Source organism: Pectobacterium artocarpous (assembly GCF_046159765.1).
Taxonomy (GTDB): domain Bacteria; phylum Pseudomonadota; class Gammaproteobacteria; order Enterobacterales; family Enterobacteriaceae; genus Pectobacterium.
This window is the reverse complement of record NZ_JBJXVK010000015.1, coordinates 57,672-114,258: the sequence shown is the minus strand read 5'-3', so window position 1 is coordinate 114,258 and position 56,587 is coordinate 57,672. Positions and strand designations below refer to the sequence as shown.

The 56,587-nt window shown below is 52.6% G+C and carries 57 protein-coding genes; 23 read left to right on the top strand and 34 right to left on the bottom strand.

Annotated features, from left to right (window positions below; genetic code table 11):
* Positions 1-220: 220 nt before the first annotated feature.
* The 6 genes from ACKQAD_RS11595 to ACKQAD_RS11570 all read right to left on the bottom strand — a co-directional run bounded on the left by ACKQAD_RS11595 (position 221) and on the right by ACKQAD_RS11570 (position 6,254).
* The gene (locus ACKQAD_RS11595) at positions 221-982 is read right to left on the bottom strand and encodes an amino acid ABC transporter ATP-binding protein (RefSeq protein WP_409160297.1); all 762 of its coding nucleotides are present in this window, start codon (positions 980-982) and stop codon (positions 221-223) included.
* A gap of 8 nt (positions 983-990) precedes the next feature.
* Positions 991-2,085 carry an amino acid ABC transporter permease gene (locus ACKQAD_RS11590; protein WP_409160296.1) on the bottom strand — a complete coding sequence of 365 codons (1,095 nt, stop codon included), beginning with the start codon at positions 2,083-2,085 and terminating at the stop codon, positions 991-993.
* A gap of 9 nt (positions 2,086-2,094) precedes the next feature.
* Entirely contained in the window at positions 2,095-3,273 is a 1,179-nt protein-coding gene (locus ACKQAD_RS11585) for an amino acid ABC transporter permease (RefSeq protein WP_409160295.1), read from the bottom strand.
* Between the two features lie 65 nt (positions 3,274-3,338).
* Positions 3,339-4,364, bottom strand: a complete 1,026-nt coding sequence (locus ACKQAD_RS11580; protein WP_409160294.1) for an amino acid ABC transporter substrate-binding protein — start codon at positions 4,362-4,364, stop codon at positions 3,339-3,341.
* 367 nt (positions 4,365-4,731) lie between these two features.
* Entirely contained in the window at positions 4,732-5,397 is a 666-nt protein-coding gene (locus ACKQAD_RS11575) for an amino acid ABC transporter permease (RefSeq protein ID WP_409160293.1), read from the bottom strand.
* Positions 5,398-5,486: 89 nt separating this feature from the next.
* Positions 5,487-6,254 carry an amino acid ABC transporter substrate-binding protein gene (locus ACKQAD_RS11570; RefSeq protein WP_409160292.1) on the bottom strand — a complete coding sequence of 256 codons (768 nt, stop codon included), beginning with the start codon at positions 6,252-6,254 and terminating at the stop codon, positions 5,487-5,489.
* 302 nt (positions 6,255-6,556) lie between these two features.
* Here ACKQAD_RS11570 and ACKQAD_RS11565 point away from each other — a divergent pair, with 302 nt between their 5' ends.
* Both ACKQAD_RS11565 and ACKQAD_RS11560 read left to right on the top strand, forming a co-directional pair.
* Complete coding sequence (locus ACKQAD_RS11565) at positions 6,557-7,702, top strand: endonuclease/exonuclease/phosphatase family protein (RefSeq protein ID WP_409160291.1); 1,146 nt, start codon at positions 6,557-6,559, stop codon at positions 7,700-7,702.
* A gap of 68 nt (positions 7,703-7,770) precedes the next feature.
* Positions 7,771-8,172, top strand: coding sequence for an ASCH domain-containing protein (locus tag ACKQAD_RS11560; protein WP_409160290.1), 402 nt, complete (start codon positions 7,771-7,773; stop codon positions 8,170-8,172).
* Between the two features lie 142 nt (positions 8,173-8,314).
* Here the strand turns inward: ACKQAD_RS11560 and ACKQAD_RS11555 are convergent, their stop codons facing one another.
* The 14 genes from ACKQAD_RS11555 to acuI all read right to left on the bottom strand — a co-directional run bounded on the left by ACKQAD_RS11555 (position 8,315) and on the right by acuI (position 21,335).
* On the bottom strand, positions 8,315-9,394 hold the full coding sequence (locus ACKQAD_RS11555; RefSeq protein WP_409160289.1) for a bifunctional transcriptional activator/DNA repair enzyme AdaA: 1,080 nt from the start codon (positions 9,392-9,394) through the stop codon (positions 8,315-8,317).
* A complete protein-coding gene (locus ACKQAD_RS11550) occupies positions 9,378-10,154 on the bottom strand; it encodes an isocitrate lyase/PEP mutase family protein (RefSeq protein ID WP_409160288.1) in 777 nt (258 codons plus the stop codon). Before ACKQAD_RS11550 ends, ACKQAD_RS11555 begins: the two co-directional genes overlap by 17 nt.
* A 311-nt stretch (positions 10,155-10,465) precedes the next feature.
* Positions 10,466-10,762, bottom strand: coding sequence for a DNA-binding transcriptional regulator Fis (fis, locus tag ACKQAD_RS11545; RefSeq protein ID WP_005975342.1), 297 nt, complete (start codon positions 10,760-10,762; stop codon positions 10,466-10,468).
* A gap of 23 nt (positions 10,763-10,785) precedes the next feature.
* Positions 10,786-11,751: a tRNA dihydrouridine synthase DusB gene (gene dusB, locus ACKQAD_RS11540; RefSeq protein WP_409160287.1), complete on the bottom strand. Its 966-nt coding sequence runs from the start codon at positions 11,749-11,751 to the stop codon at positions 10,786-10,788.
* A 356-nt stretch (positions 11,752-12,107) separates the two neighbouring features.
* Complete coding sequence (locus ACKQAD_RS11535; protein ID WP_409160286.1) at positions 12,108-12,842, bottom strand: carbonic anhydrase; 735 nt, start codon at positions 12,840-12,842, stop codon at positions 12,108-12,110.
* Positions 12,843-13,008: 166 nt separating this feature from the next.
* Positions 13,009-13,896, bottom strand: a complete 888-nt coding sequence (gene prmA / locus ACKQAD_RS11530) for a 50S ribosomal protein L11 methyltransferase (RefSeq protein ID WP_409160285.1) — start codon at positions 13,894-13,896, stop codon at positions 13,009-13,011.
* Between the two features lie 17 nt (positions 13,897-13,913).
* Positions 13,914-15,365, bottom strand: a complete 1,452-nt coding sequence (panF, locus tag ACKQAD_RS11525; protein ID WP_409160284.1) for a sodium/pantothenate symporter — start codon at positions 15,363-15,365, stop codon at positions 13,914-13,916.
* Positions 15,355-15,597, bottom strand: coding sequence for a YhdT family protein (locus ACKQAD_RS11520; RefSeq protein WP_409160283.1), 243 nt, complete (start codon positions 15,595-15,597; stop codon positions 15,355-15,357). Before ACKQAD_RS11520 ends, panF begins: the two co-directional genes overlap by 11 nt.
* A 169-nt stretch (positions 15,598-15,766) precedes the next feature.
* The gene (gene accC / locus ACKQAD_RS11515; protein ID WP_409160282.1) at positions 15,767-17,110 is read right to left on the bottom strand and encodes an acetyl-CoA carboxylase biotin carboxylase subunit; all 1,344 of its coding nucleotides are present in this window, start codon (positions 17,108-17,110) and stop codon (positions 15,767-15,769) included.
* A gap of 11 nt (positions 17,111-17,121) precedes the next feature.
* Entirely contained in the window at positions 17,122-17,589 is a 468-nt protein-coding gene (gene accB, locus ACKQAD_RS11510; protein WP_409160281.1) for an acetyl-CoA carboxylase biotin carboxyl carrier protein, read from the bottom strand.
* 24 nt (positions 17,590-17,613) lie between these two features.
* The gene (gene aroQ / locus ACKQAD_RS11505; protein WP_409160280.1) at positions 17,614-18,066 is read right to left on the bottom strand and encodes a type II 3-dehydroquinate dehydratase; all 453 of its coding nucleotides are present in this window, start codon (positions 18,064-18,066) and stop codon (positions 17,614-17,616) included.
* A gap of 254 nt (positions 18,067-18,320) precedes the next feature.
* Entirely contained in the window at positions 18,321-18,920 is a 600-nt protein-coding gene (msrQ, locus tag ACKQAD_RS11500) for a protein-methionine-sulfoxide reductase heme-binding subunit MsrQ (RefSeq protein WP_409160279.1), read from the bottom strand.
* 56 nt (positions 18,921-18,976) lie between these two features.
* Complete coding sequence (gene msrP, locus ACKQAD_RS11495) at positions 18,977-19,978, bottom strand: protein-methionine-sulfoxide reductase catalytic subunit MsrP (protein ID WP_409160278.1); 1,002 nt, start codon at positions 19,976-19,978, stop codon at positions 18,977-18,979.
* 379 nt (positions 19,979-20,357) lie between these two features.
* Positions 20,358-21,335 (bottom strand): acrylyl-CoA reductase (NADPH), encoded by a 978-nt coding sequence (gene acuI, locus ACKQAD_RS11490; protein WP_409160277.1) that lies wholly within the window; start codon positions 21,333-21,335, stop codon positions 20,358-20,360.
* A 412-nt stretch (positions 21,336-21,747) separates the two neighbouring features.
* On the opposite strand from acuI, the gene csrD reads away from it, so the two are divergent.
* From csrD to tldD, 9 genes are all read left to right on the top strand, one after another.
* Positions 21,748-23,685, top strand: coding sequence for an RNase E specificity factor CsrD (csrD, locus tag ACKQAD_RS11485; RefSeq protein WP_409160276.1), 1,938 nt, complete (start codon positions 21,748-21,750; stop codon positions 23,683-23,685).
* A 165-nt stretch (positions 23,686-23,850) separates the two neighbouring features.
* A complete protein-coding gene (locus ACKQAD_RS11480) occupies positions 23,851-24,009 on the top strand; it encodes a hypothetical protein (protein ID WP_156890158.1) in 159 nt (52 codons plus the stop codon).
* Entirely contained in the window at positions 24,002-25,045 is a 1,044-nt protein-coding gene (mreB, locus tag ACKQAD_RS11475; protein ID WP_010300322.1) for a rod shape-determining protein MreB, read from the top strand. The genes ACKQAD_RS11480 and mreB overlap by 8 nt, the downstream gene beginning before the upstream one ends.
* A gap of 175 nt (positions 25,046-25,220) precedes the next feature.
* The gene (mreC, locus tag ACKQAD_RS11470) at positions 25,221-26,204 is read left to right on the top strand and encodes a rod shape-determining protein MreC (RefSeq protein WP_409160275.1); all 984 of its coding nucleotides are present in this window, start codon (positions 25,221-25,223) and stop codon (positions 26,202-26,204) included.
* Entirely contained in the window at positions 26,201-26,689 is a 489-nt protein-coding gene (gene mreD / locus ACKQAD_RS11465; protein WP_225086559.1) for a rod shape-determining protein MreD, read from the top strand. The genes mreC and mreD overlap by 4 nt, the downstream gene beginning before the upstream one ends.
* 8 nt (positions 26,690-26,697) lie before the next feature.
* Positions 26,698-27,291: a Maf family protein gene (locus tag ACKQAD_RS11460; RefSeq protein ID WP_409160274.1), complete on the top strand. Its 594-nt coding sequence runs from the start codon at positions 26,698-26,700 to the stop codon at positions 27,289-27,291.
* Positions 27,281-28,750 (top strand): ribonuclease G, encoded by a 1,470-nt coding sequence (gene rng / locus ACKQAD_RS11455; protein ID WP_409160272.1) that lies wholly within the window; start codon positions 27,281-27,283, stop codon positions 28,748-28,750. The genes ACKQAD_RS11460 and rng overlap by 11 nt, the downstream gene beginning before the upstream one ends.
* A gap of 27 nt (positions 28,751-28,777) precedes the next feature.
* Positions 28,778-32,623 carry an AsmA2 domain-containing protein YhdP gene (gene yhdP / locus ACKQAD_RS11450; RefSeq protein WP_498044230.1) on the top strand — a complete coding sequence of 1,282 codons (3,846 nt, stop codon included), beginning with the start codon at positions 28,778-28,780 and terminating at the stop codon, positions 32,621-32,623.
* 56 nt (positions 32,624-32,679) lie between these two features.
* Entirely contained in the window at positions 32,680-34,125 is a 1,446-nt protein-coding gene (tldD, locus tag ACKQAD_RS11445; RefSeq protein ID WP_409160270.1) for a metalloprotease TldD, read from the top strand.
* A 30-nt stretch (positions 34,126-34,155) separates the two neighbouring features.
* On the opposite strand, the gene aaeR is transcribed toward tldD, so the two are convergent.
* Positions 34,156-35,100 (bottom strand): HTH-type transcriptional activator AaeR, encoded by a 945-nt coding sequence (gene aaeR, locus ACKQAD_RS11440; RefSeq protein WP_409160269.1) that lies wholly within the window; start codon positions 35,098-35,100, stop codon positions 34,156-34,158.
* A gap of 402 nt (positions 35,101-35,502) precedes the next feature.
* Between aaeR and aaeX the strand changes: the two genes are divergently transcribed.
* The 4 genes from aaeX (at position 35,503) to ACKQAD_RS11420 (ending at position 40,273) form a co-directional block, all read left to right on the top strand.
* The gene (aaeX, locus tag ACKQAD_RS11435; RefSeq protein WP_005975424.1) at positions 35,503-35,706 is read left to right on the top strand and encodes a p-hydroxybenzoic acid efflux pump operon protein AaeX; all 204 of its coding nucleotides are present in this window, start codon (positions 35,503-35,505) and stop codon (positions 35,704-35,706) included.
* A 7-nt stretch (positions 35,707-35,713) separates the two neighbouring features.
* Entirely contained in the window at positions 35,714-36,679 is a 966-nt protein-coding gene (aaeA, locus tag ACKQAD_RS11430) for a p-hydroxybenzoic acid efflux pump subunit AaeA (protein WP_409160268.1), read from the top strand.
* 11 nt (positions 36,680-36,690) lie between these two features.
* Entirely contained in the window at positions 36,691-38,679 is a 1,989-nt protein-coding gene (gene aaeB / locus ACKQAD_RS11425; RefSeq protein WP_409160301.1) for a p-hydroxybenzoic acid efflux pump subunit AaeB, read from the top strand.
* A gap of 139 nt (positions 38,680-38,818) precedes the next feature.
* The gene (locus ACKQAD_RS11420; protein WP_409160267.1) at positions 38,819-40,273 is read left to right on the top strand and encodes an NAD-dependent succinate-semialdehyde dehydrogenase; all 1,455 of its coding nucleotides are present in this window, start codon (positions 38,819-38,821) and stop codon (positions 40,271-40,273) included.
* Between the two features lie 91 nt (positions 40,274-40,364).
* Here ACKQAD_RS11420 and yjgA read toward each other — a convergent pair whose 3' ends face one another.
* Positions 40,365-40,916, bottom strand: coding sequence for a ribosome biogenesis factor YjgA (yjgA, locus tag ACKQAD_RS11415; protein WP_271875767.1), 552 nt, complete (start codon positions 40,914-40,916; stop codon positions 40,365-40,367).
* Positions 40,917-41,166: 250 nt separating this feature from the next.
* Between yjgA and pmbA the strand changes: the two genes are divergently transcribed.
* Positions 41,167-42,507, top strand: coding sequence for a metalloprotease PmbA (pmbA, locus tag ACKQAD_RS11410; protein WP_409160266.1), 1,341 nt, complete (start codon positions 41,167-41,169; stop codon positions 42,505-42,507).
* Between the two features lie 85 nt (positions 42,508-42,592).
* On the opposite strand, the gene rnk is transcribed toward pmbA, so the two are convergent.
* The 12 genes from rnk to ACKQAD_RS11350 all read right to left on the bottom strand — a co-directional run bounded on the left by rnk (position 42,593) and on the right by ACKQAD_RS11350 (position 51,392).
* The gene (rnk, locus tag ACKQAD_RS11405; RefSeq protein ID WP_409160265.1) at positions 42,593-43,003 is read right to left on the bottom strand and encodes a nucleoside diphosphate kinase regulator; all 411 of its coding nucleotides are present in this window, start codon (positions 43,001-43,003) and stop codon (positions 42,593-42,595) included.
* Between the two features lie 171 nt (positions 43,004-43,174).
* Positions 43,175-43,447: a PTS phosphocarrier protein NPr gene (npr, locus tag ACKQAD_RS11400; RefSeq protein ID WP_409160264.1), complete on the bottom strand. Its 273-nt coding sequence runs from the start codon at positions 43,445-43,447 to the stop codon at positions 43,175-43,177.
* 31 nt (positions 43,448-43,478) lie between these two features.
* On the bottom strand, positions 43,479-44,336 hold the full coding sequence (gene rapZ / locus ACKQAD_RS11395; protein WP_010296630.1) for an RNase adapter RapZ: 858 nt from the start codon (positions 44,334-44,336) through the stop codon (positions 43,479-43,481).
* 163 nt (positions 44,337-44,499) lie between these two features.
* A complete protein-coding gene (gene ptsN / locus ACKQAD_RS11390; protein WP_039279069.1) occupies positions 44,500-44,973 on the bottom strand; it encodes a PTS IIA-like nitrogen regulatory protein PtsN in 474 nt (157 codons plus the stop codon).
* Positions 44,974-45,069: 96 nt separating this feature from the next.
* Positions 45,070-45,357: a ribosome hibernation promoting factor gene (gene hpf / locus ACKQAD_RS11385; protein ID WP_012772995.1), complete on the bottom strand. Its 288-nt coding sequence runs from the start codon at positions 45,355-45,357 to the stop codon at positions 45,070-45,072.
* A gap of 23 nt (positions 45,358-45,380) precedes the next feature.
* Entirely contained in the window at positions 45,381-46,814 is a 1,434-nt protein-coding gene (gene rpoN / locus ACKQAD_RS11380; protein WP_409160263.1) for an RNA polymerase factor sigma-54, read from the bottom strand.
* Between the two features lie 49 nt (positions 46,815-46,863).
* Positions 46,864-47,589: an LPS export ABC transporter ATP-binding protein gene (gene lptB / locus ACKQAD_RS11375; protein ID WP_409160262.1), complete on the bottom strand. Its 726-nt coding sequence runs from the start codon at positions 47,587-47,589 to the stop codon at positions 46,864-46,866.
* A 3-nt stretch (positions 47,590-47,592) separates the two neighbouring features.
* Positions 47,593-48,165 (bottom strand): lipopolysaccharide ABC transporter substrate-binding protein LptA, encoded by a 573-nt coding sequence (lptA, locus tag ACKQAD_RS11370; RefSeq protein ID WP_409160261.1) that lies wholly within the window; start codon positions 48,163-48,165, stop codon positions 47,593-47,595.
* Positions 48,146-48,712, bottom strand: a complete 567-nt coding sequence (gene lptC, locus ACKQAD_RS11365) for an LPS export ABC transporter periplasmic protein LptC (RefSeq protein WP_409160260.1) — start codon at positions 48,710-48,712, stop codon at positions 48,146-48,148. The genes lptA and lptC overlap by 20 nt, the downstream gene beginning before the upstream one ends.
* A complete protein-coding gene (gene kdsC, locus ACKQAD_RS11360) occupies positions 48,709-49,275 on the bottom strand; it encodes a 3-deoxy-manno-octulosonate-8-phosphatase KdsC (protein ID WP_409160259.1) in 567 nt (188 codons plus the stop codon). Before kdsC ends, lptC begins: the two co-directional genes overlap by 4 nt.
* A 19-nt stretch (positions 49,276-49,294) precedes the next feature.
* Positions 49,295-50,368, bottom strand: a complete 1,074-nt coding sequence (gene kdsD / locus ACKQAD_RS11355; protein WP_409160258.1) for an arabinose-5-phosphate isomerase KdsD — start codon at positions 50,366-50,368, stop codon at positions 49,295-49,297.
* Between the two features lie 58 nt (positions 50,369-50,426).
* Positions 50,427-51,392 carry a calcium/sodium antiporter gene (locus ACKQAD_RS11350; protein WP_409160257.1) on the bottom strand — a complete coding sequence of 322 codons (966 nt, stop codon included), beginning with the start codon at positions 51,390-51,392 and terminating at the stop codon, positions 50,427-50,429.
* A 285-nt stretch (positions 51,393-51,677) separates the two neighbouring features.
* Between ACKQAD_RS11350 and mlaF the strand changes: the two genes are divergently transcribed.
* The 7 genes from mlaF to murA all read left to right on the top strand — a co-directional run bounded on the left by mlaF (position 51,678) and on the right by murA (position 56,519).
* Positions 51,678-52,490, top strand: coding sequence for a phospholipid ABC transporter ATP-binding protein MlaF (gene mlaF, locus ACKQAD_RS11345; RefSeq protein ID WP_409160256.1), 813 nt, complete (start codon positions 51,678-51,680; stop codon positions 52,488-52,490).
* Positions 52,491-52,497: 7 nt separating this feature from the next.
* Positions 52,498-53,280 (top strand): lipid asymmetry maintenance ABC transporter permease subunit MlaE, encoded by a 783-nt coding sequence (gene mlaE / locus ACKQAD_RS11340; protein ID WP_409160255.1) that lies wholly within the window; start codon positions 52,498-52,500, stop codon positions 53,278-53,280.
* Positions 53,281-53,284: 4 nt separating this feature from the next.
* Complete coding sequence (mlaD, locus tag ACKQAD_RS11335) at positions 53,285-53,851, top strand: outer membrane lipid asymmetry maintenance protein MlaD (protein ID WP_409160254.1); 567 nt, start codon at positions 53,285-53,287, stop codon at positions 53,849-53,851.
* Positions 53,852-53,863: 12 nt separating this feature from the next.
* Positions 53,864-54,493: a phospholipid-binding protein MlaC gene (gene mlaC, locus ACKQAD_RS11330; protein WP_409160253.1), complete on the top strand. Its 630-nt coding sequence runs from the start codon at positions 53,864-53,866 to the stop codon at positions 54,491-54,493.
* Between the two features lie 13 nt (positions 54,494-54,506).
* Positions 54,507-54,797: a lipid asymmetry maintenance protein MlaB gene (mlaB, locus tag ACKQAD_RS11325; protein ID WP_409160252.1), complete on the top strand. Its 291-nt coding sequence runs from the start codon at positions 54,507-54,509 to the stop codon at positions 54,795-54,797.
* Between the two features lie 122 nt (positions 54,798-54,919).
* On the top strand, positions 54,920-55,174 hold the full coding sequence (gene ibaG / locus ACKQAD_RS11320; RefSeq protein ID WP_039304057.1) for a BolA family iron metabolism protein IbaG: 255 nt from the start codon (positions 54,920-54,922) through the stop codon (positions 55,172-55,174).
* Between the two features lie 82 nt (positions 55,175-55,256).
* The gene (murA, locus tag ACKQAD_RS11315) at positions 55,257-56,519 is read left to right on the top strand and encodes a UDP-N-acetylglucosamine 1-carboxyvinyltransferase (RefSeq protein ID WP_409160251.1); all 1,263 of its coding nucleotides are present in this window, start codon (positions 55,257-55,259) and stop codon (positions 56,517-56,519) included.
* Positions 56,520-56,587: the final 68 nt, after the last annotated feature.

The following is a 56,587-nucleotide window of genomic DNA, read 5'->3' as shown; positions in this document are numbered from 1 at the left end:
GAGTGGGTTCAGCAACAACAGGATTTTGGTCGCTGATTTTATGGCTGCTACAGCGTTCATCCCCGGGCTACAGACGGTTACTTTTGAGCCATTGCTGAAGTCCAATCCGCCTACCTTATGTTGATCGCGTTAGTGGCTCGATCACGTGAGTTGTGAGAGCTATCATATGGCGATGCTGGGAAGGCCTGCGCAGACGCGCAGGCAGGGCAGTGTACTTAGATTAGTGCAGAATTTGCGAGAGAAATGACTGTGTGCGTTCTGAGCGAGGGCTGGAGAAGAAGATATCCGGTGGCGCTTGTTCTACGATCTCTCCCTGATCCATAAAGATCACCCGGTCAGCGACCGTTCTCGCGAACCCCATCTCATGCGTTACGCACAGCATTGTCATTCCGTCCTGAGCCAACCCAAGCATAGTGTCTAGTACTTCTTTCACCATTTCAGGATCCAGCGCGGATGTCGGTTCGTCAAATAGCATAATCTTGGGCTTCATACATAGTGAGCGGGCGATGGCCACACGCTGTTGCTGGCCTCCAGACAACTGTCCTGGAAACTTATGGGCATGTGCGGCGATACGCACACGTTCCAGATAGTGCATTGCCAACTCTTCCGCTTCTTTTTTTGGCATGTGGCGCACCCAGCATGGTGCCAGTGTGCAGTTCTGTAATACGGTTAAATGCGGGAAGAGATTGAAATGTTGGAAAACCATGCCGACTTCAGTACGAATTTTTTCTATGTTGCGCAAATCATTATTCAACTCGATCCCATCAACGACAATTCGTCCTTGCTGATGCTCTTCGAGATGGTTAATGCAGCGTATGGTGGTTGATTTCCCCGATCCGGAAGGCCCGCACAGTACGATGCGTTCTCCCTGCCTGACCTGAAGATTGATGTCTTTAAGCACATGAAATTGCCCGTACCACTTATTCACATTCTCTAAGGTAATCATGTGCTCGGTTGATTGAGTTAATGCAGTCTGATTCATGGATGGCCTCAGTGTGACTTGTGTCCGGTGTTAAAACGATTTTCCAGATGTTGGCTATAACGCGACATGCTGAAACAGAAAATCCAATAGACCATAGCGGCAAAAACATAACCTTCTGTCGACATTCCCAGCCAGGTAGGATCGACAGTTGCCTGTTGGATGCTGCTGAAAAGATCGAAAAGGCCAATGATGATAACGAGACTTGTGTCTTTAAAAAGAGAAATAATGGTGTTCACCAGACCTGGAATCACCATTTTCAGCGCTTGAGGAAGGATGACCAGACCTTGCATACGCCAATAGCCTAACCCTAGTGATTCAGCAGCTTCATACTGTCCTTTGGGCAGTGCCTGTAAGCCACCGCGCACGACTTCGGCGACATAAGCTGATTGGAATAAAATCACGCCGACGAGCGCCCTGAGCAGTTTGTCGATAGTGGTGCCTTCCGTTAAAAATAGCGGCAGCATCACGGAGGACATAAAAAGCACGGTGATAAGCGGTACGCCACGCCAGAATTCGATGAAAACGACGGAAAGCATACGGACAATAGGCAGCGAGGAACGGCGTCCTAGTGCAAGTAGGATCCCCAGTGGTAACGCACCGGCGATACCCACGGCGGCGATAATTAACGTTAACGTTAGTCCTCCCCATTGAGATGTTTCTACTCTGCTGAGCCCACCGACACCGCCGTAGAGCAACCACCAGGCGATAAGCGGATAAGCCACAGCCCAAACGGCAATGTAGCGCCCGCGGTGAGGGATACTTTTCAGGAGCATCGGTAGAATGCTGAGTATCCCGATAGTGAGTGCAAAGTTGATACGCCAGATTTCTTCTGCCGGGTACAATCCATACATGAAATGACCAAATCTTTCATGAATGAAGACCCAACAAGCGCCATCACGCGTACAGTCATTACGGGTTGTACCGATCCAATTCGCCTGAAAGATTGCCCAGTTGAGCAACGGTGGGATAGCAACCCACAGTAACCAAAGGCAAAACAGCGTTAACAGGCTATTACTGATACTTGAGAAGAGGTTGCGTCGAGCCCACTGTATCGCTCTGAAAAGAGGGGAATGGCTGCCTTGTGCACAATCGTTCATCGTCATGATATCCCCTTAGCGTTCGACTAACGCGATCTTGCGGTTATACAGGTTCATCAGCAGTGAGATCAGCAGGCTGATAATGAGGTAAACCGACATCGTAATCGCGATGGTTTCGATGGCCTGACCCGTCTGATTCAACACCGTTCCTGCAAATAGAGACACCATATCGGGATAGCCAATTGCCGCTGCCAATGATGAATTTTTCACGATGTTGAGGTACTGGCTAGTCAGTGGCGGAATAATCACGCGCAGTGCCTGTGGAAGGATCACTTTGCGCAGCGTAACGGGATTGGGCAAACCGAGAGAACGTGCAGCTTCGTGTTGACCGTGGGAAACCGATTGGATACCTGAACGAATGATCTCGGCGATGAATGATGAGGTGTAGACCGAAAGCGCGACGGTTAATGCCGCCAGCTCAGGGATGAGCACCATACCGCCACGGAAGTTGAAGCCTTTTAATTCCGGCATGTTCCAGTGAAAAGCGGAGCCGAAAATCAAATGGCTGAGTACGCAGAGCACGAGCAACAAGCCTAACGCCAGCGGCCAGGTTCTGCGCGGCTGGCCGGTTAAGGCGTGATAGCGCTGATTACGCCGAAAGACGATTCCTGTCACAATCGCTACGATCAGCAGAGAAAGAAAAAATGCAGCCGCGCCTGGCCCCAATTCAGGAGAGGGCAGATAAAAGCCCCGATTGCTGAGGAACGCGACATCAAACGCGCTGATTGACTGGCGTGGCCCCGGCAGATTTCGCAGTACCGCAAAGTACCAGAAGAAGATCTGTAATAGTGGCGGAATATTACGAAATATCTCGATGTAAACGTTGGATATTTTTCGCAGTAACCAGTTATCAGACAGTCGGGCAAGGCCAATGGTAAAGCCGAGAATCGATGCAAACACGATACACAGTGCCGAAACCAGCAGTGTATTAAATAGCCCGACAAGAAAAACACGGGCGTAAGTGTCACCTTGTTGATAGTCAATCAGGTGTTGAACGATGCCAAAGCCAGCGCTTTTATTCAGGAAATCGAAGCCAGAGGTAATGCCCCTCTGTGCCAGATTGGTCACGGTGTTGTGTAACAGGTAGGCAGCGACAGCCAATACCGCGATAACAACGACAATTTGATACAGCCAGGCGCGCACCGCTGGATTAGTCAGTGATAAATCACCTTTTACGGTTGGGCGTTGTAGCATGCTGGAACCTCGATACGGGGGTACTGAGGGGCGCAGCCATACACTGCGCCCAGGTTTTCTGATAATTAACGTACCGCTGGCGCGTACTGGATCCCGCCTTTGTTCCACAGTTCGTTCAGGCCGCGTTTAATTTTCAGCTCGCTGCCCATCCCAACATTACGTTCGAAAATTTCGCCGTAGTTACCCACCTGTTTAATGATTTTGAACGCCCAATCGTTAGGTAATTTGAGATCTTTACCGTAGCTGCCTTCATGGCCCAGCAGGTGCGACATATCTGGTGTAGTCGGTTTCGCTGCCAATTGATCGACGTTTTTCGAGGTCACGCCCATCTCTTCGGCATTCAGCATAGCGAACAGCGTCCAGCGCACGATCGAGAACCACTCTTCATCACCTCGGCGTACCACCGGGCCCAGCGGCTCTTTAGAAATCACTTCAGGTAGAACGATAAACTCAGTAGGTTTGCTCAGCTTGATGCGCAGCGCGTACAGCTGCGACTGATCGGATGCCAGCGTATCGCAGCGACCAGATTCCAGCGCTTTGGCGCTTTCATCAGAGCGGTCGAAAGTGACGGGGGTGTACTGCATTTTATGGGTCTTAAAGTAGTCAGCGACGTTCAGCTCAGTGTCGGTCCCAGCCTGAATACAGACGGTTGCGCCATCCAACTCTTTTGCGCTGGTTAAGCCAGCTTTGTCATGCGTTAGGAAGCCAATGCCGTCGTAGTAGGTCACACCGGTAAAGAGCATACCCATGCCGCCGTCACGGGAAGACGTCCAGGTAGTGTTACGTGACAGAACGTCAACTTCGCCGGATTGCAGCGCGGTAAAGCGTTCTTTCGCCGTCAGCGGCGTGTATTTGACTTTATTGGCATCGCCGAATACGGCTGCGGCAAGGCCGCGACACACGTCAACATCAATACCGGAGTATTTGCCGCTTGCATCTGCATAGGAAAAACCAGGCAAGCCATCGCTGATACCGCATTGCACAAATCCTTTCTTCTGAATGGCGTCCAGTGTTGCACCAGCATGGGCTTGATTGATTGCGGCAAAGAGTGACGCGCCAGCAACCAGAGTAGAAATCACTATTCTTTTCATAATCATCCTAGCGTCTAGAGTTATTTGCTGTTTTTGAAGTACACAATAAGGTGCACCCTACCTGTCTGTCGGGATGCCGACGTGAGCAGACCGAAGCAAATAAAATGCCAATTTTATATTGGCTTGATAATTAAGACGAAAGTAAAGGTCTATTGATCTAAGTGGGTAATTCCAAATAGGTATGTGCGCACCGTGGCAAATGCAAATAGGGTAGAGCGCCTTCTTTTGGTGCGTCAAAATAGAGAGTGTGGGCATCTTCAGACTGTACGAATATTTTCAGGTGTGGGGTTAGCTGTTGAGCAAGGAAAAATGAGAAATGTGGTAGCATCATCAGCCCAGCAGATTGCGTGGGCTGATGTAGAAGGCGTTAGTGTGTGATGTGGCGCTGATAATATTTTTCGAGTTTAACCTGTAGCTGGCTCAGAACGGTGCTGAACATCAGGTAGATCAGCGCGGCTTCGACATACAGAATCAGAGGCTCATAAGTAACCGAAACAATGCGCTGAGCGGATAAAAACATTTCCGGCACGGTGATGACGGCGGCCAGCGAGGTATCCTTGATTAAGGAAATAAACGTATTGGAGAGCGGCGGCAGCGACACGAAAACAGATTGCGGGAAGATGACCCAGCGAATCGCTTGCCTGCTGTTCATACCGAGAGAATAGGCGGCATTCCATTGGCCTTTTGGGACTGACAGGATAGCCCCGCGGACGATCTCCGAGCTATAGGCGCCCACGCTGATGGTGAAACCAATGAGCGCAGCAGGGAAGGCATCCAGAGTAACCCCCACGCTGGGCAACCCATAAAAAATCAGGAAAAGTTGCACCAGTAGCGGGGTTCCGCGGATGACCCAAACGTAGAAATCCCCCACCCATTTCAGCGGCTTTGGGCCATAGAGGCGAACCAGCGCGATGATAATGCCGAGAGCTAAGCCAAAGATGAAAGACAGAATAGCCAGAGGGACGGTAAATTTCAGTCCCGCAGACAGTAGGCTCCAGAAGGAGTCTGCCATGAGTTGTAGCCAAGGCGGCATGAAAACGAGCTCCGATAACGATATGCTCTAATTACAGAGCGCGCTGATAACCATCATTTTCATAACAACGCGCTCTGATAATAGGGCAATTATTGAGAAACATCTTCCCCGAAGTATCGCACAGATATGGTTTTATAGGTGCCGTCCGCTTTGATTTCATCCAGAGCTTTATTCAATGCTTCCACCAGTGGGGCCTGATTCTTACGCACCAGAATGGCGGAAGGCTCGCCATCCTTTGAGGTTGCCGCGATCTTCACGTTGGCATTCGGCTTCTGCTTTTTGAAATCCAGGAATGACAGATTATCGTTTAACGTCGCGTCGGCACGGCCGCTAAGAACCAGATCCAGAGACTGGTTAAAACCGTCCGTCGGCACAATGTCCGCACCGTAGCTGGTGGCCTGCTTAGAGTAATTACTGGTCAGGCTTTGTGCTGATTTTTTGCCTTTCAAATCGCTGAAATCTTTAATGGTGGTGTTATCGCCACGGACAATCAGCACCACCTTAGCGTCGATATAAGGCTGGGAGAAATCGTATTTGGCCTGACGCTCTTTGGTTACACCAACCTGATTGATGACCGCATCGTAGCGCTTGGCATCAATACCGGCGATTAAGCCATCCCAACGCCCCTCAATGAACTGGGCTTTTACGCCGAGTTTTTCTGCTATCGCACGGCCAATATCCACGTCGAAGCCAACCAATTGGCCTGATTTATCATGATAAGTGTAAGGCGCGTAGGTGCCTTCTGTGCCGATCTTGATAACCCCTGTTGACTTGATGGCGCTAAGGTCATCGGCATGAGCGAATACGCTGGTAGCAAGCAGGGCGCTGGTCAGTAAAGCAAAACGTATTTTTTTCATTATGAATTCCTGTGAGTGGGGTTCAGTGCGCTTATAACTTTTATTTATAATTAATCTACGCGACAGCACATCTTTTTATAAATCACGTTGTGTGATGATTTATATCAGAAGTGAATATAGTGCGTGTGTTGAGAATATAGTGTGTGTTGAGAATATAGTGCGCCTGACAGGTTTTAACCACGTTGAGTAAAGGAACGATAGAAAAAGCCGATTACTGCTGGGAATATTGCCCAACTGTCACAATGTGCCTCTATCCTCAAAAGGACATCATTGCTTTTGCCACTACCCAGCAGGAGACAACAATGAAGATCCGTATCGCCAGCTATAACGTAGAGAACCTGTTCCATCGCACCGCGATTCTCAACCTTCCCGACTCCCGGCAGATTGATGCCTTATTGGAACAGGTCAGACAGCTTCAGCAACTTCTCGAACAGCTTCAATACGATGATGCCCTGAAAGATAAGGTGTTCCGTCTTTCCATTTCGTTGCGTCCTTATATTGATATCCGCACCGATGCGGGATCGCTGGGGAGATGGAAAAAGGAAGAAGTCGGAACCGGATTCAGGATTAATAAAAGCTGCCGGGGGCGCAGGGATTGGATCGGCGAAATCGTGTTTAAGGCGCAGGAGTTTAGCAGTCAGCAGCGGAAGAATACGGGCAAGATTATTACCCTGCTTAACGCCGATATTCTGTGCGCCGTTGAAGTCGAAAACATGGATGTCCTGCGTGATTTCAACAGTCAGGTGCTGGGGAAAAAGAAATTTAACCAGTTCGTGATGATTGACAGTCCGAACGATCCACGCGGTATTGATGTCGCCTGCCTGACGCGTTATCGAATTGCCCAACTACGCACGCATATTTTTGATGCCGGCAAGCGTTTCGATCCCGTCTTTAGCCGTGATTGTCTGGAAGTTACGCTGGATGCCGGTCTCAAACAGCCGATTTATATTCTGTGTAACCATTTCAAAAGCCAGAATGGTCAAACGGAAGCCGAGCGGCAGCGTGGGGCGGAGAAGCGCCGTGACCAATCCGAACGCGTCGCGGAGATTGTCCAACAGACTTACGATCTCAAGAAAGACTATGTGGTCATTCTCGGTGATTTGAACGAGGATTCGTCAAACCCCTGGCAGAGTTTGGCTCCGCTGTTTTCTCTGCCAGATCTGCATCCGGTTATCGACCCTGAACGCCCGGAAAAAGAGCGCTACACCTACTATTTTGCAGGCGGAAAGAAAGGCGCGCGGTTAAATCAGTTGGACTACATTTTCTTGTCCGCGGCGCTGCATCAGGCGGTGGTGGAGTGGGGAGTCGAGCGCCGGGGGATTTATAATATCGACAAGATTGCTGCCAAAGAAGGCGCGGAACCCGTTACGCCGCTACCGGAAGTCACCTCATGGGACACCGCGGCGTCCGACCATGCCGCGCTCTGGGTGGAAGTGGATATTACCTGATGGCCTATTTACGGCTATGATGGCGTAATAAAAGAGAGCAATCATAGCCGTATAAACAGAGGAAGCTGATGAGCAAACAAGGATTAGATCACTACCCAGACGCGCTGCGCTGGTCATTTGGCGACAGCCCCGAGCTGGCGGATGAGCTGCTGCAATTGGTTTTGGAAGGGCATAAAACGGCAACCTGTTGCTCGTATCACGCGTTCAAAAATGAAGAAACGCCGCAGATCGGCGATTACAACATTGTTCTGGACGGTGCCGGCCAGCCTTCCTGTGTGATTCGGACGCGCTCGTTAACACTGGTGCGCTACTGCGATGTGACGGCGGAGATGGCAGCGAAAGAGGGCGAAGGCGACAAAAGCCTGGCTTTCTGGCGTGAAGGCCATCAGACATTTTTCGAACGAGAAGGCACGTTCGCTCCAGATATGCTGCTGGTGTTTGAAGAGTTTGAGCTGATAGACGTGTTTTGATTGGAATCAGCCGTTGATAAACCCGACGGTGTTTTGTCGTCGGGGACGACTGAATTTGACGGTTAGGGGAGAGTCGTGAGCAGATGTTCACAAACGATGAAAAATTTCTAAATTATCTGTGACCACTATGCTGGAAGCATTCTCATTCTATTTGTTTTATCTTTCCAGCGGCACTATTGCGCATTGTTTTTTCATGCTCGATGAGCCACTTTTTGCGGGCGATACCGCCGCCGTAGCCTGTCATCGCCCCATTTTTGCCAATAATTCTGTGGCATGGAATGACGATCGCTACTCGGTTTGCGCCATTTGCTGCGGCCACAGCTCGTACTGCATTGGGTTTTCCTATCAGTCCAGAAAGTGCTTGATAGTGTGAAGTCTGGCCATAAGGAACACCACGTAGTTCCTGCCAGACAGCACGCTGAAAATCACTGCCTGGGGTATCGAGCAAAAGATCAAACTGTTGGCGCGTGCCTGAAAAATACTCGCAAATCTCTTTTTCTGTTTGCCGGGTATGATTATTTTCACCTGACATTATTCGAGCCTTGAGCAGGTGCTGAAGATCGCGAAATTCGGTCTCCAGCATTCGACGGTCAGTAAATTCCAGCAGGCAAACTCCACGTTCAGTCGCACAAACAAACATGGGGCCGAGCGGTGTGGTAAAACGGTGAATCATGATCACTTGGCTTTGCTCGGTTGGACTAACGCCTGTCAGGCGTTTATAGGTGTAACCAAAACCACTTAATGATTCGTAGCCGCTATCAAATGCAACCTCGGTAGCATTACGCCCACTTTTTAGTTCCTGAAGTGCGATATTTACCCGCTGCATGCGTTGAAAAGCCTGAAAGGTAATGCCGTGATTTTGCACAAACCATCGCCGGACTCGCTCTGGACTGATGTCGTGTTTACGCAGCGCTGCATCGCTTATACGTGTTTTAGGATTGGCGCGTACGAGTTCAAGCGCTTGTTCAATGAAAAGTGGTGCGCTATGCGCATTTTCTGTTGGACGGCAGACTTTGCAGGGGCGAAATCCTGCATCCAAAGCAGATTTAACATCTGTATAGAACTCAACATTTTCACGTTTCGGTTTCCGTGCCCGACAGACAGAAATACAAAATACACCAGTCGTTATTACCCCAACAAAAAACACCCCCGTATACTCTGAATCGCGCTCAAGTAGCGCCTGATACCAGACATCGCACTGATCATTATCGAGAACTTTCATCAACAAAAACTCCTGCAAATGACTGTTGCGATTGGATAATTAGCATTAAATCCTCAAACTTTGATTGGATTGCCGAATGAACAACATTACCCATAGAGATGCGATTCACGCCTAGTTTCGTTAGCCTGTCGAAAGTGGGGAGATCTGGTATGCACATGACGTTTAGTGGCAAATCAATCCCCTGGGAAATGGTCTTAATATCATGTTCAGACGCTAGGCATGGAACAAAAAGACCGTCTGCACCAGCCTCTTTATATAATCGACCGCGTAATAGGGTTTCCTGTAATGCCTGCTCATGACTAAGAAGAAAAGTATCGGTACGAATATTAAAAAACAATTGATAGTTCTCTATGGTCAACGCATGACGAATCTCTTTTAACGTTCTGGTAAATACGATGGCGTCATCAAGTTGCCTGACACCATTAATCACTCGACTATCCTCAAGGTTTACGCCAACAACGCCGATCAGGGCGAGGCGTTTAAGGTTGGTGGTTATTTCGTTTGCTGTGCTACCAAATCCGGCCTCAACATCAACGCTTAATGGTAGATTACTGACGGATTTGATGCGCGTGACGATATATAGCAATTCATCAAATGACATTGCTTCCCCGTCCTCGTAGCCTAGCATTGTGGCAATTGCTGCGCTCGATGTTCCCAGAGCTTGATAGCCTGCACGCTGAGCTGCAATAGCACTGCCTGCATCCCAGACATTTGCGATGAGTAATGGTTTGTTTTGATTATGAAGCCCAGTGAAGTCCATGATTTCTCCTTCTGCGATATACAAGATTAATCTTGAACATCCTACGACACTCCCACAACCGAAAATCAGACGACCATTTTTTGTAAACCGAGCACGTACAGCGGAACGGTTGAATAACCTGCACCGACTCTTTCCTGCGCCGGAAGTTGATCAACAAGAGGGTATGAGCCATTAACAGCAGATTCCTCATCTTGCAGACGCCACTGCTCAGCGCGTCCACGCTAAGGCTGCTTCCTTAATCAAGGGCAAAGAAAAAGGCGCTTAACCAAAAGAGGTAAAGCGCCTTTTTTCAAATGATTAACTGATTAGTATCAGTTCATGCCGTATTTTTTCAATTTCTTACGCAGAGTGCCGCGGTTGATGCCCATCATCAGGGCCGCGCGGGTTTGGTTACCGCGGGTGTATTGCATCACCATGTCCAACAGTGGCTGTTCAACTTCAGCCAGTACCAGCTCATACAGGTCACTTACATCCTGACCGTTCAATTGAGCAAAATAGTTCTTCAGTGCCTGTTTAACCGAGTCGCGCAGGGGTTTTTGGGTTACCTGAGCCTGAGAGTTTACAGTGGAAACGGTCAGTACGTCAGAATTCACGCGTTGTTCGAACATAGTTCTGTCAGCTCTTTTTCTGTTTACGCAAGATTTTCAAAATATGCCTTCAACGCCTCCAGCTGCTCGCTGGCATCCTCAATGGCGTTGAATGTGCGCCTAAACTGGTCGTTTGGGGCATGCTCCTGGAGATACCAGGATACGTGCTTACGAGCGATACGAAATCCCTTGCCTGGACCATAAAAGTCGTGCAATTCCCGTATGTGCTCGATCAACAAGCGCTTGACCTCTGCCAATGGCATCGGTGCCAGCAGCTCCCCTGTGTCCAGATAATGCTGGATTTCCCGAAAGATCCAGGGTCTTCCCTGAGCGGCTCGTCCTATCATCAGGGCGTCAGCCCCGGTGTAGTCCAGAACCGCTCTGGCTTTATGCGGGTCTGTAATGTCGCCATTCGCAATAATAGGAATGGTAACGGCCTGCTTAACTGCCCGAATGCTGTCGTATTCCGCGAAACCATTGAACAGGCACGCACGGGTGCGTCCGTGAATGGTTAACGCCTGAATGCCACAGTCTTCGGCCAGTTTGGCAATTTCTACACAGTTGCGGTGCTCTGGTGCCCAACCGGTACGGATTTTCAGCGTTACCGGCACGTCTACCGATTTCACTACCGCAGAGAGGATCTGTTTGACCAAATCCGGATACTGCAATAACGCAGATCCTGCCATCTTGCGGTTCACCTTCTTCGCCGGGCAGCCCATATTGATGTCAATGATTTGCGCGCCGGAATCAGCATTGATGCTCGCTGCTGCCGCCATCTCATCGGGGTCACAACCGGCAATCTGCACGGCTCTGATACCCGGTTCATCGCTATGAACCATTCGCAAACGCGACTTGTCCGAACGCCACACTTCCGGATTGGAAGAAAGCATTTCAGACACGGTCATTCCAGCGCCCATCGCGTGACAGAGTGCTCTAAATGGGCGATCGCTAATACCAGCCATTGGGGCTGCTATCAAACGATTGGTAAGCTGAAATTGTCCAATGTGCATAGACAAAAATTGACCATACTGTGCCTGCAAGGGCGCGTATATTACGCATTTTTTACGTCAGATGAAAGGCCAAACTTTGACCAATTTACGGCTATCGATCAATGAAAATGCAGTTCGTAGAGATATATGAAAATATTATTCATATTTAACAGTGTGTTATGTTTTTGTGTTGGTTTTTTGTTCGGTAAAATATTCATCTGCTTACAGAATTTTATCTGTAAGCGCGGTCATTTTGAGTGGAGATACCACAGCCTATCAAGGTTTTATCAGTGAAATGCGTTGGTTAATGCAGCAAAAAAAGCACCGATTCATCAGAGGCTGGCCGGCAGGCGGCCTGACCAGCCTCGCGGAGCGGTTTAATGGATGATGACGCGGCCATTAAGCGGTTGTATGGGGCGATTATTGGCGTGATGCATGACTGAACGGAACTGGTTTATCTGTTCAACGGAAGCGGCGACGGGGTGATCCAGCACAAGCCAGCGAATGCCTTCTGAGCACGGTGGGGTGGTGAGCGACCCGCTAAACCGATAGTAGTTTAATGATGTCGGGAACAGACCCTGAATCGCGATGGGCTTGTGCATCTCCACCGCCTGATTAACCTGAGCCGGAATCTGCTGCCATATCGTGGCTAACGGCTGATTGGCCTCTCCTTCCTGAAACATCAGCGCAATAACAGTGAGCGCGCCAGACGCGTCTTTATAGACAAAATGGCCTTCCAGTGGAAACTGTTTACCGTCAATTTCATTCTCGCTCGGTGCGTGAAAGTGAAACTGCTGCAAGGTGAATGTCTCGTTATCCAATACCAGCGTATTCCCCGCGCTGACGTTCACCTGAACGGTATGCCCATTGTTGATAATCTGCTGTGTCCCAGGCAGGAAAGCCAGCTGTAAGGGGGCATGTTGAGCGCTCAGTGCCTGACGTATATTGATAGGAGATTGGTTTTTACCGGTTTCACACAGTGAGAAGTCTGGAGACAGCTTTCCCCAGTGCGCCGGATCGCCGTCGCCTTCGTAGCCCCAGTGTGTTGGATCTGCCGCGGTGGCGGAAAAACAGGCCGACAGCATCAATACGATAGAGAGTTTACCTTTCATTTTTCATCCCTTGAAAATAATGACTCGGCATCGTTGAGTGCCGGGCGACGGTGCGTCTGGTCACGTGCCGAGCTGCATCATACGCCATCTTTTCGGGATAAATCATGAGGTATCACAAGAAGTGCGCCCACCGTTGCACGTACGGTGGGCGACATAGAAAGTGGTGTTAAACGGCTTTTCTGATACCAGTAATACGGCACCATTCTTCGCGTTCAGCCACCGGATCGAGCGTGAATTTGTCTGCGTAGGCCTCTGCGACGCCTTCAGCTTGCGTCGCCAGCACGCCGGACAAGCCGAGGTGACCGCCTGCTTTCGGCAAATCGCTAATCAACGGTGCCAGCTCGCGCAGCGGACCGGCAAGGATGTTGGCGACGACGACATCGGCAGACAGGTCAGCAGGCTGGTCTTTCGGCAGATAAAGCTCAAGACGCTCGGAAACACCGTTGCGTTGTGCGTTGTCCCGGCTGGCCTGAATCGCCTGCGGATCGATATCAATCCCGATGGCGCGTGTTGCACCCAGTTTCAGGGCGGCAATGGCCAGAATGCCGGAACCACAGCCGAAATCGATGATAGTTTTTCCTTCCAGATCCAGCCCATCGAGCCATTGCAGGCACAGCGCAGTCGTTGGGTGGGTGCCGGTGCCGAACGCCAGACCGGGGTCGAGCATCACGTTGACGGCGTTCGGGTCAGGGATTTCACGCCAGCTTGGGCAAATCCATAAACGTTTGCCGAACTGCATCGGGTGGAAGTTATCCATCCACTCGCGTTCCCAGTCTTTGTCTTCCAACTGCTCGATTTTGTGTTTAAAACCCGCGCCCAGCAGCGGTTCCTGCTCCAGTATGGCGATCACCGCGTTCATATCGGTTTCGGCATCGTACAACGCAATTGCGTCGGTATCGCCCCACAGACGGGTCTCGCCCGGCAGCGGTTCGAACACCGGTGTATCGTGCGTATCCTGAAACGTAACGGATACCGCACCACTTTCTATCATCGCGTCACCCAGTTGTTCTGCAACCTTTCCTGAGGTGTTTATTTTCAGTTGAATCCACGGCATAGCAGTCTCTATTACATTTAAAGTGAAGATGAAGTGGCAACCGGCGCTGGTGGATTATGACCAAAGCGGTTACCAATAATAAACGCCATCAGACTGAGTAACAGCGATGGCACAATCGGGTGATAGCCGGCCAACTGAAGATTGAAACTGGCCAGTAAGGTATAGCAAATCGCCCCAGTGAACATGGCGCTGAGCGCACCCGCGGCATTCGCGCGCTCCCAGTACAGGCCCAGCACCAGTGGCCACAGGAACACCGCTTCAAGCCCGCCAAACGCCAGCAGGTTCAGCCAGATGATCATATCTGGCGGCCGTAAGGAAGCCAGTAGCACCAGCAGGCCCAACAGCAGCGTAGTCATACTGGACAGGATCTTGATATGGCGTTCGTTATGGATCTGCTGAGGGCGCACGCTGAGATAGAGATCCTTGATGATCGTCGCGGAGGCCTGAAGCAGATGCGCATTGATGTTGGACATGATAGCGGCCATCGGCGCAGCGAGAAAGATCCCCGCCGCCAGCGGCGGTAACACCGTGACCATCAGCGCCGGTAACACCTGATCGGGAATCGTCAGATTCGGCATCACGGCACGACCCAGTGCACCGGCCAGATGCATGCCGAGCATCAGGATGCCGATGACGATCGTGCCGATAATAATCCCACGGTGTAGCGCTTTGCTATCGCGGTAAGAGATGCAGCGGACGGCGGTGTTTGGCAGGCCAATGACGCCGAAGCAGACCAGCACCCAGAATGAGGCCATAAACGGCATCGACAAAATGCCGTTGCTGCCCTGCGGCGACACCAGCATCGGGTCAATCTGTTGCAGTTTATCCACTGCGCTGTGTAAACCTCCGGCAGCATAGATCACGCCGACCAGCAGGATGACGGTGCCGATCAGCATCACGATGCCTTGCATCGCATCATTGAGCACACTGGCGCGGAAGCCGCCAAACGTGGTGTACAGCGCGATGGTGACGCCGAAAATCAGCAGACCGATGTCATAAGGAATGTTCGCGGCGGTTTCCAGCAGGCGTGCGCCGCCGATGAACTGCACAGCCATCGCGCCGATGAACGCGACCAGCAGGCTGATGCTGGCGAACCATACCAGTAGCGGGCTATTGTAGCGGGCGTACAGCATGTCGTTCAGCGTGATGGCATTGTAGCGCCGCGCCAGAATGGCGAATTTTTTCCCCAGAATCCCCAGCGACAACAGCATAGTGGGAAGCTGGATCATTGAAAGCAGCACCCAGCCCAGCCCGTATTTATAGGCGGCACCTGGCCCGCCGATAAAAGAGCTGGCGCTGACATAAGTGCCGATGAGTGTCATCGCCAGGACAAACCCGCCCATTGAGCGGCCGCCGAGGAAATACTCGTTAAGAAAATTACCCGCTTGACGGCGACGGTAGGCGTAGACCGACAGCCCGAAGACCAGCAGCAGATAGCCAATCAGCGGCAATAAAATTTCAATTTGCATCGTCACTCTCCAGTGAGATGCCGCGGAAAATAACGCGCACCATCAGCCAGCACAGCAGTGTAAACACGAGTGGCAGCAGCAGGCAGGCCATCTCAAACCAGTGTGGAAGGCCAGTGATTCCTTGTGTGTTGTCAGGCAAATAGGCGGCGAGCACCCAGGCCACTAAATAAACCAGCGTCAGGCCAAAAGCCCAGCGGGCCTCGTTGTGCGCCTGAGGAAAGCGTGTATCCATGTTCTTCTCCACCGTAAATGGGAGCATTGGTCTCTTTTATGAACGCCGTGATGACGAAAGCGGGAATTTTACGGCATGTGGGCCAATTGACTAGCCTGAATTCACAGAAAAAGAAAAAGGCCGGTTTTCACCGGCCTTTAAGCGCATCACGACAAAACTCGCGCAGTGTTTACTGCAAGCCGAGTTTCTTCTCCAGATAGTGGATGTTCGTGCCACCTCTCTGGAAGTTTTCGTCGCTCATGATCTTCATCTGAAGTTCGATGTTGGTTTTGATGCCATCGATAATCAGTTCAGCCAGCGCGTTCTTCATACGGGAAATCGCGATTTCGCGGGTTTCGCCGTAGGTGATCAGCTTGCCGATCATGGAATCGTAATATGGCGGTACGGTATAACCAGCGTAAATATGCGATTCCCAACGGACACCAAAGCCACCCGGCGCGTGGAAACGCGTGATTTTACCCGGGCTTGGCAGGAACGTGTTCGGATCTTCCGCGTTGATACGGCATTCCACCGCATGGCCGCGCACCTTAACGTCTTTCTGCTTGATGGACAGCGGTTGACCAGCAGCAATACGTAGCTGCTCTTTGATCAGATCCACGCCGGTAATCATCTCGGTAACTGGATGCTCCACCTGAATACGGGTGTTCATTTCAATGAAATAGAACTCACCGTTTTCGTACAGGAACTCGAACGTACCTGCGCCACGATAGTTGATATCGATACAGGCTTTGGCGCAGCGATCGCCGATATTGCGACGCAGTTCGTCTGTGATGCCCGGTGCTGGCGCTTCTTCCACCACTTTCTGGTGGCGGCGCTGCATGGAGCAGTCACGTTCGGCCAGATAGATGGCGTTACCTTGGCCGTCAGCCAGAACCTGTATTTCCACGTGACGTGGGTTTTCCAGGTATTTTTCCATGTAGACCATGTCGTTGTTGAAAGCCGCTTTGGCTTCCGCACGGGTCATGTTGATGGATTGTTCCAGCTCTTTGTCGCTGCGCACCACGCGCATACCACGACCGCCGCCGCCGCCAGAGGCTTTGATGATGACCGGATAGCCGATGCGTTTGGCAAAGGCGCGGTTTTTGTCCATGTCGCCGTCTAACGGGCCATCAGAACCCGGTACACACGGCACGCCCGCTTTTTTCATGGCGTTGATGGCGGAGACCTTGTCGCCCATCAGGCGAATGGTTTCTGCACGAGGGCCGATGAAAACAAAGCCAGAGCGTTCAACCTGCTCGGCAAAGTCCGCGTTTTCGGACAGGAAACCGTAGCCAGGGTGAATCGCTACGGCACCGGTGATTTCCGCAGCGGAAATAATCGCTGGGATATTCAGATAGCTTTTTGTTGACGGCGCTGGGCCGATACACACGGTTTCGTCCGCCAGCAATACGTGTTTCAAATCGCGATCCGCACTGGAGTGAACGGCGACGGTTTTGATGCCCAGTTCTTTACAGGCACGCAAAATACGCAGCGCAATCTCTCCGCGGTTAGCGATAACGATTTTATCTAGCATGATAAGCCTCGTTATTCGATGACAACCAGTGGCTCGTCAAATTCAACCGGCTGACCGCTTTCGACCAGGATGGCTTTCACCACGCCCGCTTTGTCGGCTTCGATCTGGTTCATCATTTTCATGGCTTCGACGATGCACAGGGTATCGCCAACGTTGACTTGCTGACCCACTTCCACGAACGCTTTAGCATCCGGACTTGGGGTGCGATAGAAGGTTCCAACCATTGGAGAACGAACGATGTGTCCACTGATGGCAGCCGGCGCAGCGGCAGCTTCCACTGGCGCTGGTGCAACGGCGGCGGCCAGAGCAGGTTGTGGCTGCATCATTGGGGTCGCATAGGCCTGTTGCATCATCGGATAATTCACCGCTGCTGGGGCACGACTGATACGTACTGATTCTTCACCTTCAGAAATTTCCAGTTCGGCGATGCCGGACTCTTCAACCAGTTCGATCAGTTTTTTGATTTTACGAATATCCATGGATGTGGTTCCGTACTCTTTTGTTTAATTGGAAGTTGACAGGCGTTTTACCGCCGTCTGTAAAGCATACTGATAACCCTCTGCCCCTAGGCCACATATCACGCCTACCGCAACATCAGAAAGATAGGAGTGATGACGAAAAGGCTCGCGTGCGTGCACGTTGGACAGATGAATTTCGATAAACGGAATCGAGACCGCCAGCAGGGCATCACGCAGCGCAACGCTGGTGTGGGTGAATGCCGCTGGGTTAATCAGAATGAAGTCTGTGTTTCCTCTGGCCTGATGGATGGTATCGATCAGGACATGTTCCGCGTTGGATTGCAGATGGGAAAACTTCACGTTCAATGTTTGCGCCTGTGTTTCCAGTGCGCTGACAATGTCTGCTAGCGTCGTCTTACCGTATTTGTCGGGCTCTCGGGTTCCTAGCAGATTCAGGTTTGGACCGTTCAAGAGCAAAATGTGAAACTTTTCTGCCATTGTGCTGCTATCTCCCGCGATTGGCCAAGATTGCCAAAACCGTGTCGCACAAAATAGCGCGAAGCTATTCGTTTGTCACCTTTCGTGATGCAAATTGTCCGACCCGAGAAATTAAAGTCGTGCATTATAACCATATCGTGGCAATTCGCAGCTAAATACTGGTCTTATCTGCGGAGATATTCCTGAACCAGAGCGTGAGACGGTGTGAATCTTGTTGAGGCTTATACTCAGCTTTTCCCATGCTAGCGCGGCGTTTAGCGCCACCATTGACGAAATTTCTTATAACGGAACAGCAGCAATATCAGCGCCGCCAGTGCATATAAAATGGGCTGTGGAGATAGCGTTTTAACTGACCAAAGATAGTGGATAGGCGCAAGAATGGCGACTACATAGACGAAATTATGCAGTTTCTGCCATTGCGATCCTAACTTGCGCATCATGATCTGTGGCGAGGTCACCGCCAGCGCCAGCAAAATCAGCCAGCTTATGACACCCAGCGTCAAATAGGGGCGGGATATCAGCTCGTTACCCAGCAGTGCCAGATGATTCAGACCCAACTCCAGCAGCGCATAGCTCATCAGATGTAACGTCGCCCAGAAAAAACACCACAGCCCGAGGAGTCGACGACAGCGAATGAGCAGCGGCTGTTTACCGTAGCGCGCCAGTGGGGTGACCAACAGCGTCGCCAGCAGCAATTTCAGCGCCATTCTGCCGGTAAAGTGCTGGATATCCTTGGCCGGATCGGCGCTGAACCACCCTTGGTCAACCGACAATATCAGCCACAGCAGCGGCAGAAAACCAGCCAGATGGAGTAGCACTTTTAACCGGGTAATGTGTTGTAGCGTCAGTCTCATGCTGATGTGGGTTCCTGTCCTGACAAGGTGGTTGGCTAGACGTTTTGTGTTATTCGCTAAAAGTTTTCACGCAGATTCACGCCGCGATACAGCGAAGCGACCTGTTCCGCATAGCCGTTGAATAGCAGCGTGGGTTGACGCTCAACGTTAAGCAGGCCTCCTGAACCGATGACGCGTTCTGTCGCCTGCGACCAGCGCGGGTGATCCACATGCGGGTTCACGTTGGCATAGAAACCATATTCATCTGGCGCCGCCAGATTCCAGGTGCAAGGCGGTTTCTCGCGGGTGAATCGGATATGTACAATGGATTTGATGTTCTTAAAACCGTATTTCCACGGTGTGACTAACCGGATGGGGGCACCGTTCTGCGGCGGCAGCGTCTTGCCGTAAACGCCGACGGCCAGCAGTGCCAAAGGGTTCATGGCTTCATCCAGCCGCAGCCCTTCTACATAAGGGTAATCCAGCCCGCCTCCCATGAAGTGATCTTTTTGTCCCGGCATTTGCTCCGGGTCGTAGAGCGTTTGAAATGCCACGTAGCGCGCGTTGCTGGTGGGGGCGGCGAATTTAATCAGCTTGGCCAGCTCAAACCCAACCCACGGAATCACCATCGACCACGCTTCGACGCAGCGGAAACGGTAGATTCGCTCTTCCAGCGGAAAACGTTTGAGCAAATCGTCGATATCCAGCGTGAGAGGTTTGGCGACATCGCCGTCTATCTTGACGGTCCAGCCTTCGGTTTTTAACCCGCCCGCATTGGCCGCCGGATCGGCTTTATCCAGTCCGAACTCATAGAAGTTGTTATACCCCGTGACTTTATCTTCCGGCGTGAGCGGCAAATCGAGCTTCCAGTCCGCAGGTTGGCTAAACGGAAGTGGTTTACCCGGCGGCGCTTTGGGTTTATCGGCCCCCTTAAACCAGGCCAGCAGGTCAGCCTGTGCAGAAAACGGCAGTGAGAGCGCCGCAGCGGAAATACCCAGCGCCTTTAGTACGCGCCGACGCTGATAGAAGAGGGATTCCGGGGTAACGTCGGCTTCCGTAAACTTGCGATGTTTGTGCATGTTAACTCCCGCCAGTCATAATTATTGTTGACGCAAAGTGGCGTTTTTACTGCTTACTGTTCACTTAGTTATAGATGAAGTGCGATAGAAACCGCGACAGGAGAGATGAAATACTTTTTTGCAGGGTGTAACAGCGCTCGAGATCACTGATAATGCGTTGAGCGATGATAATGGATAGATCGTAAAGACGCTGTAAATACATCCATGTACGCTCGAGCCGCGCAGATATGAATCTCATCCCTGAGATTCACCCTTTCAGGGCCGTCGCAAGCGACGTTCAAAGACGTTCCTGACGCCTTTGTCCCTGTCGCGGACGCTTTACTCTTCTATTCCATTATCACCGTTTTCGTTTCGCAAATTGATACGTCAACGAAAGGTGTTAGCTGATTTTCACCAGCGTGCGGCCAGTAACTTTGTTTTCCAGCAGCGCAGCGGCGGTGGCAGGGACGTCTTCTAACCCGATTTCCTGGGTGACCTGCTGGTAAAACGACTCAGGCAGGATGGCGGCCAGACGCTCCCATGCTTGCTGACGGCGAGCCAGTGGTGCCATCACGGAATCCACGCCTTGCAGGCGAACATTACGTAAAATAAATGGCATCACGGTCGTTGGCAGGGCAATACCGCCAGCCAGACCGCATGCGGCAACCGTCGCGTTGTAATCCATCTGCGCCAGCAGTGTCGCCAGTACGTTATCGCCGACGGTATCCACCGCGCCAGCCCAGCGTTGTTTTTCCAGCGGGCGAGGGCTTCCGCTGAATTCGCTGCGATCCAGTACCTGCTTCGCCCCGAGTTTTTTCAGGTAATCGGTGTTGTCGGCGCGACCGCTGACGGCGGTGACCTGATAGCCTAGCTCTGCAAGCAGGGCAACAGCCGTGCTGCCAACGCCGCCACTGGCACCGGTCACAATAATGTCGCCGCTTTCCGGCGTGATGCCGCCATCTTCCAGCGCCATGATGCACAGCATCGCGGTGAAGCCCGCCGTACCCAGGATCATTGCCTTACGTGCATCCAGCGAAACGGGCAGGGGAACCAGCCAGTCGCTCTTCACGCGAGCCTGTTGCGCCAGGCCGCCCCAGTGGTTTTCACCCACGCCCCAACCCGTCAGAATGACGGGTTGGCCGACGGTAAACCGATCGCTGTCGCTGTGGCGTACGGTTCCTGCGAAGTCGATCCCAGGAACCATCGGGAAATTACGGATAATTTTGCCTTTGCCGGTAATGGCAAGCGCATCCTTATAGTTGATGCCCGACCAGTTGATATCGACAGTTACATCCCCGCTGGGAAGCTGCTCTGCGTCAATCTCGCGAATCTGAGCGTGGGTCAGTCCGTCTGACTGTTCAAGAACTAAAGCCTGCATGGGCTATCTCCTGTAGCAGGATTAAATAGGGGAAGTCATTAACGACTATATACCCGTCATACTTCAAGCCGCATGTGCGTTGGTATCGCTTAAATACTCGGCCCGTCGTGGGCCTCGCCCTAAGGGCCGCTGCTCGCAGCGTTCAAATCTGCTCCCGGCAGATTTGTCACTTGAATCACTTACCTGAGTAAGCTCATCGAGATGCCCTTGCTCGCCGCCTTCATGCAACTCGAATTATTTAGGGTATAGTTATTACAGGTACTATTTGTTAATAACGTACTATTTGTTAATAACGTACTATTTGTTAATAACGTACTGTTTGTTAATGAAGGTACTCTGTTGCTGACCTATGCGAACTGATAAAAAACAACAAACTCGCAGAAATGACAATTATTTGGAATAGGACGCAGGGATGGGATTTACGACCAGATTCTCGATACTCGTGGTATTGCTGACGGTTTTTGCTATTTTTCTTATGATTTTCAGTAGCATATTTAGTCTCTGTTATTATAGCCAGTTGAGGACCGAACAGCAGTTGCGCGAGGTTACGGCCAGTATCGATCAGGCGTTATTAGTGCAATCGCCCGAAAATATCCAATATTGGCTGTCGGCAATGATGAAGACGGCAGGCATTATTGTGCTGGATATTCAGGACAACGACTTTACCCTCTATTCAATACAGTTGCCTGAGGCCGGCTGGGAAGGCACGCACCTCTATCATGAGGCTGAATTTCCGCTGATGCACCATCCGAACATGACGATCGCCATCAGGTATGTCGATCCGCTGATTGGCTTACCGCGCTTTATGGTGTCAATACTATCGGTGTTACTGGCTGCGAGTCTGATGCTCTTGATGCTGTATTTTTCCATCCGCTGGCTGCGCCGTCAGGCCGCCGGGCAGGAAGAGTTGGAAGAACGGGCACAGCGTATTCTCAAGGGCGAACGTGAATCGGTTATGCAGGGGTCAGTGCGTGAATGGCCGGTCAATACCAGCGGCGCGCTCGATCAACTGCTGTCTGATTTAGTGGAAGCGCGGGAGGAACGCGGACGGGTGGATACCTTAATTCGTGCTTTTGCCGCGCAGGATGCAGAAACCGGGCTGAGTAATCGCCTGTTTTTTGATAATCAACTGACCACGCAGTTGGAAGATGGCGAAGAAGTGGGGACGCACGGCGTCGTTATGATGATCCGCATACCCGATTTTGAAACCTTGCAGGAAACGCACGGCTATAGCAATGTACTCCAGGAATACCGTTTCACGCTGGTCAACCTGCTGTCGACGTTTGTCATGCGCTATCCCTCTGCGTTGCTGGCGCGTTACTTCAGCAGCGATTTCACCGTATTGCTCCCCCATCGCACGCTAAAAGAAGCCAACGCGATTGCCACGCAACTGGTGAAGGCCATTGATATTCTCCCCGCCTGCCCGTTGATCGATCGGGAAGAGGTGCTCCACATTGGTATTTGTGCCTATCGCGGCGGACAAAGTGCCGAGCAGGTGATGGAAAGTGTGGAGGATGCGACGCGCAATGCGGTGTTGCAGGGCGGTAACAGCTGGTGCGTGTTTGACAGGCAGGTGCCAGACAAAGGCCGCGGCAGTGTGAAGTGGCGCACCTTGCTGGAACAGACGTTGGCGCGCGGTGGTCCGCGGCTGTATCAGAAGCCCGCGGTCACGAAAGAGGGCGTGGTACATCATCGCGAAATGATGAGTCGGATATACGATGGAGAACAGGAACTGCTCGCCGCAGAGTATATGCCGCTGGTTCAACAACTGGGGCTGGCGGCCAGCTATGATCGGCAACTGGTGGCGCGCATTATTGATCTATCAGCGAGCTGGCCTGGAGAAACACTGGCTTTTCCGGTAAGTGTAGACTCACTTTTACAGAAGCCTTTCCTGCACTGGCTGAAAGAAGTCTTACTGCAATGTCCGAAAACGCAGCGGCAGCGCATTTTATTTGAACTTGCAGAGGCAGATGTTTGTCAATATATCGGCCGCCTGCGCCCGGTTCTCACTGTGATCCTGGGATTAGGCTGCCGCCTGGCAGTCACGCAGGCGGGGTTAACGCTGGTCAGTACGACGTATATCAAGTCACTCCCCGTGGAGATCATCAAGCTTCACCCCGGTTTGGTACGAAGTCTTGAACGCCGCCCGGAAAATCAGCTGTTTGTACAAAGCCTGACTGAAGCCTGTAAAGGCACGCAAACGCGGGTGTTTGCTGCTGGCGTGCGAACCAAAGAAGAGTGGCGAATGTTGTTGGGTAAGGGGGTCTATGGTGGGCAAGGGGATTTTTTTGCCGCATCAGTCCTTGTAACAGATGAGCTGAAAAAATATTCATCGCAGCATCGTGTTTAATATAAACGTCCTGTTCAAATTGACGTAGAATGAGGCGGTTGTTAAATCGGTTAGTGTGTGCTTACGATAGCGGCAATCCGATTAAATGTTAGATTTTATGTCCTGTGTTAGCGCAATTCTGTCGGGTGGACAGTGGTAAGATGCCTTGCCGCCTGAGGAGAAAGTATGCTGTGCCTTCTCCCTGACGCCGACGTGCGCAACGCAGACTCATTTTTCACCGAAGCAGAGCCTTTTCGTGCCTTGTCGCTGCTTCGTGTGGTTGGTAAAGTAGGCGGATTTATTTTTCGCCCCCAGCTTGCAGGATTATCCTTTAGTTATGTTTAAGAAATTTCGTGGCATGTTTTCCAACGACTTGTCCATCGACCTGGGTACCGCCAATACCCTGATTTACGTTAAAGGGCAGGGCATCATATTGAATGAACCCTCTGTCGTTGCGATTCGTCAGGATCGTGCCGGTTCCCAAAAAAGCGTGGCGGCGGTCGGCCACGACGCTAAGCAGATGCTGGGCAGAACGCCTGGGAATATCGTAGCGATTCGCCCGATGAAAGACGGTGTTATTGCTGATTTTCAGGTCACGGAGAAAATGTTGCAGCACTTCATCAAGCAAGTGCATAGCGACAGTTTTATGCGTCCGAGCCCGCGCGTGCTGGTCTGTGTTCCGGTAGGCGCGACTCAGGTTGAGCGTCGTGCCATTCGCGAATCCGCCCTGGGGGCGGGTGCTCGTGAAGTGTTCCTGATCGAAGAGCCGATGGCGGCTGCGATCGGCGCTGGCATGCCGGTATCCGAAGCGACGGGTTCCATGGTTGTGGATATCGGTGGTGGTACCACGGAAGTGGCGGTGATCTCGCTGAACGGCGTGGTGTACTCCTCTTCTGTACGTATTGGCGGTGACCGCTTTGATGAAGCGATCATCAACTACGTTCGTCGTAACTATGGTTCACTGATCGGTGAAGCGACGGCGGAACGTATCAAGCATGAAATTGGCTCTGCTTATCCGGGCGACGAAGTGCTCGAGATTGAAGTGCGTGGCCGTAACCTTGCTGAAGGTGTACCACGTGGCTTCACCCTGAACTCCAACGAAATTCTGGAAGCGCTGCAAGAGCCGTTGACGGGTATCGTTAGTGCGGTCATGGCGGCGTTGGAACAATGCCCACCGGAACTGGCCTCCGATATTTCCGAGCGCGGTATGGTGTTAACTGGCGGTGGCGCGTTGTTGCGTAATCTGGATCGCTTGCTGATGGAAGAAACCGGTATTCCGGTTGTGGTGGCTGAAGATCCACTAACCTGTGTTGCCCGTGGCGGCGGCAAGGCGCTGGAAATGATCGACATGCACGGTGGCGATTTGTTCAGCGAGGAGTAATCCTGTCTGGAAAAGAGGGGGACCGGATGGATGAACGCTTGCGTTTTTCATCTCTCGTGGTTACCCCTTTTTTATTTGCCTGAACCAATGAAATCCGCCCTACAGGGTGCCGCTTTGTGACGTTAAAAATCGCCAGGAGCGATTTGAGGTTGCTGTCGAGGAATACGCAAATTTTATGAAGCCGCTTTTTAGCAGGGGGCCTTCCCTGCAATTACGACTTTTTCTTGCTGTCGTTACCGCGATTGTTCTGATCGTTGCGGACAGTCGGCTCGGTTCGTTCGTCAAAATCAGAACGTACATGGATACCACCGTTAGCCCATTTTATTTTTTGGCGAATGGGCCTCGTCAGGTTCTGGACAATATGTCTGCTTCACTGGCAACTCGTGGGCAATTAGGACTTGAAAATACCGCACTGCGTCAGGAACTGTTGATGAAAAACAGTGACCTGCTTCTGCTAGGCCAGCTCAAACAGGAAAATGCGCGGTTACGTGAACTGCTCGGCTCGCCGCTGCGTCAGGATGAGCAGAAGATGGTGACGCAGGTGATGTCCGCCGGAACTGATCCTTACAGCGATCAGGTGGTGATTGATAAAGGCCAGGCGAACGGCGTCTATGAAGGGCAACCGGTCATCAGCGATAAAGGCGTGGTGGGGCAAGTTGTGGCGGTTGGCCAGTTTACCAGCCGGGTTTTGTTAATTTGTGATGTTTCCCATGCGTTGCCCATTCAGGTGCTGCGCAATGATATCCGCGTGATTGTTGCCGGTAATGGCTGCACCGACGATCTGCAACTGGAGCACCTGCCTAACAATACTGATATTCGAGTCGGTGACGTGCTGGTCACCTCTGGGCTCGGCGGACGTTTTCCTGAAGGGTATCCGGTAGCCGTCGTGTCATCGGTTAAAGCGGATACACAGCGGGCCTATACGATTATTCAGGCACGCCCGACGGCGGGATTACAGCGTCTGCGCTATCTGCTGTTACTGTGGGGCGTGGAGAATAATTCCAATACGTCGCTGCCGCCGGCGGAAGTTCATCGGGTTGCCAATGAACGCCTGATGCAGATGATGCCGCAGGTTTTACCCTCGCCTGATGAGATGGGGCCGCCGCTTCCTCCTGAAGCCGCAGGACCTACCATCGAGCCGCAGAGAGGCCGCCAATGAATCGTTATCGCAGGCATGGCAACTGGATTATCTGGCTTTCTTTTCTCATCGCGATGGTTTTGCAGATTATGCCGTGGCCGGATGAAATCTACATGTTTCGCCCCTCCTGGCTGACGTTGTTTCTGATTTACTGGGTGATGGCATTGCCACATCGGGTGAATGTTGGCACAGGATTTATATTAGGTCTGATTATGGACCTGATTCTTGGGTCTACACTGGGAGTACGGGCGCTGGCGCTGAGCATTATTGCTTATCTGGTGGCCTTTAAATTCCAGCTGTTCCGAAATATGGCGTTATGGCAGCAAGCATTAATTGTCATGCTATTGTCGCTGCTGATGGACCTCACGGTATTCTGGGCTGAGTTTTTAGTTATTAATGTCTCTTTCCGACCAGAAACATTCTGGAATTGCGTCGTTGATGGCGTACTCTGGCCGTGGCTGTTCCTGCTGATGCGAAAAATTCGTCGTCAGTTTACTGTGCAATAAGGTGATTCATGACCCAGCTTTATCTGGCTTCCGCTTCTCCCCGCCGTCGCGAACTGCTCACGCAGCTCGATATTCCTTTTTCTGTACTGAACGTCGCGGTGGAAGAGCAGCGGTTACCGGAGGAAGCAGCGGAAGTCTATGTCCGGCGTCTGGCACATGAAAAAGCGGCTGCGGGTGTCGCGGTCGCACCACTTGATTTGCCCGTTCTGGGGGCGGATACCATTGTGGTGCTGAACGGGCAGGTATTGGAAAAGCCTCAGGATGCAGTTCATGCGGTGGAGATGTTGAGCCAACTGTCCGGGAGACCGCATCAGGTGATGACGGCCGTCGCACTGGCAGATAAAGACGATATATTGAGCTGTCTGGTGGTCACCGATGTCGTCTTCCGCCCGCTTTCGCAGCAGGATATCGAGCGGTATATCGCCAGCGGCGAACCGATGGATAAAGCCGGGGCTTATGGTATTCAGGGCAAGGGTGGATGCTTTGTCCGGTCGCTTAACGGGAGCTATTACGCGGTGGTTGGGCTGCCGCTGGTAGAAACCCATGAGCTATTCAGTAATTTTGCTGCATTGCGGAGTGCAAGAGGAAAACATGACTGCTGAGTTACTGGTAAACGTTACACCTTCAGAAACGCGCGTTGCCTATATCGACGGCGGTATTCTGCAGGAGATCCACATTGAGCGTGATGCGAAGCGCGGCATCGTCGGCAACATTTATAAAGGTCGCGTGAGCCGTGTTCTGCCAGGTATGCAGGCGGCGTTCGTGGATATCGGTCTGGATAAAGCGGCCTTCCTGCATGCGTCCGATATTATGCCGCATACCGAATGTGTTGCCGGTGACGAACAAAAGAACTTTCACGTCCGTGATATCGCCGAACTGGTGCGTCAAGGACAGGATCTCATGGTTCAGGTGGTCAAGGATCCACTGGGAACCAAAGGTGCGCGCCTGACGACCGATATCACGCTGCCGTCGCGCTATCTGGTGTTTATGCCTGGTGCATCGCACGTTGGCGTGTCACAGCGGATTGAGAGTGAAGCGGAACGTGAGCGTTTAAAGAAAACGGTCGCCGAGTATTGTGATGATGACGGTGGTTTCATCATTCGTACCGCAGCAGAAGGGATCGGTGAAGAAGAGCTCTCACAGGATGCGGCGTTCCTGAAGCGCCTGTGGGGCAAGGTGATGGAGCGCAAAAAGCGCAACCAGACCAAATGTAAGCTCTACGGTGAAGTGGCGCTCGCCCAGCGAATTTTGCGTGATTTTGCCGGTGAGGCGTTGGATCGCATTCGGATTGACTCCCGGCTGACGTATGAAGCGCTGCTGGAATTTACCTCCGAATATATCCCGGAAATGACCCGTAAACTCGAGCACTATGCGGGTAAACAGCCAATTTTTGACCTGTTTGATGTGGAAAATGAGATCCAGCGTTCGCTGGACAGAAAGGTTGAACTGAAGTCCGGCGGCTATTTGATCATCGATCAGACTGAAGCGATGACGACCATCGACATCAACACGGGGGCGTTTGTCGGTCACCGTAATCTGGATGAGACCATTTTCAATACCAACACGGAAGCCACGCAGGCGATCGCACGGCAGCTGCGTCTGCGCAACCTCGGCGGCATCATCATTATCGACTTCATCGATATGAATAACGAAGAGCACCGTCGGCGGGTGCTGCATTCACTGGAGCAGGCGCTCAGTAAAGATCGGGTCAAAACCAGTATTAATGGTTTCTCTCAGCTAGGATTAGTGGAGATGACGCGTAAACGCACGCGTGAGAGCATCGAACACGTTCTGTGTCACGAGTGCCCAACGTGCCACGGTCGCGGCACGGTGAAAACGGTAGAAAGCGTCTGCTATGAAATCATGCGTGAAATCGTGCGTGTCCACCACGCGTATGACTCCGATCGATTCCTGGTTTATGCCTCACCGGCTGTCGGGGAAGCGCTGAGAAGCGAAGAATCGCACGCGTTGGCTGAGGTTGAAATTTTCGTCGGCAAGCAGGTCAAAGTGCAAATCGAACCCCTGTATAGCCAGGAGCAGTTTGACGTCGTAATGATGTAAATTCGTGCGCTCGTCGTCGGCGACGAAATGAAGGAGAGATTAGTGAGGCGACTGCCCGGAATACTCGTCATCACGGGTGCCACTCTTGTCGTGATGGTTGCGCTGTTAGTCAGCGGTTTAAGACTGGTGCTGCCGCAGCTCGAGCACTTCCGGCCACAACTGGTGGCCTGGGCACAGTCTGCGGCCGGCGTTCCGTTAGAAATCGGTTCGATGACGGGGCGCTGGGAGTCCTTTGGCCCCAGGCTGGAAATTGAACGGTTTCGTACATCCCTGCCGGAGTCGGACTGGCAGGTTGACCGCATTACGCTGGCATTGGATGTGTGGCAGTCGCTGCTGCATGGGCGCTGGCAGTTCCGCGATCTCACGTTTCACCAGCTAAAACTTGATATCAATAGCCAAGTTAATGGGCAGCAGCAGGATAGCAAATTGATGGAGTCAGGAAAGGTCAGCGATCTTTTCCTGCGTCAGTTTGACCACTTTGATCTGCGTGATAGCCACATTACCTTTCTTACCCCTTCCGGTTCCCGCGCGGAGCTGAGCATTCCCCAACTGACCTGGCTGAATTCCGACAAACGCCATCGTGCGGAAGGTTTGATCAGCCTGTCGAGCTTTAACGGTCAGCACGGTGTGGTGCAGATGCGCATGGACTTGCATGATGAGCAGGGGTTGCTCAGTAACGGTACGTTCTATCTGCAAGCTGACAATATCGATATGAAGCCCTGGCTCAGCCGCTGGATGAAAAACAATACCGGGCTGGAAAGTGCCGACTTTAGTCTGGCGGCCTGGCTGAACGTTCGTGAAGGCGATATCCACAGTGGTGACGTGTTCCTTAATCAGGGGACGGCCAACTGGGGTGAAGGCAGAGATGCACATCGCCTGAATGTCGATGACATGACGCTGCGTGTCAGTCGTCAGGAAAATGGTTGGCAGGTGGATGTACCGGAATTGAATCTGGCAACGGATGGTATCGTCTGGCCGAAAGGTCGACTCTCTGCGCTCTGGCTGCCAAAAAGTGAACACATGCTGGGACCCGATCGGCAGGAAGAGTTACGTGTTCGAGCCAGCAATCTGGCGCTGGAGCGAGTAAGTACGCTGCTTCCATTGTTAGCCGGGACTACGCCTGCTTTGAAAGAACGTTGGGCAGAACTGCAACCAACGGGCACATTGAATTCCGTTGCGGTGGATATCCCTCTGCAACAGCCGGAAAGAAGCCGTTTTCACGCCAACTGGCAGGATGTGAACTGGAAGCAGTGGAAATTGCTGCCGGGCGTTAATCATTTCTCCGGTTCTGCCCGCGGTAGTGTCGAACGTGGTCAGGTTAGCATCGCGTTAGATCAGAGCACGCTGCCCTATGTCGATATGTTCCGCGCGCCGCTGGAAATCAAGCAGGCTAGCGGCACGATTGACTGGCGTAATGACGCACAGGGGCTGGCGCTCTGGAGCCATGGTCTAGACGTACAGGCGAAGTCGCTATGGGTGAACGGAGATTTTCGTTACGAACAGCCTGCTAAACAGGAACCAAAGCTGGATATTCTGGCGGGCATTCGGCTGACCGACGCGGCGGACGCCTGGCGCTATTATCCTGAACTGTTTATGGGCACCGAGCTGGTGGACTATCTGAGCGGTGCACTGAAGGGCGGTCGTGTCGATAATGCGACGCTGATCTTTGCCGGTGATCCGCAGCATTTCCCCTACACGCACAACGAAGGCCAGTTTGAAGTCTGGGTGCCGGTGAAAGAGGCGACCTTTGAGTTTCAACCGGGCTGGCCTGCGCTGACGCCGCTGGATATCAATCTGGATTTCGCCAACAACGGCCTGTGGATGTTTGCGCCGCAAACCTGGCTGGGTAAGGTGGAAGGCAAGAATATTAGCGCGGTCATTCCCGATTATGCAAAAGAGATGCTGCTCATTGATGGCGAGCTGGAAGGTCCGGGGCCTGAAGTGGGGAACTATTTTCATCAGACGCCGCTAAAATCCTCGCTAGGTACAGCGCTGGATGAGCTGAAAATGGGTGGGTTGGTGAAAGGCACGCTGCATCTGGATATTCCGCTTGCTGGCGACGATGTTCGTGCCAGTGGCGACATCGCGCTGAACAATAACAGTCTCTACATCAAGCCGCTGGATACCACGATTAAGAATCTCACCGGTAAGTTCCGTTATGAAAACGGCAATTTACGTAGTGACACGCTCCAGGCGAACTGGATGAATCAGCCGATGACGGTCAATTTCAGGACGGAAGAGCAGGCGAAGGCTTTTCTGGTGAATGTTGGTTTGCAGGGTGACTGGCAGCCTGCGCGCTTGCCCGGTTTACCCACATTGGCAAGTCAAGCGGTATCCGGTTCGGCAGGCTGGAAGAGTTTGGTTGCCATCAACCTGCCGCATTCTGGCAAAACAACCTACGATGTTGATGTACAGGCCGATTTAAGTAAAGTAAGTAGTCACTTACCTAATCCGTTAAGCAAACCTGCTGGTGAGAGCCTGCCGCTGGAGGTAAAAGCCAGCGGCGACCTGAATGGCTTTACCATGCAGGGACGGGTCGGCAAGGATAACCGTTTCAATAGCCAATGGTTGCTGAAAGGCGACACCGTGACGCTGGCGCGGGCAAGCTGGCAGAATGCGGCGGCAGCGGCTCCTGCATTACCAGCAGATTCTGCATTGGTGCTCGACCTTCCTTCATTGGATGCCGAAAGCTGGCTGGGGCTCTTGCCTGCTCTGCGTACCTCGACATCGGCGGAAGGACGAAAGGCGCAGCGTTCCCTTCGTTTCCCGCAAGCGGTGACGCTGCGGACGCCTGAGCTGCAACTCCTAGGGCAACAGTGGCACGATCTGGAAATCACACGCAAAAATACGCTAGGTGGCAGTGAAGTGCAGGCAAAAGGGCGTGAAATTGACGGAACGGTTGAGATACCCAATCGCGGTATGTGGCGCAGCGATATCAATTATCTCTACTACAATCCTCAGTGGAAAGGGAATGAAGCGACCAACCCGGTAGCGTTAGCAGAGAAAAAATCGCCGCTGAACGACCCGAGTATGAGCTTTGAAGACTGGCCGTCGCTGGCGGTTAACTGTCGCCAGTGCTGGATTATCGGGCAGAATATGGGGCGTATTCAGGGAACGCTGCTGCCAGAAAAGGAAAAGTTAACGCTGACGGACGGCATCATTGATACAGGTAAAGCCCGCCTGACGGTAAACGGCTCCTGGCAGGAAAACGCGGAAGGCGTGCGGACCGCGCTAAAAGGCCGGCTGGCGGGAGACAGTCTGGATCAGAACGCGAACTGGTTCGGCGTTGATTCACCGCTCAAGGCCGGTTCTTTCGATGTGGATTATGATTTGTACTGGCGTGGAACGCCCTGGGCGCCGGATATTGCTAGCCTGAGCGGAATATTGCACACGCGCATTGGTAAGGGGGAAATTGCCGAAGTCGGTGCCGGCCAGGCGGGGCAACTGCTGCGTTTATTGAGCTTCGATGCGCTGATGCGTAAGCTGCGGCTTGATTTTAGTGATACGTTTGGTCGTGGATTTTACTTCGATTCGATTCGCAGCACTGCATGGATTAAAGACGGTGTGCTGCATACTGATGATATGCTGATCGACGGGCTTGAAGCAGATATCGCGATGAAAGGCGATCTCGACCTCGCTCAGCGACAGGTCAATGTGGAAGCGGTTATTGCCCCGGAAATTTCCGCGACTGTGGGCGTGGCGACCGCATTTGCCGTCAACCCAGTGGTGGGGGCCGCCGTGTTTGCTGCCAGTAAAGTGCTGGCACCGCTATGGAACAAGATTTCGCTGATTCGTTACCAGATTTCCGGTAGCGTCGATCAGCCAAAGATTCAGGAAGTGCTGCGTGAGCCGAACAAAAAGAAAGGCGAATAATGCCGTTAGAGCAACGCAGTGTATTCAACCGATTATCTGATAAAGAGTGAAAAACTATGAGCCTTTCGTTTGTCAGTGAGCAGTTACTCACCGTCAACAAATTGAATCTTGACGATCTCGCCGCTGTGCTGGGGTCGCTTAATGAGCGTCGACTGGACTATGCCGACCTTTATTTCCAGTCCAGCTATCATGAGTCCTGGGTACTGGAAGATCGCATTATTAAAGACGGTTCTTACAATATCGATCAGGGCGTGGGTATCCGTGCGATTGACGGTGAAAAGACCGGGTTTGCTTATGCCGATCAGATCACGCTGAACGCATTGCACCAGAGTGCGCAGGCAGCACGCAGCATTGTACGGGAACAGGGTACGGGCACGGCGCACACGTTGGGAGCGGTATCGCATCCTGCGCTGTATCCAACGTTGAACCCGCTGGATAGCCTGACGCGTGAGGATAAAATTGCGCTGTTGCAGCGTGCCGACACGGTCGCGCGTGCCGCGGATGCGCGGGTGCAGGAAGTGTCTGCCAGCCTGACTGGCGTGTATGAGCTGGTGCTGGTGGCGGCGACGGACGGCACGCTGGCGGCGGATGTGCGCCCGTTAGTCCGTTTGTCGATCAGCGTGCTGGTCGAAGCCGAGGGCAAACGTGAACGCGGCTCCAGCGGCGGCGGCCTGCGTGGCGGCTATGACTATTTCTGGGAAGTGACTGACGGTGAAGCGCGCGTTGACGCTTGGGCAAAAGAAGCGGTGCGTATGGCGTTGGTTAACCTGTCAGCGGTGTCTGCACCCGCAGGACCGATGCCTGTGGTACTGGGTGCAGGCTGGCCGGGGGTCCTGCTGCATGAAGCGGTAGGCCACGGTCTGGAAGGCGACTTTAACCGTCGTGGTACGTCAGTGTTCAGCGGACAGATGGGGAAACTCGTCGCATCAGAGCTGTGCACAGTGGTGGATGATGGCACATTGAGCGGACGCCGTGGCTCCCTCTCTATGGACGATGAGGGCGTTCCGGGGCAGTATAACATCCTGATTGAAAACGGTATTCTGAAAGGCTATATGCAGGACAAGATGAACGCGCGTCTGAGGGGTGTTGCGCCAACGGGCAATGGTCGCCGTGAATCTTATGCGCATTTACCGATGCCACGTATGACGAACACCTACATGCTGGCCGGGAAATCCACGCCGGAAGAGATTATCTCCAGCGTGGAATATGGCCTGTATGCGCCAAACTTTGGCGGTGGTCAGGTTGATATCACCTCTGGCAAGTTCGTTTTCTCGACATCTGAAGCATACCTGATCGAAAAAGGTCAAATCACCACGCCAGTCAAAGGTGCAACGCTAATTGGTTCCGGCATTGAAGCGATGCAGCAGATCTCCATGGTCGGTAACGATCTGGCGCTGGATAAAGGCGTCGGCGTGTGTGGCAAAGAAGGGCAAAGCTTGCCAGTCGGCGTTGGTCAGCCTACGCTGAAGCTGGAAAGCCTGACCGTTGGTGGTACCGCGTAATTTGCTCTGACTTCCCTTTAAAACCGCGCCTTATGAGCGCGGTTTTTCTTCCTTGTTATGCTTTTGCCGATAGCCTTGATATGTCAGGGCGACGTTTTTGAAGTATTCCGTCATGTAGTTAATGCAGACCTGTACTTTCAGCGGCAGATTGTCTTTGCGGGTGTAGAGCGCGTAGACCGGACGCGGGTCAGAGTGATAGCGGTTAAACAGGATTTCGATTTCGCCACGATGGATTTCGTCCACGACCCACATGAGCGGAACGTACGCGATACCCGCGCCAGCCTTGAGCCAACGTACCAGCGTTTGCGGATCGTTAGTGACAAAGCGCCCCTGTGGTGTGACGCGGGTTGAAATGCCTTCCGGGGCGATCAGCTCAAATTCGCTGTCGAGCCGCACGCTGTATTCCAGCCAGGAAAAATTCACCATATCTGCCGGTTTATCTGGCGTACCGTGTTGTGCCAGATAACTTTTTGCAGCACAGACGACCATGGGCATCGAGCCTAAGCGTTTCGAGAACAGGCTGGAATCCTGTAATGCGCCGACGCGGATAACGATATCCAGCCCGTCGGCAATCAGGTCGGGAGCGGGAATCCCCGTAACCAGATTGACGGACAAGCCGGGATATTCCTTCAGCATCTCGGCAGTCATGGTGGACAAGACATTTTGCGCCATTGTGGAAGAACTGCCGATGCGCAGTGTGCCGATTGGCGTATTGTTGAAGGCGTAAAGCTGCTCATGAACCTCATGAGCCTCATGCAGCATGCGGCGACAGCCGTGATAGTAAATTTTCCCCGCTTCCGTCAGCCCAATGCTGCGTGTGCTGCGGTTCAGCAGCTTAATCTGTAGTTCATCTTCAAGCTTAGTGACGGTCTGGCTGACGGCGGATACGCTCATCTGCAACTGGCGAGCGGCGGCGGTAAATGAACCAAATTCCACCACGCGGGCAAACACCGACATACTCTTTAGTCTTTCCATTATTCACTCTGACTTAAAAGTGATTTAGATCACACTATGTAGATAAGGTGATAATAAGCATCCATAATATAGCCTATCCGGTGGTGCTGAGTGGAACATTATCCGCCATCGTCCAAGCGGCAGCGTTGCCTGAAGGTGAAAGCGAACAGACATCGCCCTTGCGGTCGTTCATGATTGTTCATCGCTTAGCGCTACCCAATGATTGTGTTTATTTACCCAATGTAGATCGTGCGCTGATTTCCCATCGTTATTCATCCGTTTAACGCTATCTCATTTGTTGGTTTCCAGCCTGCGAGATGAGGCGCTTTTGTCTATGCTGAATGTCAGCATCAGACGACATCATTTACCATCCGGTAGCGAACCTTCGCGCTACCGCTATCTAACAGAAAAAAGGAAAAGAGGATGAGTTCACTCCCAGTTATGGTGCTGTTCGGGCTGTCATTTCCCCCCGTATTTTTTGTCTTGCTGGTGTCATTGACCCTGTTTTTTGTCGTGAACCGCCTGCTGCAACCGACGGGTATCTATGACTTCGTCTGGCATCCGGCGCTGTTTAACAGCGCGTTGTTCTGCTGTTTGTTCTATTTACTCTTCCGTTACGGTCTGTGAGGCGTCTGTGAAAGCGTTCTTTTTAACCTTGTTTAGACAGCAGGCCGTGCTGATCAAAAAACTGAGCCGCGTGGTCATTACGCTGGTGATTGTGCTGTGTGCGATTGTCGCCATTTTCCGTGTCTGGGCGTTTTATACCGAATCACCCTGGACGCGCGATGCCAAATTTACGGCGGATGTTGTTGCAATCGCACCGGATGTCAGTGGGTTGTTGAGCGATGTTCGCGTCACGGACAATCAACGGGTGAACAAAGGTGATGTGCTGTTTGTCATCGACCAGCCGCGCTACCATCAGGCCGTGGCGCTGGCGGAAGCCGATGTCGCCTATTATCAGGCGCTGGTGACGGAAAAACGCCGGGAATCAGAGCGTCGTGCGCGCCTGGGCGTCAGTGCGATGTCGCAGGAAAATATCGATCAGTCCAGTAATGCCCTGGAAACGGCGACGCACCAGCTTGCGAAAGCACAGGCAGTGTTGTCACTGGCGCAACTGGAGTTGGATCGTACCGTAGTGCGTGCCCCTGCTGACGGCTGGGTGACCAACCTGCATGTGCAGAGCGGCGAGTTCATCGAGCGCGGTAATACGGTGGTGGCGCTGGTGAAGAAAGATTCATTTTATCTGCTGGCGTACATGGAAGAGACCAAACTTGAAGGGGTTCGCCGCGGCTACCGTGTGGAAATCACCCCACTGGGCAGTGAAAAGATATTTTATGGCACGGTCGATAGCGTGGCAGCGGGCGTGAATAACAGCAGCAGTAGCGCAAACAATAAAGGCCTGGCGAATGTGGATTCCAATCTGGAGTGGGTGCGTCTGGCGCAGCGTGTGCCGGTAAAAATTCGTCTCGATCGCCAACTGGGCGACCTCTATCCGGCTGGCACCACGGCAACCGTAGTGATCACCGGCGAACAGGTTAATAATGACAAAAAGCCGTCGCCGCTCATCCGTCTCCTTTATCACCTGCGTGAGTTTGGTTAAGTGAGGCGATGATGAAAACCTCGTCGTTGACAGGAGCCGTGTTCTTTACGACACCAGAGTTTGCGCGCTTGCGCTTTGCTTTCAAACTGAGCTTTGCGATTGTGCTGTCCCTGTTTCTAGGGTTCCACCTCCAGTTGGAAACCCCGCGCTGGTCGGTGCTGACGGCGGCGATTGTCGCTGCCGGTCCAGCCTTCGCCGCAGGCGGTGAGCCGTTTTCCGGCGCAATTCGCCATCGTGGTATTTTGCGTATTATTGGCACCTTTATCGGCTGTATCGGTGCACTGATTATCATTATTGCCACCGTTCGTGCACCTGTTGTGATGTTGATGCTGTGCTGTATTTGGGCGGGCCTCTGCACTTGGGTTTCCTCACTGGTTAAAGTCGAAAATGCTTATATGTTCGGGCTGGCGGGTTACACCACGCTGATTATTATTGTGTCGACGCAGGGAACGCCGCTGCTGACGCCGCAGTTTGCCGTGGAACGCTGTAGCGAGATTGTGCTGGGGATTTTCTGTGCCATTCTGGCTGATTTACTGTTCTCGCCACGCTCGATCAAGCAGGACGTTGACCGCAGTATGAGCGAACTGCTGGTGGATCAATATCGGTTACTGCAACTCAGCATGAACAGCGCGGAGAAAGAAGCCATCGATGCAGCATGGCACGCGCTGGTGCGTAAAACGACCGCGCTAAACGACATGCACAACAGCCTGATGCTGGAATCCTCGCGCTGGCAGAACAGTAACCGCCGCTTAACGTCGCTGCATACGCAATCCCTCACGATGATTACACAGGCATGTGAAACCTACCTGATGTTGCAGGATGCCCCGACTCCCGTAAAAAGCAGCCTGAAACTGGTGTTGGATCAGCCCGTTGAGTCGTTTCGCGATGTGCATTGCCGTGTGAAAGCATTACGCCATCTGATTGTGGCTGACAGCCGTAATGTGCCGCCTACGCTGGTTAGCTGGTTGGGGGCGGCGACGCGCTATTTGCTGTTAGCGAAAGGCGTGCATACGAACGGGCGTATCACGACGATGGAAGCCGATGTGCTAAACAGCGATGTGGAAATTAAAGCGCCATCAGCCGAAACCCATCATGCGATGATCAATGGGTTACGTACTGGCGTGGCGACCGCGCTGGGTTGCCTATTCTGGTTGAGCACTGGCTGGACTTCTGGCAGCGTGTGCATGGTGATGATTGCGGTGGTGACATCGCTTGCCATACGTTTGCCGAATCCGCTGATGGTGACGAAGGATTTTCTTTTCGGGACGATCTACGCGCTGCCGCTGGGTGCGCTGATGTTCATGTTTATTATGCCCTCAACACAGCAAAGTATGCTGCTGCTGTGCCTGAGTCTGGGTGCCATGGCATTTTTACTCGGGATTGAAGTACAAAAACGCCGGCTTGGTTCGCTGGGGGCATTAGCCAGTACGATCAATATATTGGTGCTGGATAACCCGATGACGTTCCACATCAGCCAGTTTCTGGACAGCGCGATCGGCCAGATCATCGGCTGTTTTCTGGCGCTGATGGTGATCCTGCTGATCCGGGATAACACTAAGGCGCATACGGGGAGAACCCTGCTGAACCGCTTTGTATATGGTGCAGTCTCGGCGCTGACGACTAACACGGCGCGGCGCAAGGAAAACCATCTGCCTGCGCTGTACCAACAGCTGTTCCTGCTGCTGAACCGCTTCCCTGACGATATTGCCAAGTATCGTCTCGCACTATGGCTGATCATCATGCACCAGCGCCTGAGAACGCTGGATATTCCGCAAAACGCCGCGCTGTCTGCCTTTCATCGTCAGATTCGTGCAACGGCAGAGCAGGTGATTTTGGCTCGACGTGATAGCACGCGCAGTCGCTATTTCACGCAACTGCTAGACGAGCTTGAACGCTATCAGCAGATGCTGACGGAACAGCAGCTTCCCCCGAGTGTGACCGCGCCAGTGGGACGATTGACCGGGATCTTACGTGATTATCAGCATGCGCTGAGCAATTAGTTCTCAGTGGACGGGCAGAGCGGCAACACTAACGATTAATCCGAGAGTGCCGCAGGCCACGTCCATCACTTCTATACTGAATTATCTATAGCTTCCCTTATAACGTCATGGGATATGACTCTTTTCAGGAGGTAAAACGATGTCAGGATACCATTTGCAGGATCATGAACTGTTTAAAACGGGCTACTTTGTTGCGGGAAAATGGCAGCAGGGCGGAACCACCTTTGAGGTGGTGAACCCAGCGACGGGTAAGCCTATTGCCCGTGTGGCGAAAGCAGGAAAGAAAGAGACGCAGGCGGCGATTGACGCTGCCTATGCCGCCTTTCCTGCCTGGAAGCGTAAAACCGCGAAGGAACGTTCTGACATTCTGTATCGCTGGTACGAGCTGATTCTGGAGAATAAGCGCTATCTGGCGGAGTTGATGACCGCTGAACAGGGTAAACCAGTACAGGAAGCTGAAGGTGAAGTCGTCTACGCGGCGAATTTCATTCAGTGGTTTGCTGAGCAGGGAAAACGGGCTAATGGTGAAGTTATTCCGCCTGCTAAGCCTGGATCGAAGATCTATGCCACGCGTGAACCCGTTGGGGTCGTTGTTGCCATTACACCGTGGAATTTTCCGCTGGCGATGCTGACGCGTAAGCTGGGGCCGGCGCTGGCCGCAGGGTGTACTGGCGTCATTAAACCTGCGAACAACACGCCGCTGTCGGCGTTTGCGTTATTGGCGTTGGCACAGCAGGCGGGTGTGCCGGATGGTGTACTTAACGGCGTGGCGGGTGATACGCAAGCGATCAGCGATACCGTCATGGCAAGCGATAAAGTGCGCAAAATTTCCTTCACCGGCTCAACGGCGGTAGGGAAAACGCTGGTGCGCAACGCCGCGGACACGATGAAGAAAGTGTCGATGGAACTGGGCGGGAACGCGCCTTACATTGTGTTTGACGATGCGGATATTCAGGCCGCAGTGAAAGGCGCGATGGCTAACCGTTTCCGTAACGCGGGTCAGGTTTGTGTCAGTGCCAACCGGTTTTATATTCAGGACGGCGTTTACGATGAATTTGTCTCTCTGCTCGCGGAAGAAGTGAAAAAACTGAAGGTCGGCAACGGTATGGATGACGGCGTTGTGCTGGGTCCGCTAATTGATGATGCCGCTGTCGAGAAAGTGGAAAAGCACGTTAATGACGCGGTGGAAAAAGGCGGCAAAACGCTTGTCGGTGGCAAACGGCACAAGTTGGGCCATAGCTTCTTTGAGCCGACGGTGATTGTTGATGCCAACGAAGCGATGCTGCTGGCGCAGGAAGAAACCTTTGGTCCGGTCGCCCCGTGTTTCCGTTTCAAAACGGAAGAAGAGGTGATTGAGCGCGCCAATAATACGCCGTTTGGTCTGGCGGCTTACTTCTACAGCCAGAATTTACAGCGTGTGTTCCGTGTGGCAGAAGCGTTGGAGAGCGGCATGATTGGTATTAACGAATGCGCGGTTTCAACCGAATTGGCACCGTTTGGTGGTGTGAAAGAGTCGGGATTAGGTCGCGAGGGCTCGGTTCTGGGTCTGGACGAGTTTCTGGAAGTGAAAACCTGGCATCTGGGCGGATTGTAATGTGAATGAATCGTGCGAGCTGAAGTAATCAGCGTCCGAAGCCAGTAATGTGCGGGATGAATGAGGGCGACTCCTCATCCCGCACTTGCCATTAGTCTGTGGTTTCTGCCAGTTCGCGCAGATATTGGAAGATCTGGCGGGCGGATTTCGGCGGTTTGTTCGCCGCTTTCTCTTTCTGCGCATTGCGCACCAGAGAACGCAACTGCTGACGGTCTGCATGGGGATACAGCGCCAGAACATCGGGAACCACATCGTCACCCTCGGCAATCAGACGATCGCGCAGTTGTTCCAGTTTGTGGAACAATGCCACCTGCTGATTATGACGGTTGTTCAGCTTATCCAGTGCGGTTTGGATCGGCTCTGGATCGCGGGCGCGCAGCATTTTACCAATCAGCTGTAGCTGACGGCGACGGCCTTCTTTCTTGATCCGCTGCGCCAGTTCCACCGCTGCACGCAGATCGTCGTCCAGTGGGATCTTCTCCAGGGCATTTTTACCCAGATCGACCAGTTCCGCGCCGAGATCTTTCAGGGCTTCGGCATCGCGTTTTATTTCGCTTTTGCTGACCCAGATAATTTCATCATCTTCGTCGTCTTCCTGATTATCCGGGACGTCATTCAGCCAGTCTTCGGGTTTTTGTTTCATGGTTGGCTCCTAAAAGTGTCCAGGAGCAATTCGTAACGCGACGAGAGCGGCTCCGGGATGGTGAACAGCGTGCCCACCAGAAAAAAGAGGCTGATACTAACAGGTTTGGGCTTTGTGCGAAATTGTCCGTAGATCCTGTTAGACTAGAAAGCATTATGCTACACCATATTATGCTCGTTTTTGAGCATGACTCCTATCTTGCTAATCGTGGGATGATGGTGAGCTTTCTTCCACTCATTATGGCAGAACAATGACGATAACTACTCAGGTTGCAGAGCAGCGTAAAGCGCTGGAACTCGCAGTTGCTCAGGCGCTGGAACTGGCGCGTGCCGCCTCGGATGCGGCAGAAGTCGCGGTGTCAAAAACGACGGGCATTAGTGTCAGCACCCGTTATGGTGAGGTTGAAAATGTTGAATTCAATAGCGATGGCGCGTTGGGTATTACGGTTTATCACCAACAGCGTAAAGGCAGCGCATCGTCTACCGATCTTAGCCCGGATGCGATAGCCCGTACCGTACAGGCCGCACTGGATATTGCTCGTTATACTTCTGTCGATCCTTTTGCTGGCCCGGCGGATCGCGATCTTCTGGCGTTTGACGCGCCGGATCTGGATCTATTCCATCCGACCGAGTTGGATGCGGATCGCGGCATTGAATTAGCGGCTCGCGCAGAACAGGCGGCGTTACAGGCTGACAAGCGCATTACCAACACCGAAGGCGGCAGCTTTAACAGCCACTATGGCGTGAAGGTGTTCGGCAATAGCCATGGCCTGTTGAAAAGCTATTGTTCCAGCCGTCATTCCATGTCCAGCTGTGTGATTGCCGAAGTGAATAGCGATATGGAGAGGGATTATGCTTATACCGTTGGCCGTGCGCTGGATGATTTGCGCAGCCCGGAGTGGGTGGGCGAAGAGTGCGCCCGCCGCACGTTATCCCGCCTGTCACCGCGTAAGCTGCCAACCATGCAGGCACCAGTGATGTTTTCTGCGGAAGTGGCGACGGGTCTGTTTGGTCATTTGGTTGGCGCTATCAGCGGTGGCAGCGTTTATCGTAAATCGACCTTTCTGCTGGATAAACTCGGTCAGCAGATTCTGCCAGAGTGGTTGACGATAGAGGAACAGCCGCACTTGCTTAAAGGGCTGGCGTCTACGCCGTTCGACAGCGAAGGCGTACGGACGCAGGCGCGTGAAATTGTGAAAGCGGGCGTGCTGCAAACTTGGCTGCTGACGAGCTACTCCGCACGCAAGCTGGGGATGAAAAGCACCGGCCACGCGGGGGGGATTCATAACTGGCGGATTGCCGGACAGGGCCTGGATTTTAACGGCATGCTGAAACAGATGGGCAAAGGCCTGCTGGTGACCGAACTGATGGGACAGGGGGTGAGCGGTGTGACGGGCGATTATTCCCGTGGGGCATCCGGCTTCTGGGTCGAAAACGGTGAAATTCAGTATCCGGTCAGCGAGATTACGATCGCGGGTAACCTGAAGGACATGCTGCGTAATATTGTGACGGTGGGGAACGATATCGAAACCCGGAGCAATATCCAGTGTGGTTCCGTGCTGTTGCCTGACATGAAGATCGCAGGGGAATAAGATGGCTTTCGCTGAGTAACCGTCGCCGTCGGCGGTGTCCGACGGCTGTTACTCTATGCCAATAGTGGGCATCGTACCCGCTAATTTAGCGGTGGTACTCACCTGCGGCTTCAGGCTGATAGAGTAGTTCGAGTACTTCAATTCGTGTTTCTTCACCGTTTGGCAACTGCCAGGTGATCGAATTTCCCACATGCATTCCCAATAGTGCCGCACCCAGCGGAGCCATCACCGACAGCGGTTCTTGACTGTCTTTCACTGAGGCCGGATAAACCAGCGTGCGGATGTGCTCTTCGTTGGTATTCAGATCGCGGAAACGCACCCGACTATTCATGGTGACGACATGTGAGGGAATCGATGCCGAAGGCAGAATGTCCGCCCGATCCAGTTCATCATTCAACGCCTGTGCGATATCGCTGTCCGCAAAGGCGGGCTGCTCCAATAACATATCCAGACGTTCTGCATCCAATTCACTGATTGTCAGGTTAGGTTTCGTCATACTCCTCTCCAGTTGGTATTTTCAGATGGTATAAAAATAACCCCCCGCGCCCAAAGGAACGGGGGTATAAGAAAATATTATGATTTATGCAGATAGATAGTAGGAGGTTCGGGGAGGAAAGTGAAGCGATCCTTGTCACGAAGGCTGGCAACTAGCCTGCTAAGGAAATCGCTAGTCTTCGTCGAACCCAGCTTCGAACAGCCCGATGACGGCGGCAAGCGCCTGGATTTCATCTAGGCCAGTGGCTTCGACCTCGATGAGTCGCCCTTTGGCGGAGTCCAGCATCAGCATGGCAATTACGCTGCTGGCTTCGGCTTCGGTGCCGCTGTCATTACGCAGTATGACTTCTGCATCAAAGCTCTGCACCAGTTCGAATAACTTCATGGCTGGGCGAGCGTGCATGCCCAGCTTGTTTTTGATTTCAACCGTTTGCCGGACTGTCATGGGGTACCTGGCTGTACTGGTTTGCCGATGATTACGACGGTTTACGCTTTTCCAGCGTGCGGTGGCGCGACTGGACGTTCTTGCCGCGAGAGCGGAAATAGTCTGCCAACTGCTCGGCGACATAGACGGAACGGTGTTTACCGCCGGTACAGCCAATCGCGACAGTCAGATAACTGCGGTTATTGGTTTCCAGCATGGGCAGCCACAGTTCCAGATAGCTACGGGTCTGGTAGATGAAATTGTGAACTTCGGTATGCCTGTCGAGGAAAGACGCGACGGGCTTATCCAGACCGGTCATCGGACGCAGCTTCGGATCCCAGTGCGGGTTCGGCAAGAAACGCACGTCAAAGACGTAATCCGCATCGATAGGGATGCCGTGCTTGAAGCCGAACGACTCGAACACCATCGTAAGCTCGCGTTCTCGCTTGCCGAGCAAACGGGTACGCAGCATCTCGGCCAGTTCATGTACTGACATCTCTGAGGTGTCGATAATCAGATCGGCGCGTGAACGCAGTGGTTCCAGCAGGTCGCTTTCTTCATCAATGGCACTTTCCAGCGACAGATTCTTACTGGAGAGCGGATGCAGGCGACGGGTATCGCTATAACGACGGATTAATGTATTGCGGTCGGCATCCAGAAACAACAGTTGAGGCGAGAAGCTTGGCGGCAGTTGCTCCATGGCATGCTCGAAGATCTCTGGCGATTCTGGCATATTGCGCACGTCAATGCTGACCGCTGCGGAAATGTTACGTGCCGCAAGCGTATTAGCCAGCTCTGGCAGCAGAACCACAGGCAGGTTATCTACGCAGTAGAACCCCATATCTTCCAGTGCGCGCAGGGCGACAGATTTCCCTGAACCTGAACGACCACTGACAATCATCAGCACCATCTGACGACTCCCCTCTGGCAACGTGATGGCGAATTCTCATTGCCACTGTTTTTATAAAAAAGTGATGTATAGCTAAAAAAATGACGGCTTCGCGTATGGATTGCAAGCATTCTCTGAACCCACCGGGAATAGCTCGTCATCGTGAGCATGACGATCGTCTGGCTTAACCGGCTTCCGTCATAATCTGGTACAGCTCTTCATCGCTTTGCGCCGCACGCAGGCGTCGGCAAACCGTTTTATCCGCCAGCCGCTTGGCGACAAGCGACAGGGTATGCAAATGGGTTTTACATTGTTCCGCCGGAACCAGCAAGGCAAAAAGCAGATCAACGGCCTGATTATCAATAGCATCGAAAGCGATCGGTTGCTCTAACTGGATGAAAACACCGATGGCACCCAACGCATTATCATCTTCCAGCTTGCCGTGAGGAATGGCAATGCCGCCGCCGATTCCTGTGCTGCCCATCCGCTCCCGGGTCAGGATGGCATCAAAGATAATCTGCGAAGGAATGTTAAGCTGCCTGGCGGCCAGCTCACTGATAATTTCCAACGCCCGTTTCTTGCTCTGGCAGTGGACGGTACTTCGGGTGCACTCAGGACGTAATACGGTGCTGAGTTGCAATACGGGATCGTGGTTCATTTTATTTTCACTTAACAACGCTTTCACTTCTGGTGATCCCGACCCATCCGATGGATGGGCCGAGTTTGTTCCCTTGCTAAACGGCAAGGGAGAAAATTAGTGCTGCTTGAGTTTATCTTTATGCTTATTGAGCTGTCTCGCCAGCTTATCAATCAATAAATCTATCGCGGCGTACATATCTTCCGCTTCTGAGGTTGCATGCAGCTCGCCACCATTAACGTGGATCGTGGCTTCGGCAATTTGCTGAACTTTTTCCACTCTCAATACCACATTGACCTGATTAATCCGGTCAAAATACTGCTCTAACTTGGCAAACTTGCCATTCACAAAATCACGCAGCGGTTCAGTGATTTCGATGTGGTGTCCGGTAATGTTGAGCTGCATAGTGTCTTCCTTCTCTGTTGAGATCAAATCAGTTGTTTACGCTGATTTGATGGTGGGATAGATAAAGACTCTCGGTATTTTGCGACGGTACGGCGCGCCACGATGATGCCCTGCTCGGAGAGCAGTGCGGTAAGCTTACTATCGCTTAGTGGCTTGGCGGGATTTTCCGCCGCAATCAGCTTCTTCACCAGCGCGCGAATTGCCGTTGACGACGCTTCTCCGCCGCTGTCGGTATTCACATGACTTGAGAAGAAATATTTTAGTTCAAAAATGCCGCGCGGACTGTGCAGGAACTTCTGTGTCGTCACGCGTGAGATGGTGGATTCATGCATATCCACCGCCTGCGCGATATCTGCCAGCACCATGGGTTTCATGAATTCTTCACCTTGCTCGAAGAAATCCTGCTGCTGCTCGACGATGCAGCGGGTCACTTTCAGCAGTGTGTCGTTGCGGCTTTCGAGACTCTTGATGAGCCAGCGCGCCTCTTGCAGATTACTGCGGATAAATTGCCCATCGCTGTCGTTGCGTGCGCTGTTGCCCAGTGCCGCATACTGCTGGTTAATCTGTAGACGGGGAATGCTGTCAGTGTTGAGTTCTACGGCCCAGATACCCTGGACTTTGCGTACGAGCACGTCAGGGATCACGTATTCGGATTCGCCGGTGTTGATCGACTGCCCTGGACGCGGATCGAGTGACTGGATTAGCGCCAGCGCTTCTTTCAGCACGTCTTCTTTCAGACGCGTGACGCGGATCAGGCTACGGAAGTCATGGTTGGCTAACAGATCGAGATGATCGCTGACGATCAGGCGGGCTTCATCCAGACGCGGCGTGCTGTCGGCGAACTGGGAAAGCTGCACCAGCAGACAATCACGCAGATCGCGAGCGGCGACGCCAACAGGATCAAAGCGCTGCACGCGTTTGAGTACGGCTTCGACTTCTTCCAGCGTTACGTCGTCGTCACCGATGCTGTCAAGAATGTCCTCCAGCGGCACGGTCAGGTAGCCGGTGTTATCCACGGCATCGACGATAGAGGTCGCGATGGCGGAATCGGTGTCTGAAAACGGCGTTAGTTCAACCTGCCACATCAGGTAATCCTGAAGTGTTTGCGTAGTTTCGCCTTGATAAATCGGCAGTTCTTCATCGCGATAGTCGGTGCCAGTGCCCGACGGTGTGCCTGCGGAGTAAACCTCATCCCAGGTGGCATCGATCGGCAGTTCTTCCGGCATATCCCTTTGCTCAAGGGCTTCGCCGGTATCCAGTGAATCGCTGTCTGCCTTTTCAAATGACTCGATTTCGTCGTGCTGATCCGTTTGTTCAAGCAACGGATTGCTTTCCAGCGCCTGTTGAATTTCCTGTTGCAATTCAAGCGTGGACAGTTGCAACAGGCGGATAGCCTGTTGGAGCTGTGGAGTCATGGCCAGTTGCTGGCTAAGCCTGAGTTGCAAACCTTGCTTCATAAATCGCGCTAACGTCCCATAAGTGCTGCAAAGAGAAAATATTACCCTATCAGAGTCGGAAGCCTTCGCCCAGATAGACACGTTTCACCTGTTCATTGGCCAGAATATCGGCCGGTGAACCGTGGGCGATCAGATTGCCCTGACTCACGATGTAGGCTCGTTCACAGACATCAAGCGTTTCGCGGACGTTATGATCGGTAATCAACACGCCAAGCCCGCTGTCACGCAGATGCTCAATGATTTTTTTAATATCCAGTACGGAGATCGGGTCTACGCCCGCAAACGGTTCATCCAGCAGGATGAACTTCGGATTTGCCGCCAGCGCACGTGCAATCTCTACGCGGCGTCTTTCCCCACCAGACAGCGATTGTCCCAGACTATCGCGCAAATGAATAATATGGAATTCTTCCATTAACTCATTGGCACGATCTTCCTGCTGCTCAGTCGTCAGATCTTTACGAATCTGTAATACTGCCATCAGGTTGTCATAGACGCTTAAGCGACGAAAAATAGAGGCTTCCTGCGGTAGGTAGCCGATGCCGCGTAGTGCGCGTTCGTGCAGGGGAAGCAGGCTGATGTCGTCATCGTCAATGACAATGCGTCCTTCGTCACGCGGGACGATACCCACTACCATGTAGAACGTGGTCGTTTTACCGGCACCGTTCGGCCCGAGCAGGCCGACGATTTCACCAGAATTGACGGTGAGGCTGACGTTTTCGACGACCTTACGGCCTTTGTACGCCTTGGCCAGATTTTCTGCGGTTAATGTTGCCATAACTTATTCAGTGACCCGTGGTTGCGGTTGTTGAGAACGAGAAGGCTGGCTCTTGTTCTCTTTCTCCTGAAGCTGAGAGGGAACCAACACCGTCGTCACGCGTTTTCCTTTTTCGCTGGTCGCTTCCATCTGCTGTTGTTTCACCAGATAGGTGATGCGATCGCCTTTTACATTGCTGTCCTGTTGTTCCAGATAGGCATCACCTGTCAGTACCAGAAAATCTTTGGCCAGCTCGTAGCGGATTTTCTGCGCGTGACCTTTTACCGGTTTGCCGTTGTCCTGCATCTGGTAGAAGGTCACGGGGTTGCCGTAACCTTCTACCACTTCACTGCCTTGCGTGCCCTGTGGGCGTGTTACGACAACCTTGTCGGCTTTCACTTCAATCGTCCCTTGCTTCACGACAACATTGCCTGTGAATGTCACCGTATTGCCCTGCATGTCCAGAGACTGCTGTGCGGAATCAATGCGAATAGGTTGGTTGCTATCGCCCGTGACGGCGAAGGCGGAAACGCTGACGGCGAACAGCGAACTGGCGATCAGGGTGTTACGCATCAGGTTATTGGTTTTGGATTTCATAAGAGGTTTTTACCTTTTCGATCAACTCGGCCGTTTTGTTACGCAGATTTCCGCGCATTTTCATTCCGCTTGAGGTAAAGCTGGTGCCGTACAGGGTGACTTCATCATCGGACGAAACGTCCTGCGTCACCAGATTCACCTGGGCATTATTCGTTGTGATGCGCTGAAGTTGTGCGTCTTTCGTCAGGCTATTTACCTCGACGTGACCGTACAGATAGAGCATCTTGTCTTTTGTCAGCTTGGCGCGGTCTGCGCGTACTGACCAGGTTGCTGTTCCCTGTTCGTTGAACAATGTGGCAACGGGGGCGGTAAACCAACTTAACTGCTCGTCGTTGAAATACTCTGCTTTGTCTGAAATCAGTCTGTAGCTCAGTTTGCCCGCGGGGCTGTATACCTGTGTGTTGGTTTTTTCGCTGGTATAAACCGGCACCGCAGGGTCGTTTGCATCCGGTGCCGCTACGGTGTCGTCATCGGCAATATTCCAGCCGATGAGGATAAGTACCAACAGCGCCAGAAAAGCGGTGAGCCAACGCTTGGTTTTACTCATATTGACAACCCTTTGGCATGCTCCAGCTTGTCTTGCGAGAACAGAATCAAATCACACAACTCACGTACGGCGCCGCGGCCTCCCGCAATGCGGGTGACATAATCTGCGAGTGGTAACAACAGCGGGTGAGCATCAGCCACGGCAACGCTCAACCCGACCTGCGCCATCACCGGCCAGTCGATCATATCGTCGCCGATATACGCGACCTGATTTGCCGTTACGGAGAGTTTATCCAACAGATCGTTGAAGGCCAAAACCTTATCCGATTGCCCCTGATAAAGATGGTCAATACCCAGCGTTTTACACCGATCTTCCAGCAGTTTTGCTGAACGTCCGGTGATGATGGCTAACTCAATGCCAGACGTCAGCAAACAGCGAATGCCATAACCGTCACGGACGTTAAAGGCTTTCAGCTCTTCGCCGTGGTTGCCCATGTAAATCAGACCATCAGACATCACGCCGTCAACGTCGCAGATTAACAGGCGAATTTCACGGGCTTTATCCAGTACCTGTTGATCGACAGGCCCATAGCAGGTATCGGTTTGCGCCCTGACTTCACTCATTCACAATTATCCTTTCTTTTTAAACCACGCCAGCCCGCAACATATCGTGCATATGGATAATACCGACCAGACGATCGTTTTCTGCCACCAGCAACGAGGTGATGTGGCGTGACTGCATCAGGTTAAGTGCATCCACCGCCAGCGTTTGCGGTGCGACCCGGATGCCGCCCGCGGTCATCACATCAGCAATGCGCGCGCTGTTCAAGTCAATATTCATGTCGAAGATGCGGCGTAGGTCACCATCGGTAAAGATGCCCTGAATTTTCATATCCGCCTCGCAGATTACCGTCATACCCAGATTTTTGCGCGTAATTTCCACCAGCGCATCACGCAGTGAAGCATCGTGTGAGACATGTGGAATCTCGTCGCCTGAATGCATGATATCGCTGACGCGCAGTAAAAGTTTGCGGCCAAGTGCGCCACCAGGGTGAGAAAGGGCAAAATCTTCGGCGGTAAAGCCACGCGCCTGTAGCAAAGCCACGGCCAGCGCATCGCCCATGACCAGCGTCGCAGTGGTGCTGGAGGTGGGCGCCAGACCGAGCGGGCAGGCTTCCTGCGGGACGTGGACGCACAGGTGAATATCTGCTGCCTTACCCATCGTACTTTCCGGCGCACTGGTCATGCAGATCAGGAACACTTTCTGGCGTTTCAAAACGGGAATCAGCGACAGAATTTCATGGGACTCGCCAGAGTTGGAAATAGCGATCACGATATCGTGCGGCGTCACCATACCGAGGTCACCGTGGCTGGCTTCGCCCGGATGAACAAAAAAAGCGGGCGTGCCGGTACTGGCGAAGGTCGCGGCCATCTTGCAGCCAATGTGGCCGGATTTACCCATTCCCATTACCACGACTTTGCCCTGGCAATGGAATATCTTTTTACAGGCGAGGGTAAAATTATCATCAATGTACTGATCTAATTGCGCAAGCCCATCGCGCTCGATACTCAATACCTGTTTGCCCGCCTGCTGGAAGTCGAAATCGGTCGGTAGTTCGTGAGCCTTTTGTAATTGAGGGACGGCTGGCGAACCATGATCGGATAGTGCACGGTCAGACTGCTGTTTTAGATGAGCATCTTGTTCAAACTGTGACATACCAATAGTCCTGATTATGATGAAAAACGGAATATATTCTTAGGAAAAACTGAACGACTTATGAAAAACAAAACAGGGTCGTCAGATAGGCGATAAAGGCGCAGCATAATAATGCGCTTGCGCTCTGTCCTATACGGCGTTTTTTACTGAGGCACAGCGCGGTTAACAGCACGCTTGCCGCCAGCATGACCCAATAGTCGCGTTGAAAAACCTGAGGATTCAGTGCGCCCGGCGAGAGCAGGGCGGGGACGCCCAACACAATCGCGATATTAAAAATGTTCGAGCCAATTAGGTTGCCCAGCGCAATATCATCTTCTTTCTTCAACGTTCCGACGATGGCGGTCGCCAGTTCAGGCAGGCTAGTGCCGATCGCCAATATCGTCAGCCCGATGGTCAATTCACTGACGTCGAAGTAGCGTGCAATGACGGTAGCGTTATCCACCACCATCCGGGCAGCCATGGGTAAAATAATCATGCCGAGAATCAGCCACAGCACGGCAACCATCTGATTGCTGTCGTCCTGCGGAAGTTCCGCCAGCTGTTCGCGGGTCAGGCTATCGCCGCCTTCTCGCTGCGCCTGTTGCGCCATGCGCAGTATCAACACCAGACACAGAACGGCGGCGAAGAGCAGCATCATGCCGTCAGCACGGCTCAGGTAGCTATCATGCAGTAAAACGCCACACAATAAAGTGACGGACAACATGAGAGGCAATTCCCGGCGCAGGATGGCTGACTGTACCGTCAGTGGCCGAATAAGCGCTGCGCTGCCGAGAATGAGTAAGATATTGGCGATATTGGAGCCCAGCACATTACCGACGGCCATATCGTTCTGATCGTTTAAGGCGGCAGTAACAGAAACGATCAGCTCGGGTAGCGAAGTACCGAAACCGACAATGGTGATGCCGATGACGAAAGGAGGTAGGCCGAGAGAACGCGCAAGCACGGCAGCGCCATAGACAAGACGGTCAGCACCGTAAACCAATAGTAGCAAACCAATGAACAAGAGTAGTGTTGCAAAAAGCATGCAGCGTCCTTTAATAGGATATAATCACAGGCTTATTGTCGAATAAGTCAGTATTTCTGGACGAATTTCGCACAAAAAGTATTTTTTGTGATGAGTGCTAATTCTGACGGTGCTTGGCGCAAAAGTAAAACCTGTCACGATAAGTAAACCCAGGTAACGGTTTATGCCGCCATTTTGGACAAGAACTTACGGTAAGTTTTTGTAAAACTTGCATCGTGATGGAAGTCAGCCGTTAGTCTGGAGTGAATGACCTATAAGCGTACTGATTGGTAAGGAATGGAAATAATGCACCATGAGGCAACTAATCTGGTTGAGATCCGGGGCCTTAGCTTTCGGCGCGGAGAGCGAGAGATCTTTACGGACATCACGCTGAATGTTCCTAAAGGCAAGGTCACCGCGATCATGGGGCCTTCCGGTATCGGTAAAACTACGCTGTTGCGCCTGATTGGCGGGCAGCTACAGCCTGACAGTGGCGAAATCTGGTTTGATGGTGAGAACATCCCGGCACTGTCGCGCAGCGAACTGTACAACGCGCGTAAGAAAATGAGCATGTTGTTTCAGTCCGGGGCGTTATTCACCGATTTGAACGTGTTTGATAATGTCGCCTGGCCGCTGCGTGAACATACTACGCTGCCGGAATCGCTGCTGCGTAGCATCGTGATGATGAAGCTGGAGGCGGTGGGACTACGTGGTGCGTCAGAACTGATGCCTGCGGAACTGTCCGGTGGTATGGCGCGGCGCGCGGCGTTGGCGAGAGCCATTGCGCTTGACCCGCAGTTGATTATGTTTGATGAGCCTTTTGTCGGTCAGGACCCGATCACGTTGGGGACACTGGTGAAGCTCATTGATGAGTTGAACCATGCATTGGGCGTGACCTGCATTGTGGTTTCTCATGATGTACCAGAGGTGATGAGCATCGCCGATTATGCGTATATTGTGGCCGACAAGCGGGTGGTGGCAGAAGGGACGGCGGATGAACTGCGGGCGAATACTGACCCGCAGGTTCGTCAGTTCCTGGATGGTATCGCTGACGGGCCTGTGCCTTTCCGTTTTCCGGCGGGTGACTATAAAACGTCGCTGCTAGGTTCAGGGGGTTAACGCAGTCATGTTATTACGGACGTTGGCGTCGCTTGGGCGTCAGGGCATCTCTGCCAGTGCCGCGTTTGGGCGCGCCGGACTGATGCTGTTCAATGCGCTGGTGGGGAAACCCGAATTCAGAAAACAGTGGCCGCTGTTGGTGAAACAGCTTTACAGCGTTGGTGTGCAGTCGCTGCTTATCATCGTGGTTTCCGGCCTGTTCATCGGCATGGTGCTGGGGTTGCAGGGTTTTATCATCCTGACGACTTACAGCGCCGAGGCCAGTTTGGGCATGATGGTGGCGCTGTCGCTGCTACGTGAGCTTGGTCCGGTAGTGACGGCGCTGTTGTTCGCCGGGCGTGCAGGTTCCGCACTGACGGCGGAAATCGGACTGATGAAGGCAACGGAACAGCTCTCCAGCATGGAAATGATGGCGGTTGACCCGCTACGTCGCGTAGTCGCACCGCGCTTCTGGGCGGGGCTAATCAGCATGCCGCTGCTGGCAATCATTTTTGTCGCCGTGGGGATCTGGGGAGGTGGGTTAGTCGGTGTTGACTGGAAAGGCATCGATAGCGGGTTCTTCTGGTCCGCGATGCAGGGCGCAGTTGACTGGAGTCACGATGTCTTGAACTGCGTGATTAAAAGTGTCGTATTTGCGATTACCGTGACATGGATTGCACTGTTTAACGGCTATGACGCGATCCCGACGTCTGAAGGGATTAGCCGTGCAACGACCCGAACCGTCGTGCACTCGTCGTTAGCGGTATTGGGATTGGATTTTGTGCTGACAGCACTGATGTTTGGGAACTGAGTCGATGCAAACAAAGAAAACTGAAGTCTGGGTTGGTGTGTTTATGTTGATCGCGCTGGCTGCCATCCTCTTTTTATGCCTGAAAGTGGCCGATCTCAAGTCGATAGGGAGTGAGTCGACGTACCGTCTGTACGCGACGTTTGACAACATTGGCGGACTGAAAGCGCGTTCCCCGATCAGAATTGGCGGCGTGGTCATTGGTCGCGTGGCGGATATTTCGCTGGACGAGAAAACGTACCTGCCGCGCGTGGCGATGGATATTCAGCAGCGCTACGATCATATTCCAGATACCAGTTCTCTGGCCATTCGTACGTCTGGTTTGCTGGGCGAACAGTATCTGGCGCTGAACATTGGATTTGAAGATGAAGAAATGGGCACGACTATCCTGAAGGATGGCGGCGTGATTCAGGACACCAAGTCAGCAATGGTACTTGAAGATCTCATCGGTCAATTCCTATATAAGAGCGGCAGCAATAGCGAAGATAATGCCGCTCAATCGGGTACGGAGCCGGGTGCCGATCCTGCGTCAACCTCTGACCACAACAACGAACCTGTTCCTTCACATCCATAAGAGGATATCTGCATGTTTAAACGTTTACTGATGGTGGCTTTACTGGTGGTTGCGCCATTAGCCAACGCGGCGGACCAAACGAACCCTTATCGTTTGATGAATGAAGCGGCGGAAAAAACATTTGATCGTTTAAAGAACGAGCAACCAAAAATTAAACAAAATCCTGACTATCTGCGTACTGTTGTACGTGAAGAACTGCTGCCGTATGTTCAGGTGAGATACGCTGGTGCGTTGGTGCTGGGGCGTTACTACAAAGACGCGACACCGGCACAGCGTGATGCCTATTTCAAAGCGTTTGAAGCCTATCTGGAGCAGGCTTACGGCCAGGCTCTGGCGATGTATAACGGGCAGACTTACCAGACCGTCCCTGAACAGCCGTTGGGCAATGCCGATATCGTTTCTATTCGCGTCACCATCATTGATAACGGCGGTCGTCCTCCGGTGCGTCTGGATTTCCAATGGCGTAAGAACAGCAAAACCGGTAACTGGCAGGCGTACGACATGATTGCCGAAGGTGTCAGTATGATCACCACGAAGCAAAATGAGTGGGCAACCATATTGCGTCAGAAAGGCGTTGATGGTCTGACTCAGCAGTTGGAGTCTTCGGCGAAGCAGACGATCACGTTGGATCAGAAAAAGTAATTTGGGTGTGAACATGGCGAACGCATTGAACTGGCAGGCGCAGGACTCCACGCTGGCGTTAACGGGCGATCTGGATCGTGAAACGCTGTTACCGTTCTGGCAACAGCGTGAAGTGTGGCTCACGGGTAAAACCGCGCTGGATGTCTCGGGGTTAAACCGCGTTGATTCTGCCGGGTTGGCCTTGCTGATGCACGTTTATCAGCAGCCGCCTTCAGGCGGTAAGATAACGATTGTCGGCGCTAGCGATCGGCTAAAAACGCTCATTGCGCTTTATAACCTGAATGAAATCATCCCTGTGTCTTAACCTGTCGCGCTGATGCCTGATTTCCCCTTCAGGTATCGGCGCATTCTTTGTTTAAGATAGCGCCATATTCATCTAAGATACTTCCCTTAAATCATCTCCCCCTGACATAGAAAACGAGAGCGATGGAAAATAACGAAATTAAAGACGTGCTGATGAACGCATTAGCACTGGAAGAAGCCCATGTTTCTGGTGATGGCAGCCATTTTCAGGTCATCGCGGTGGGTGGACTTTTTGCTGGAATGAGCCGAGTCAAAAAACAGCAGGCCGTTTATGCGCCGCTGATGGAGTACATCGCGGATAACCGTATTCACGCACTGTCAATCAAGGCCTATACGCCAGAAGAGTGGCAACGCGACCGTAAACTGAACGGCTTCTAAATACGCTCCATGTGTGAGCGGAGAGTCATCGCCAGTATCAGCGTGATGAAATAGTGAATTAAGACATCGAGATACAAAGACTATGGATAAATTTCGTGTTCAGGGCCCAACCCGTTTAGTGGGGGAAGTGACCATTTCCGGCGCCAAGAATGCTGCGTTACCTATTCTGTTCGCTGCGTTGCTCGCAGAAGAACCGGTAGAGATTCAAAACGTACCGAAGCTGCGCGATATTGACACCACGATGAAGCTGTTGAGTCAACTCGGTGCGCGTGTTGAGCGCAACGGCTCCGTCCATGTGGATGCCAGCGAAGTAAACGTATTCTGTGCGCCGTATGATCTGGTAAAAACTATGCGCGCATCCATCTGGGCCCTGGGGCCGCTGGTGGCGCGTTTTGGGCAAGGTCAGGTGTCACTGCCCGGCGGCTGTGCGATTGGTGCCCGCCCGGTCGATTTGCATATTTACGGCCTTGAGCAGCTCGGTGCGCAAATCGTGCTGGAAGAAGGCTATGTCAAAGCGACGGTTGATGGTCGCCTGAAAGGCGCCCACATCGTGATGGACAAAGTGAGCGTCGGTGCCACGGTCACCATCATGAGCGCTGCAACGTTGGCTGAAGGGACCACGATTATTGAGAACGCCGCGCGTGAGCCGGAGATTGTCGATACGGCAAACTTCCTGAACACACTGGGGGCGAAAATCAGCGGTGCAGGTAGCGATAAAATCACTATTGAAGGCGTCGTGCGTCTAGGCGGCGGTGTGTACCGCGTGGTGCCTGACCGCATTGAAACTGGGACATTCCTGGTGGCGGCTGCGGTATCTCGTGGTCAGATTATCTGCCGCAATACTCGTCCTGATACGCTGGATGCGGTATTGGCGAAGCTACGCGAAGCGGGCGCAGATATCGAAGTCGGAGAAGACTGGATCAGCCTGGATATGCACGGTAAGCGTCCGAAAGCCGTTACCGTTCGCACGTCGCCGCATCCGGGGTTCCCGACCGATATGCAGGCGCAGTTCAGCCTGCTGAATCTGGTTGCGGAAGGAACGGGCGTGATTACCGAAACCATTTTCGAAAACCGCTTCATGCATGTGCCTGAACTTATCCGTATGGGCGCGCAGGCGGAAATTGAGAGCAATACGGTGATTTGCCACGGCGTTGATAAGCTATCTGGTGCGCAGGTGATGGCGACCGACTTACGAGCATCGGCCAGTCTGGTATTAGCGGGTTGTATCGCGGAAGGTGTGACGATAGTCGATCGTATTTATCATATCGATCGTGGCTATGACCGTATCGAAGACAAGCTGCGTGGATTAGGTGCGAACATCGAGCGGGTGAAAGAGCACGAGTAACCGCTTCCGCTATTTGTCTTCATTATGATGTTTTTCAGCCGGGTGGGATCCCACCCGGCTTCTTGTTT

Coding starts and splice junctions, on each gene's coding strand:
- ACKQAD_RS11595 (WP_409160297.1), bottom strand. CDS start 982: ATGAATCAGACTGCATTAACTCAATCAACCGAGCACATGATTACCTTA.
- ACKQAD_RS11590 (WP_409160296.1), bottom strand. CDS start 2,085: ATGACGATGAACGATTGTGCACAAGGCAGCCATTCCCCTCTTTTCAGA.
- ACKQAD_RS11585 (WP_409160295.1), bottom strand. CDS start 3,273: ATGCTACAACGCCCAACCGTAAAAGGTGATTTATCACTGACTAATCCA.
- ACKQAD_RS11580 (WP_409160294.1), bottom strand. CDS start 4,364: ATGAAAAGAATAGTGATTTCTACTCTGGTTGCTGGCGCGTCACTCTTT.
- ACKQAD_RS11575 (WP_409160293.1), bottom strand. CDS start 5,397: ATGCCGCCTTGGCTACAACTCATGGCAGACTCCTTCTGGAGCCTACTG.
- ACKQAD_RS11570 (WP_409160292.1), bottom strand. CDS start 6,254: ATGAAAAAAATACGTTTTGCTTTACTGACCAGCGCCCTGCTTGCTACC.
- ACKQAD_RS11565 (WP_409160291.1), top strand. CDS start 6,557: ATGAAGATCCGTATCGCCAGCTATAACGTAGAGAACCTGTTCCATCGC.
- ACKQAD_RS11560 (WP_409160290.1), top strand. CDS start 7,771: ATGAGCAAACAAGGATTAGATCACTACCCAGACGCGCTGCGCTGGTCA.
- ACKQAD_RS11555 (WP_409160289.1), bottom strand. CDS start 9,394: ATGAAAGTTCTCGATAATGATCAGTGCGATGTCTGGTATCAGGCGCTA.
- ACKQAD_RS11550 (WP_409160288.1), bottom strand. CDS start 10,154: ATGGACTTCACTGGGCTTCATAATCAAAACAAACCATTACTCATCGCA.
- fis (WP_005975342.1), bottom strand. CDS start 10,762: ATGTTCGAACAACGCGTGAATTCTGACGTACTGACCGTTTCCACTGTA.
- dusB (WP_409160287.1), bottom strand. CDS start 11,751: ATGCACATTGGACAATTTCAGCTTACCAATCGTTTGATAGCAGCCCCA.
- ACKQAD_RS11535 (WP_409160286.1), bottom strand. CDS start 12,842: ATGAAAGGTAAACTCTCTATCGTATTGATGCTGTCGGCCTGTTTTTCC.
- prmA (WP_409160285.1), bottom strand. CDS start 13,896: ATGCCGTGGATTCAACTGAAAATAAACACCTCAGGAAAGGTTGCAGAA.
- panF (WP_409160284.1), bottom strand. CDS start 15,365: ATGCAAATTGAAATTTTATTGCCGCTGATTGGCTATCTGCTGCTGGTC.
- ACKQAD_RS11520 (WP_409160283.1), bottom strand. CDS start 15,597: ATGGATACACGCTTTCCTCAGGCGCACAACGAGGCCCGCTGGGCTTTT.
- accC (WP_409160282.1), bottom strand. CDS start 17,110: ATGCTAGATAAAATCGTTATCGCTAACCGCGGAGAGATTGCGCTGCGT.
- accB (WP_409160281.1), bottom strand. CDS start 17,589: ATGGATATTCGTAAAATCAAAAAACTGATCGAACTGGTTGAAGAGTCC.
- aroQ (WP_409160280.1), bottom strand. CDS start 18,066: ATGGCAGAAAAGTTTCACATTTTGCTCTTGAACGGTCCAAACCTGAAT.
- msrQ (WP_409160279.1), bottom strand. CDS start 18,920: ATGAGACTGACGCTACAACACATTACCCGGTTAAAAGTGCTACTCCAT.
- msrP (WP_409160278.1), bottom strand. CDS start 19,978: ATGCACAAACATCGCAAGTTTACGGAAGCCGACGTTACCCCGGAATCC.
- acuI (WP_409160277.1), bottom strand. CDS start 21,335: ATGCAGGCTTTAGTTCTTGAACAGTCAGACGGACTGACCCACGCTCAG.
- csrD (WP_409160276.1), top strand. CDS start 21,748: ATGGGATTTACGACCAGATTCTCGATACTCGTGGTATTGCTGACGGTT.
- ACKQAD_RS11480 (WP_156890158.1), top strand. CDS start 23,851: ATGCTGTGCCTTCTCCCTGACGCCGACGTGCGCAACGCAGACTCATTT.
- mreB (WP_010300322.1), top strand. CDS start 24,002: ATGTTTAAGAAATTTCGTGGCATGTTTTCCAACGACTTGTCCATCGAC.
- mreC (WP_409160275.1), top strand. CDS start 25,221: ATGAAGCCGCTTTTTAGCAGGGGGCCTTCCCTGCAATTACGACTTTTT.
- mreD (WP_225086559.1), top strand. CDS start 26,201: ATGAATCGTTATCGCAGGCATGGCAACTGGATTATCTGGCTTTCTTTT.
- ACKQAD_RS11460 (WP_409160274.1), top strand. CDS start 26,698: ATGACCCAGCTTTATCTGGCTTCCGCTTCTCCCCGCCGTCGCGAACTG.
- rng (WP_409160272.1), top strand. CDS start 27,281: ATGACTGCTGAGTTACTGGTAAACGTTACACCTTCAGAAACGCGCGTT.
- yhdP (WP_498044230.1), top strand. CDS start 28,778: ATGAAGGAGAGATTAGTGAGGCGACTGCCCGGAATACTCGTCATCACG.
- tldD (WP_409160270.1), top strand. CDS start 32,680: ATGAGCCTTTCGTTTGTCAGTGAGCAGTTACTCACCGTCAACAAATTG.
- aaeR (WP_409160269.1), bottom strand. CDS start 35,100: ATGGAAAGACTAAAGAGTATGTCGGTGTTTGCCCGCGTGGTGGAATTT.
- aaeX (WP_005975424.1), top strand. CDS start 35,503: ATGAGTTCACTCCCAGTTATGGTGCTGTTCGGGCTGTCATTTCCCCCC.
- aaeB (WP_409160301.1), top strand. CDS start 36,691: ATGAAAACCTCGTCGTTGACAGGAGCCGTGTTCTTTACGACACCAGAG.
- ACKQAD_RS11420 (WP_409160267.1), top strand. CDS start 38,819: ATGTCAGGATACCATTTGCAGGATCATGAACTGTTTAAAACGGGCTAC.
- yjgA (WP_271875767.1), bottom strand. CDS start 40,916: ATGAAACAAAAACCCGAAGACTGGCTGAATGACGTCCCGGATAATCAG.
- pmbA (WP_409160266.1), top strand. CDS start 41,167: ATGACGATAACTACTCAGGTTGCAGAGCAGCGTAAAGCGCTGGAACTC.
- rnk (WP_409160265.1), bottom strand. CDS start 43,003: ATGACGAAACCTAACCTGACAATCAGTGAATTGGATGCAGAACGTCTG.
- npr (WP_409160264.1), bottom strand. CDS start 43,447: ATGACAGTCCGGCAAACGGTTGAAATCAAAAACAAGCTGGGCATGCAC.
- rapZ (WP_010296630.1), bottom strand. CDS start 44,336: ATGGTGCTGATGATTGTCAGTGGTCGTTCAGGTTCAGGGAAATCTGTC.
- ptsN (WP_039279069.1), bottom strand. CDS start 44,973: ATGAACCACGATCCCGTATTGCAACTCAGCACCGTATTACGTCCTGAG.
- hpf (WP_012772995.1), bottom strand. CDS start 45,357: ATGCAGCTCAACATTACCGGACACCACATCGAAATCACTGAACCGCTG.
- rpoN (WP_409160263.1), bottom strand. CDS start 46,814: ATGAAGCAAGGTTTGCAACTCAGGCTTAGCCAGCAACTGGCCATGACT.
- lptB (WP_409160262.1), bottom strand. CDS start 47,589: ATGGCAACATTAACCGCAGAAAATCTGGCCAAGGCGTACAAAGGCCGT.
- lptA (WP_409160261.1), bottom strand. CDS start 48,165: ATGAAATCCAAAACCAATAACCTGATGCGTAACACCCTGATCGCCAGT.
- lptC (WP_409160260.1), bottom strand. CDS start 48,712: ATGAGTAAAACCAAGCGTTGGCTCACCGCTTTTCTGGCGCTGTTGGTA.
- kdsC (WP_409160259.1), bottom strand. CDS start 49,275: ATGAGTGAAGTCAGGGCGCAAACCGATACCTGCTATGGGCCTGTCGAT.
- kdsD (WP_409160258.1), bottom strand. CDS start 50,368: ATGTCACAGTTTGAACAAGATGCTCATCTAAAACAGCAGTCTGACCGT.
- ACKQAD_RS11350 (WP_409160257.1), bottom strand. CDS start 51,392: ATGCTTTTTGCAACACTACTCTTGTTCATTGGTTTGCTACTATTGGTT.
- mlaF (WP_409160256.1), top strand. CDS start 51,678: ATGCACCATGAGGCAACTAATCTGGTTGAGATCCGGGGCCTTAGCTTT.
- mlaE (WP_409160255.1), top strand. CDS start 52,498: ATGTTATTACGGACGTTGGCGTCGCTTGGGCGTCAGGGCATCTCTGCC.
- mlaD (WP_409160254.1), top strand. CDS start 53,285: ATGCAAACAAAGAAAACTGAAGTCTGGGTTGGTGTGTTTATGTTGATC.
- mlaC (WP_409160253.1), top strand. CDS start 53,864: ATGTTTAAACGTTTACTGATGGTGGCTTTACTGGTGGTTGCGCCATTA.
- mlaB (WP_409160252.1), top strand. CDS start 54,507: ATGGCGAACGCATTGAACTGGCAGGCGCAGGACTCCACGCTGGCGTTA.
- ibaG (WP_039304057.1), top strand. CDS start 54,920: ATGGAAAATAACGAAATTAAAGACGTGCTGATGAACGCATTAGCACTG.
- murA (WP_409160251.1), top strand. CDS start 55,257: ATGGATAAATTTCGTGTTCAGGGCCCAACCCGTTTAGTGGGGGAAGTG.